49 protein-coding genes, 1 tRNA gene and 1 pseudogene (1 of these 51 running past the window's edge) are annotated in these 57,671 nt (G+C 62.7%); 22 read left to right on the plus strand and 29 right to left on the minus strand.

All coding sequences use genetic code 11. The features are described from left to right. The first annotated feature begins 468 nt into the window (after positions 1-468). Positions 469-1,176 (plus strand): HAD family hydrolase, encoded by a 708-nt coding sequence (locus GX444_06060; GenBank protein NLH48152.1) that lies wholly within the window; start codon positions 469-471, stop codon positions 1,174-1,176. Between the two features lie 110 nt (positions 1,177-1,286). Next, on the plus strand, positions 1,287-2,006 hold the full coding sequence (locus tag GX444_06065; protein ID NLH48153.1) for a hypothetical protein: 720 nt from the start codon (positions 1,287-1,289) through the stop codon (positions 2,004-2,006). Between the two features lie 3 nt (positions 2,007-2,009). Here the strand turns inward: GX444_06065 and GX444_06070 are convergent, their stop codons facing one another. After that, positions 2,010-2,588 (minus strand): flavodoxin family protein, encoded by a 579-nt coding sequence (locus GX444_06070; protein ID NLH48154.1) that lies wholly within the window; start codon positions 2,586-2,588, stop codon positions 2,010-2,012. 326 nt (positions 2,589-2,914) lie between these two features. Beyond that, positions 2,915-3,052, minus strand: a pseudogene (locus GX444_06075) (endoglucanase). Positions 3,053-3,119: 67 nt separating this feature from the next. Here GX444_06075 and GX444_06080 point away from each other — a divergent pair. From GX444_06080 to GX444_06090, 3 genes are all read left to right on the plus strand, one after another. Continuing rightward, positions 3,120-4,397, plus strand: a complete 1,278-nt coding sequence (locus tag GX444_06080; GenBank protein ID NLH48155.1) for a hypothetical protein — start codon at positions 3,120-3,122, stop codon at positions 4,395-4,397. A 79-nt stretch (positions 4,398-4,476) separates the two neighbouring features. Further along, positions 4,477-5,646, plus strand: coding sequence for a TRC40/GET3/ArsA family transport-energizing ATPase (locus GX444_06085; protein NLH48156.1), 1,170 nt, complete (start codon positions 4,477-4,479; stop codon positions 5,644-5,646). Continuing rightward, complete coding sequence (locus GX444_06090; GenBank protein ID NLH48157.1) at positions 5,643-6,107, plus strand: hypothetical protein; 465 nt, start codon at positions 5,643-5,645, stop codon at positions 6,105-6,107. The genes GX444_06085 and GX444_06090 overlap by 4 nt, the downstream gene beginning before the upstream one ends. Before the next feature lie 4 nt (positions 6,108-6,111). On the opposite strand, the gene GX444_06095 is transcribed toward GX444_06090, so the two are convergent. From GX444_06095 to GX444_06105, 3 genes are all read right to left on the minus strand, one after another. Beyond that, positions 6,112-6,735 carry a hypothetical protein gene (locus tag GX444_06095; GenBank protein ID NLH48158.1) on the minus strand — a complete coding sequence of 208 codons (624 nt, stop codon included), beginning with the start codon at positions 6,733-6,735 and terminating at the stop codon, positions 6,112-6,114. Then, entirely contained in the window at positions 6,732-7,484 is a 753-nt protein-coding gene (locus tag GX444_06100; GenBank protein ID NLH48159.1) for a hypothetical protein, read from the minus strand. Before GX444_06100 ends, GX444_06095 begins: the two co-directional genes overlap by 4 nt. Positions 7,485-7,796: 312 nt before the next feature. Continuing rightward, positions 7,797-9,380 (minus strand): DUF1565 domain-containing protein, encoded by a 1,584-nt coding sequence (locus GX444_06105; protein ID NLH48160.1) that lies wholly within the window; start codon positions 9,378-9,380, stop codon positions 7,797-7,799. Between the two features lie 322 nt (positions 9,381-9,702). Here GX444_06105 and tsaD point away from each other — a divergent pair, with 322 nt between their 5' ends. From tsaD to rsmA, 3 genes are read left to right on the plus strand one after another with little or no spacing between them, the layout of a single operon-like run. Further along, complete coding sequence (tsaD, locus tag GX444_06110) at positions 9,703-10,710, plus strand: tRNA (adenosine(37)-N6)-threonylcarbamoyltransferase complex transferase subunit TsaD (GenBank protein NLH48161.1); 1,008 nt, start codon at positions 9,703-9,705, stop codon at positions 10,708-10,710. Further along, positions 10,707-11,177 carry a DUF2062 domain-containing protein gene (locus GX444_06115; GenBank protein ID NLH48162.1) on the plus strand — a complete coding sequence of 157 codons (471 nt, stop codon included), beginning with the start codon at positions 10,707-10,709 and terminating at the stop codon, positions 11,175-11,177. Before tsaD ends, GX444_06115 begins: the two co-directional genes overlap by 4 nt. Continuing rightward, entirely contained in the window at positions 11,174-11,965 is a 792-nt protein-coding gene (rsmA, locus tag GX444_06120) for a ribosomal RNA small subunit methyltransferase A (protein ID NLH48163.1), read from the plus strand. The genes GX444_06115 and rsmA overlap by 4 nt, the downstream gene beginning before the upstream one ends. A 235-nt stretch (positions 11,966-12,200) precedes the next feature. Here the strand turns inward: rsmA and GX444_06125 are convergent, their stop codons facing one another. Then, entirely contained in the window at positions 12,201-12,728 is a 528-nt protein-coding gene (locus GX444_06125) for a hypothetical protein (protein NLH48164.1), read from the minus strand. 240 nt (positions 12,729-12,968) lie between these two features. On the opposite strand from GX444_06125, the gene gspN reads away from it, so the two are divergent. After that, complete coding sequence (gene gspN, locus GX444_06130; protein NLH48165.1) at positions 12,969-13,868, plus strand: type II secretion system protein GspN; 900 nt, start codon at positions 12,969-12,971, stop codon at positions 13,866-13,868. A 4-nt stretch (positions 13,869-13,872) separates the two neighbouring features. On the opposite strand, the gene GX444_06135 is transcribed toward gspN, so the two are convergent. Beyond that, a complete protein-coding gene (locus GX444_06135) occupies positions 13,873-15,552 on the minus strand; it encodes a hypothetical protein (protein NLH48166.1) in 1,680 nt (559 codons plus the stop codon). A 125-nt stretch (positions 15,553-15,677) separates the two neighbouring features. Here GX444_06135 and GX444_06140 point away from each other — a divergent pair, with 125 nt between their 5' ends. The 3 genes from GX444_06140 (at position 15,678) to GX444_06150 (ending at position 17,490) form a co-directional block, all read left to right on the plus strand. Then, a complete protein-coding gene (locus GX444_06140; GenBank protein NLH48167.1) occupies positions 15,678-16,367 on the plus strand; it encodes a hypothetical protein in 690 nt (229 codons plus the stop codon). Positions 16,368-16,445: 78 nt separating this feature from the next. Further along, entirely contained in the window at positions 16,446-16,949 is a 504-nt protein-coding gene (locus GX444_06145) for a hypothetical protein (GenBank protein ID NLH48168.1), read from the plus strand. 4 nt (positions 16,950-16,953) lie between these two features. Next, entirely contained in the window at positions 16,954-17,490 is a 537-nt protein-coding gene (locus GX444_06150; protein NLH48169.1) for a hypothetical protein, read from the plus strand. Positions 17,491-17,500: 10 nt separating this feature from the next. On the opposite strand, the gene GX444_06155 is transcribed toward GX444_06150, so the two are convergent. After that, positions 17,501-19,252 (minus strand): hypothetical protein, encoded by a 1,752-nt coding sequence (locus tag GX444_06155; protein ID NLH48170.1) that lies wholly within the window; start codon positions 19,250-19,252, stop codon positions 17,501-17,503. A gap of 145 nt (positions 19,253-19,397) precedes the next feature. On the opposite strand from GX444_06155, the gene GX444_06160 reads away from it, so the two are divergent. From GX444_06160 to GX444_06175, 4 genes are read left to right on the plus strand one after another with little or no spacing between them, the layout of a single operon-like run. Then, positions 19,398-20,537 (plus strand): glycosyltransferase family 4 protein, encoded by a 1,140-nt coding sequence (locus tag GX444_06160; protein ID NLH48171.1) that lies wholly within the window; start codon positions 19,398-19,400, stop codon positions 20,535-20,537. Between the two features lie 14 nt (positions 20,538-20,551). Next, on the plus strand, positions 20,552-21,274 hold the full coding sequence (locus GX444_06165; protein ID NLH48172.1) for a glycosyltransferase family 2 protein: 723 nt from the start codon (positions 20,552-20,554) through the stop codon (positions 21,272-21,274). After that, entirely contained in the window at positions 21,274-22,983 is a 1,710-nt protein-coding gene (asnB, locus tag GX444_06170) for an asparagine synthase (glutamine-hydrolyzing) (GenBank protein ID NLH48173.1), read from the plus strand. The genes GX444_06165 and asnB overlap by 1 nt, the downstream gene beginning before the upstream one ends. Beyond that, positions 22,976-23,824 carry a glycosyltransferase gene (locus tag GX444_06175; protein NLH48174.1) on the plus strand — a complete coding sequence of 283 codons (849 nt, stop codon included), beginning with the start codon at positions 22,976-22,978 and terminating at the stop codon, positions 23,822-23,824. Before asnB ends, GX444_06175 begins: the two co-directional genes overlap by 8 nt. Here GX444_06175 and GX444_06180 read toward each other — a convergent pair. The 3 genes from GX444_06180 to GX444_06190 form a co-directional block, all read right to left on the minus strand. Next, complete coding sequence (locus GX444_06180) at positions 23,821-25,887, minus strand: tetratricopeptide repeat protein (GenBank protein NLH48175.1); 2,067 nt, start codon at positions 25,885-25,887, stop codon at positions 23,821-23,823. The genes GX444_06175 and GX444_06180 overlap by 4 nt on opposite strands. Before the next feature lie 110 nt (positions 25,888-25,997). After that, positions 25,998-28,634: an AAA family ATPase gene (locus GX444_06185; GenBank protein NLH48176.1), complete on the minus strand. Its 2,637-nt coding sequence runs from the start codon at positions 28,632-28,634 to the stop codon at positions 25,998-26,000. A 205-nt stretch (positions 28,635-28,839) separates the two neighbouring features. Next, positions 28,840-29,451 carry a hypothetical protein gene (locus tag GX444_06190; protein NLH48177.1) on the minus strand — a complete coding sequence of 204 codons (612 nt, stop codon included), beginning with the start codon at positions 29,449-29,451 and terminating at the stop codon, positions 28,840-28,842. 133 nt (positions 29,452-29,584) lie between these two features. Between GX444_06190 and GX444_06195 the strand changes: the two genes are divergently transcribed. Continuing rightward, on the plus strand, positions 29,585-29,737 hold the full coding sequence (locus GX444_06195) for a hypothetical protein (GenBank protein NLH48178.1): 153 nt from the start codon (positions 29,585-29,587) through the stop codon (positions 29,735-29,737). Here GX444_06195 and miaA read toward each other — a convergent pair. The 11 genes from miaA to GX444_06250 form a co-directional block, all read right to left on the minus strand. Further along, entirely contained in the window at positions 29,721-30,650 is a 930-nt protein-coding gene (gene miaA, locus GX444_06200) for a tRNA (adenosine(37)-N6)-dimethylallyltransferase MiaA (protein NLH48179.1), read from the minus strand. The genes GX444_06195 and miaA overlap by 17 nt on opposite strands. Positions 30,651-30,655: 5 nt before the next feature. Further along, entirely contained in the window at positions 30,656-31,330 is a 675-nt protein-coding gene (locus GX444_06205; protein ID NLH48180.1) for a hypothetical protein, read from the minus strand. Continuing rightward, positions 31,331-32,236, minus strand: coding sequence for a hypothetical protein (locus tag GX444_06210; GenBank protein NLH48181.1), 906 nt, complete (start codon positions 32,234-32,236; stop codon positions 31,331-31,333). A 199-nt stretch (positions 32,237-32,435) separates the two neighbouring features. After that, a complete protein-coding gene (meaB, locus tag GX444_06215; GenBank protein ID NLH48182.1) occupies positions 32,436-33,389 on the minus strand; it encodes a methylmalonyl Co-A mutase-associated GTPase MeaB in 954 nt (317 codons plus the stop codon). Positions 33,390-33,410: 21 nt separating this feature from the next. Then, on the minus strand, positions 33,411-35,201 hold the full coding sequence (gene mutL / locus GX444_06220; protein ID NLH48183.1) for a DNA mismatch repair endonuclease MutL: 1,791 nt from the start codon (positions 35,199-35,201) through the stop codon (positions 33,411-33,413). Positions 35,202-35,316: 115 nt separating this feature from the next. Then, positions 35,317-35,736, minus strand: a complete 420-nt coding sequence (locus GX444_06225; GenBank protein NLH48184.1) for a hypothetical protein — start codon at positions 35,734-35,736, stop codon at positions 35,317-35,319. Between the two features lie 242 nt (positions 35,737-35,978). Continuing rightward, entirely contained in the window at positions 35,979-36,548 is a 570-nt protein-coding gene (gene thpR / locus GX444_06230) for an RNA 2',3'-cyclic phosphodiesterase (protein ID NLH48185.1), read from the minus strand. After that, the gene (locus GX444_06235; protein NLH48186.1) at positions 36,545-37,777 is read right to left on the minus strand and encodes a competence/damage-inducible protein A; all 1,233 of its coding nucleotides are present in this window, start codon (positions 37,775-37,777) and stop codon (positions 36,545-36,547) included. Before GX444_06235 ends, thpR begins: the two co-directional genes overlap by 4 nt. Further along, positions 37,762-38,232: a phosphatidylglycerophosphatase A gene (locus tag GX444_06240; GenBank protein ID NLH48187.1), complete on the minus strand. Its 471-nt coding sequence runs from the start codon at positions 38,230-38,232 to the stop codon at positions 37,762-37,764. The genes GX444_06235 and GX444_06240 overlap by 16 nt, the downstream gene beginning before the upstream one ends. 52 nt (positions 38,233-38,284) lie before the next feature. Next, positions 38,285-40,216 carry a hypothetical protein gene (locus GX444_06245; protein NLH48188.1) on the minus strand — a complete coding sequence of 644 codons (1,932 nt, stop codon included), beginning with the start codon at positions 40,214-40,216 and terminating at the stop codon, positions 38,285-38,287. Then, positions 40,213-41,889 carry a phosphodiester glycosidase family protein gene (locus GX444_06250; protein ID NLH48189.1) on the minus strand — a complete coding sequence of 559 codons (1,677 nt, stop codon included), beginning with the start codon at positions 41,887-41,889 and terminating at the stop codon, positions 40,213-40,215. The genes GX444_06245 and GX444_06250 overlap by 4 nt, the downstream gene beginning before the upstream one ends. 54 nt (positions 41,890-41,943) lie before the next feature. On the opposite strand from GX444_06250, the gene GX444_06255 reads away from it, so the two are divergent. Further along, complete coding sequence (locus tag GX444_06255) at positions 41,944-42,360, plus strand: septal ring lytic transglycosylase RlpA family protein (protein ID NLH48190.1); 417 nt, start codon at positions 41,944-41,946, stop codon at positions 42,358-42,360. Here the strand turns inward: GX444_06255 and GX444_06260 are convergent, their stop codons facing one another. Beyond that, complete coding sequence (locus GX444_06260; GenBank protein ID NLH48191.1) at positions 42,361-43,476, minus strand: hypothetical protein; 1,116 nt, start codon at positions 43,474-43,476, stop codon at positions 42,361-42,363. 16 nt (positions 43,477-43,492) lie between these two features. Further along, entirely contained in the window at positions 43,493-44,410 is a 918-nt protein-coding gene (locus tag GX444_06265) for a hypothetical protein (GenBank protein NLH48192.1), read from the minus strand. A gap of 200 nt (positions 44,411-44,610) precedes the next feature. Between GX444_06265 and GX444_06270 the strand changes: the two genes are divergently transcribed. The 4 genes from GX444_06270 to GX444_06285 all read left to right on the plus strand — a co-directional run bounded on the left by GX444_06270 (position 44,611) and on the right by GX444_06285 (position 50,661). Next, entirely contained in the window at positions 44,611-45,237 is a 627-nt protein-coding gene (locus tag GX444_06270) for a hypothetical protein (GenBank protein NLH48193.1), read from the plus strand. Positions 45,238-45,380: 143 nt separating this feature from the next. Beyond that, positions 45,381-47,180: a L,D-transpeptidase family protein gene (locus GX444_06275; protein ID NLH48194.1), complete on the plus strand. Its 1,800-nt coding sequence runs from the start codon at positions 45,381-45,383 to the stop codon at positions 47,178-47,180. A gap of 142 nt (positions 47,181-47,322) precedes the next feature. After that, on the plus strand, positions 47,323-48,459 hold the full coding sequence (locus GX444_06280; protein ID NLH48195.1) for a LysM peptidoglycan-binding domain-containing protein: 1,137 nt from the start codon (positions 47,323-47,325) through the stop codon (positions 48,457-48,459). Between the two features lie 18 nt (positions 48,460-48,477). Continuing rightward, complete coding sequence (locus tag GX444_06285; protein ID NLH48196.1) at positions 48,478-50,661, plus strand: M23 family metallopeptidase; 2,184 nt, start codon at positions 48,478-48,480, stop codon at positions 50,659-50,661. 6 nt (positions 50,662-50,667) lie between these two features. On the opposite strand, the gene GX444_06290 is transcribed toward GX444_06285, so the two are convergent. The 5 genes from GX444_06290 to GX444_06310 form a co-directional block, all read right to left on the minus strand. Next, entirely contained in the window at positions 50,668-52,074 is a 1,407-nt protein-coding gene (locus GX444_06290; GenBank protein ID NLH48197.1) for a transglycosylase SLT domain-containing protein, read from the minus strand. A gap of 81 nt (positions 52,075-52,155) precedes the next feature. Further along, positions 52,156-52,227: transfer RNA gene (locus GX444_06295), tRNA-Val, on the minus strand. A gap of 81 nt (positions 52,228-52,308) precedes the next feature. Further along, a complete protein-coding gene (locus GX444_06300) occupies positions 52,309-54,612 on the minus strand; it encodes a hypothetical protein (protein NLH48198.1) in 2,304 nt (767 codons plus the stop codon). Between the two features lie 94 nt (positions 54,613-54,706). Continuing rightward, positions 54,707-57,262: a hypothetical protein gene (locus GX444_06305; GenBank protein NLH48199.1), complete on the minus strand. Its 2,556-nt coding sequence runs from the start codon at positions 57,260-57,262 to the stop codon at positions 54,707-54,709. Positions 57,263-57,301: 39 nt separating this feature from the next. Further along, positions 57,302-57,671 carry the end of a hypothetical protein gene (locus GX444_06310; protein NLH48200.1) on the minus strand. Its footprint extends 2,975 nt past the window's final position, so the window shows 370 of its 3,345 coding nt (coding positions 2,976-3,345); its start codon lies beyond the right edge, outside the window; its stop codon occupies positions 57,302-57,304.

Genomic DNA, 57,671 nt, shown 5'->3' on the forward strand with positions numbered 1-57,671 from the left:
AAAGCCCGATGCAAAACGGAAAATCGAAAGGGAACAACCAACTGGACGTGGGTCTATCAGGCCTCGGCTCCGAACTCTACGTAACCAAGGGGACATTTTTGCTGCACAGTTAAGGGGACATATTGCCTAAGTATAAACAGTGTTTGACTTTCCAGATCACACTCTTCCAGCATTTGAAGATAACTAGAACAATCCGCCTGACAGGAAGCGGTTGGAGCAGGATATGACTCGTTCGAATTGGAGGAATGATCATCATTCGACTCCTCATCGCAAGCAGTAGCCCCGATAAAACAAAGAGCGATGCAGATCGCGAGATATCCGCGTATATTGGTTTCCACTGTTCAACCCCTCTTCATGGATTGATTTCATGGACAAGATTGAGCATTTATGACATTCAGTTTAGCGAATTTTTGTGCGAACAGCTAGAATAGGTCGCGAAAAGATGAAGTATTCACGAAAAGTTGAACCATGAAAGACACGGCAGAAAAAATCCTGCGGCGAATCGAGCAATGCCGCGACCATTCACCGGTCTTGGTATTCGATTTGGACAGCACGCTGTACGACATCTACGAGCGCGGCCAGGTCATTTTTCGGGAAGCCGTCGCTTCGTTTCCCGCCCTGGGACCGGTTTTGCAAAAACTGGCGAAGCAGCGTATCGGCTGGGATTTCCTCGCCGATTTCCGGCGGGCCGGGCTGACCGACGAGGCGCAATTGCAGGCGATTCACGCCTTTTGGCAAGAGCGTTTCTTTTCCGACGCTTATCATGTCCACGATCGGCCGATGCCGGGCGCGGTGAATTTCGTCAACCGCTTGCACGATGCCGGGGCAATCGTCTGCTACCTGACCGGGCGCGATTGGCCGAACATGAAGACCGGCACCGTCGCCAGTCTGCGGCGCTTTGGTTTTCCGTTCGGCACCGACCGGGTCCGCCTGCTGATGAAAAATTCGCAAAAACAACCCGACGCCGATCACAAACGCGCGGCGATCGCCGAAATCCGCCGCCTGGGAGAAGTGATCGCGGCCTTCGACAACGAGCCGGAGTTGGTCAACCTGTTTTTCGATTCGTTTCCCGGCGCGCTGGTGGTCTGGATCGATTCGATTCACAGCCCGACCGCCGTCGTTCCCTATCCGGCGATCTTTCGCCTTCATGATTTTGAAATGAATGACGATGATTAAAGCAGACGGATCCTCATCAGCGACGGCTCGTTTACAGTCTCGCGGCTCTATGTTAATTTTCCGGATACCAATCCGGTGACACGAAAAGCCAATTGAGAGGGGAGCAAGGTATGGAACAGCGTCGTCAATTGCGGATCGCCCGCAATTTACTGGCAAAAGTCGCGCAGTCGGGCGGATCGTTCTTCGCTTACGTGCAGGATCTGGCGAAAAACGGCGTCGGCTTCACCTGCAACCGCCCCCTGGCGATCGGCGACGCCGTAGACGTGGCGCTCAATATTCCCGGCCAGCCGACCATCGCGCTGAAGGGTAAAATCGTCTGGCAGCGCAATCTGCCGGTCATTTCCCGGAACAAATACCAATACGGCCTGACCCTGGCCGAGCCCTCGCCCTCATTCGATCGTTATGTCGAAAACCAGCTCAAGCGCGAGTACGAACACCGGCGGGACGCCCGTTACACCGATATCCTTACGGTCGAAAACGCGGACGTCATGGATCTGCTGGACGCGGCCACCGAGGACATTTCGGCGGGCGGCCTTTACATCCGAACCGGCGCGCCGCTCGAAATGGGCAAGCAGCTCGAACTCAAGCTCTCGGGGCCGCAACTGGCGGAACCCCTGTTCTGTCTCGCCGAGGTCGTGGCGGTCTTCGACGCCGATCCCGACGATCTCGACCACCCCTACGGCGCCGGCGTGCGGTTCATTTCGTTTTCCGGGGACGGCGCCGACCGCTTCAAAGAATATCTCCGCGGCCTGGAAAGCCTGTTCCACTTCCATTGGCCGCCGCGCCAAGCACCGGCCGCGGCGCCGGAAGTGGAAATCGAAATCGAATAGCGCCTACCCCGCGAGTTTTTGCAGCAACCAGGCCAAGTTCTGACCCAGCCGCCGAAAGGTTTGCACACCCTCGTCGTCGTTCAGACAATCGCCCGGCAACCGGCCGATGCCGACGTTCCAGTAAAGCGAGCCCGGTACGATCATCTGGTTGATCAGAAAAAAGTGGTTGATCGCATCGAAGGTGGGGATACCGCCCGCCCGCCGCACCGCGACCACCGCCGCGCCGGGTTTGCGTGCCAGCAGATGGTCGTTGGACCGGTTGACGATGCCGACGCGGTCGATGAAGTTTTTCACGTGGCCGGTGACGTTGGAAAACCAGGTCGGCGAGCCGATCAGCAAAGCGTCGGCCGCGAAAATATTCGGGAGAATGTCGTTCAGGCCGTCGCCCTTCACGCCCACGCAGAGCCTGTTTTTCTTTTCGGCGCATTTGAAACAGGCCGTGCAGGGCTGCAGCTTGAGCGGCGCCAGATGAATGATTTCGGATTGAATGCCGTCCTTTTTCAGTTCGTCACATACCAATTGCAGGCTGATGAAGGTGTTGCCCTTCTTTTTCGGACTGCCGTTGACCGCCACGACTTTCATGCATGCCTCCTTGCCGGCCGGCAGAGACCGCCGTGCCGTCGAAAAATCGTTTCTGGCTTTGTATCATAGATGGAAGAGCGGCTGAATGAAAAATGTTTCGCTTTCACCCTTGACGAAAAGAACTTATTTGTCGTATTTATTTCTGGCAGGAGATTGCGTTCCGAAAAGGCATCAATGGAAATCCCGGGGGCATGGAGGTTGGCCATGTTCGGGAGAGTAGTCGCTTCTTCATTGTTCCTATCCATGCTGCTGCTGGCCGGTTTTCTTTTTCTTTTCACCGCTTGTTCCGACGACGATGACCCCGGATCAAGTCCGGGGCAGGCTCAAGATGATGACGATGACGACGACTCCGCCGACGATGATTCGGGCGCTGACGACGACGATGATAACGACGATTCCGCCGACGACGATTCGGGTGATGACGACGACGATAACGACGACGACGACAATGACGACGAGTACGCGCCGCCGCCCTCCGACGAGGTCGGCATTTTCGTCGCGCCGAACGGCGACAACGCCAACCCCGGCACCATGGCCCAACCGAAAAAAACCATCCAGGCCGCGCTGCTCGCGGCCGACGGCACGGAGAAGGTCGTCTTCGTCGCCGCCGGCCAATACGACGAAGCGCTGCTGATCGGTCGTTCGCTGTTCGGCGGTTACGACGCCGCCGACTGGTCGCGCGACCCGGCGGCCTATCCGACCATCATCAGCTCCGCGAACGTCAACGGGGTCATCCTCAACAACCTCACCGCCGCGATGATGGTTTTGGAGGGCGTCGTCGTGCAGGCGACCGATCATTCCACCGATTCCGAAGCCAACGGACTGTCGGTCACCGGCGGCGACACCGTCGTCAGCCGTTGCCGGATCACCGGGCCCGACGCGATCAACACCTACGCCGTGGGCATCCGCGCCACCGGCGAAATCGTTCTGGAAAAAAGCGAGATCGTCGGCGGCAACGCGCCCGACAACGGCGAGCTGATGCTGGCGGCCGGGGTCGGCGTTTTCAGCCAGCTCGGATCGGCCGTGATTCGTGATTGCCAGATCACCGCCGGCGACGCGACCGACAACTACATGACCCAAAATCCCTCGGAATCGACCGGGTTGTACATCGCCACCGGGCCGGAGATCGAGACGCGGGTCGTCCGGAACACGATCAGCGGCGGGCTTGCCTACGGCGACGCGGCGGCGTTCAGCGACGGCGTGGACCTGCTGACCGGCCGGGCGATCGTCGCCAACAACGTCATCCGCGCCGGAACGGCCGAAAGCGGCTGGCTGGACATCACCTACGCGACCGGCGTGCACACGCACATCGGCGACAACTCGCTGGTCCTGGCCAACAACACGATTTTTTCGGGGACCGCCGCGTTCGGGGTGGCGGTGCAATTGGAAAGATCCGCCGCGGTCGTCAACAACATCCTGTACGCCGCGGGGGGCTATTCACAATCCTATCCCCTCTACCTGATGTCGGTGAAACAGCAGTACACGGTGGACAACAACGATTTCTATTGTCAGGTGGCCGCGAAATGCGCGTTGCTCTGGGTCGATAACATCACGGTGAACGATCTCGGGCAGATCAACGCCGGCGCGTGGGACCAGTGCGCGGAAGCGGACGGCAATCTCGCGGTTTTACCCGGTTTCGCCGGCGCGGCGGATCCGCATCTGACCGCGGCCAGCCCGTTGATCGACGCCGGTTGTTCGCCGCTCGCTTTTTATTTCGGCCCCGATCTGAACGTCGACCTCGACGGCGAATCCCGCCCGCAAGGCGACGGCTGGGACATCGGCGCCGACGAGGTGCCGCCTTCCCGCTAGGCAAGTTGCCGTTTTCGCTGCTTGACACTCTCCGGCGGACAATGCGAAGGTAATGATTCACGGCTTAGTTGAGGTTATTTTGCGCATTATCCTTTACACCGGCAAAGGCGGCGTCGGGAAAACCACGGTCAGCGCGGCGACAGCCCTGGCCTGCGCCCGGCGCGGGCAGCGGACGATCGTGCTGTCCACCGATGCCGCGCACAGCCTGGCCGACCTGTTCAACCGCCCGATCGGTCCCGAGCCGATCCGCGTCGCGAAAAATCTGGATGTCTGCGAAATCGAGGTGCACCACGAACTGGCCAAGAACTGGGGCACGATCCGCGCCTACATCAAACACTTCCTGGCCAGCCGCGGTTACGGCGAGGTCATCGCCGACGAGCTTTCCGTCCTGCCCGGCATGGAAGACCTGTTTTCGTTGCTGCGCCTGCTGGAACTGGAGGAAAGCGGCGGGTACGACGTCGCGGTGATCGACTGCGCGCCCACCGGCGCGACCTTGCAGCTCCTGGGGTTCGCCGACGTTTTCGATTGGTACATGAATCGCTTCTTCGACATCGAGCGCAAGCTGGTGCGGGTCATCCGGCCGATGGCCGAGCGGGTCATCAAGGCGCCGCTGCCCGGCGACGAGGTGTTCGGGCAGATCGAACAGTTGTACCAGCGTATGATGGCCATCAAGAACCTGCTGACCGATCCGGAGCGCGCCAGCGTGCGGCTCGTCCTCAATCCCGAAAAAATGGTGATCGCCGAAAGCCGGCGCGCCTTCACCTGCCTGTGCCTGTACGGCTATCCGGTCGACGCGATCGTGGTCAATCGGCTGCTGCCGCCCGAGGCCGGGGGTTACCTGGACGACTGGTTGAAGGCGCAGAAGGAGCACCTGGATTTCATTCGCGTGGCCTTCGGCTCGCTGCCGCAATTGCAGTGCCGTTTGTTTCCGCGCGAGATGGTCGGCCTGGAGGCGGTCAAACAGGTGGGCGCCGAGATTTTCGCCGCGCACGAGCCCGGCGCGGTACTCGCCAACCACCGGCCGTTCGATCTCGAACCCGAGAACGGGTTCTACAAGATGCGGCTGCACCTGCCCGGCGTTTCGAAAAAAGAAGTCGAACTGCTGGTCAAGGAAAACGAACTGATCATCACCGCGGCCGGCTACCGGCGCCACATCCTGCTGCCGCGCCAACTGGAAGGATATCTGGTCGCCAAGGCGCGCCTGGACGGCGATCAGTTCCACGTTTTATTTACGAAGGATTCCGCGTGAACACGACCGATCCGGCCAACGAGAACAAGCCGCTGCACCTACCTGAGATCATGGCGCGGCTGGAAAACGCCAAGGGGCATTTTCTAATCGGCCAGCGCGAGGTGCTGACCGCCCTGCGCGAACTGGTGCAGTTGTTGGCCGACCTGTCGGGCCAGGCGCCCGAATCGATCGGCGGCATTCCGGTGTCGCTGTTCGCCGCCGCCGCGTCGATCATCGACTACCTGATCAGCTACCTGCCCGGCCCGCCGCCGGAGGAAATCGAACACGCCCGCAAGGAAGCGTTGGAGCAACTGATCGAGTTGATCGACAAGGAAGCCGAACACACCGGGCGCTTCGCCGCCGGCGAGCGCGACGTGCTCAAGGTCGAAGCGCTGATGTCGTTGAAGAAATTTCTGGTGCACGAAAAGGATTTCGGTCCGCAGGTTCCCAAACCGCGCATCACCAAGGTCGAGATCGAATAGCCGCTCAGGCGATTTCGGTCTGCCAGGCGCGCTGCCCCTCGCCCACCACCAGCCGCTCGCCCTCGACCGCCAGCCAGGACAAACTGGGTTTCGGACTGATCAGCGTGCGCTCGATGCCCATGCCGTAAGCGTGCCCGATCATCGCGCGATAGGGATCGACCAGGTAGATCAGATCGCGGCCCAGGCAACGGTGTACCTCGACGAGCCGATCGCCCGCGGCAGCCAGCAGATAGCCGTTGCCGTGCCGCCACCAGCCGACCATCCCGGCGTCCAGCGTGCCGCCTTGTGCCGCCCGCTCCGTGTCGATCAGGTAAAGCCGTTTGCGCTTACCTTGATCCAGCAGCGCCAGCAACCGGCGCGAACCGAGTTCGAGCACCGCGTAACCGTGATCGGGCACCTGTGTTTCCGCGGCGTGGAAGGTGAGCGGCTCGCCGCCGGGAAAGTGGACCGTCAAGCGGCCGTCCGCCTGTTCGAGCCGGACTCCCGGCGACGGGCGGGCGGCCTCGACCGGCTGCCAGGCGGGCCGGACCAACTCGCGCTCGAGCGGTAGGATGCGCTGGTGGTACACGGCCAGGACGGCGAGCAGCGCGGTTCCGGCGACCAGCAACAGCCAGTACCAGGCGTTCATGGTTGTTTCCGTAAACCGGCGAGGCGGGACCGCAGAAAGCTGCGCCGGCGGTCGCGCCGGGCCTGCCGCTGCTCGCGCTTGGCCACCTTGTCCGGGTTCGGCCACGCGCCCTGGGTCGCCGCGCCCAGCACGCCCGGCAGGTAGCGCCGCAGATGAAAGAAGCCGATGCCGGTGACGACCGCCTGGTAGACGCTGAGAATCAGCAGGAACGGATTGAGGACATCCACGCCGGTATGCACCTTGATCAGCAAAAACAGAAACAGGTAGTACTTCGACTTGAAGACGAACTTGAACGGCATGTCCATCACGTTGCGTGCGATGATGAAGACGATCATGTACAGGTAGGACGCCAGGTAGAGCCCGGCCAGCAGCGGGGTGGCGAAACCGAAATGCATCGCCGTCAGCGCCACCACCACCATCGAGGTGATGTCGTTGACGATGTCGGAAAGCGCGCCCTTGTCCGAGGCGTAGCGGCCGAGCCGCGCCACCGGGCCGTCCATCCCGTCGAGGAAAATGTGGAACAGCAGCACCGCCCACGCGGCCACGTAATATTTCAGCCCGAAGAGCGGAAAAAAGAAGAACGGCAACAGCAGAAAGCTGGTCAGCGTCAGGGTATCGGCGCGGATGTTGCGGCGCACGAAAAACATCGCCAGCGGCTTGAAGAGCTGGGTGCGGCGGTCGGCCACGCGATGGAAGTATTCTTCCTCCGAAGCCCCGAAATAATGCAGCTTGCTGCGGGTGGTGCTCATGAAAACCCCGTCCTTTCAGGCAATCTGCCTGGGGCCGCGCATGCCGTCAAGACCAGCTTCATCTGGACATGGAACCGAATGAGCCCGACCTTTCGACTGGATTGGATCAACCCGGTTATTCAAAGCGGGTTTTTCCCAAAAGGATCGCTCAGCGGTCGCGACCTTCTTGGTCGGATTCGGATTCCTCGATTTCGGATGGCACTCGCTCGACAGTTGGGATTTGCCGATGGATTCGGCTCTGTCAGGAAACCTCAATTTGAAAATATGAAGGAATTCAGGGGACACCCATCACCGCATAAAGAGGTGGCAGTTTCATTCGACAAACTCGTCGAAACCGATATCCCACCCGGCGCCCTGCGGGCGCGCCTCGCCGTCGAAATCAAAATGGATTTCCGGCCCGGCGTACCAGGGTGACGGATCGACGCCCGCATCGATGCACGGGCTGGTCGGCGCCAGATGCGCGTCGGCGGATGAAATGAAACCCGGATTGACGATCAGATTGCCCGCGGCTTCCCGGCAGCCTTCCCAAAGACATTGATTCAATTCATCGAGATCATCGATCGTCCAAAACCAGGCATCAATCAGATTTAAAGTATCGGCATTGCAGAAAAGATCGTTGTGGATCAGGGAAATCAAGTGCTGACCTTGATCGTTGATAAACAACATCGCCGCTTCGTTACTCGGGCCAAGGCTGAAGATGTTGTTGATCAGGACGACCTCGGAGAAGATGCCTATCCCCCAAGGGATATCGGCGGTTTGATTGATCAGCGTGTTGTTGATCAGCGTGGCGGGTCCCGCCGCCCAGACTACCGCCTCGGCGGTATTCCGATTCGGTTTGATGACCAGCAAATTGTTGACGGCCGTGACCGAACCCGAGTCATCGACCACCAAGGGGATACTGTTCTCCGCGGCCGATGGCCCGATTTCGATCTCGTTGCCGACCAGTAGAGCCATGCCGCCGCGAATCTCTACGCCATTCGCGGGGCCCTGGAACAGGTGGGGACCGGGAGTCGGCATGGTGCCAATGTGATTTTCCTCGATTCGGGTTTCAACGCTCGATTCGGTGTAAACCAAAATACCATAGGAATACGCTTCCGAGGCGGTGATGATAAACGCCTGATTGGCGGTCACCACATTGTCCCGGATCAAGGTGCTTCCGGCAAAGTAAACACGGATCCCGGCCGTCTTCGCTTTGGCAATGAAACCGGAGGCAATCGCCTGACCGCCGGTAATGCGATTGTGTGCAATGATGGCCTCTTCGCCACTCACCTCGACGGCAAATGATTCGTCATAGGCATAATAGCCAATGGCGACCGCATCGCCCCCGGCAATAGAAAACCCTTCCAGAATTTGCGGAACCTGGGCCGACCCGCCGGTCAGATTCACCTGCGTCCCGTCCGGCGACTGGATGGAGGTAAGATACGCCTCCGGATCTCGTTGCCAGTCGGACGGCCGGTAACCGCCAAACAGCGAGACGTTGCTGCTGAAACCTTCCGGATAAACGCCTTCCGCGACGAATACCGCCTTGTTTGCCGCTTCCGCCAATTGAACGCCCTTGGCAATGGTTTTTACTGGCGCCGCCATCGTGCCGGGATTGGCATCATTGCCGATGGTCGTCGACACAAAAATGCCGAGGTCATTCGTCGGTGGCGGGGCATAAAAATCCTCTTCCTCGCCGCCGGTATCGTCATCGGCGAGGTCGTCGTCGTCCGCCTGATCGTCGTCGATGACGTCATCATCCGCCGCCTCGTCGTCAGCCAGATCGTCATCTGTTACGGTGTGATCATCGTCGCCGGTGAGGTTGTTATTGTCATCATCATCATCGGAACAGGCGATAAACAAAGGATTTGAACCCAGAACCACCGCAAGCATCACGATCAACCAATATTTCCTCATTTTGGACCCTCCATATTGCCACGATGTTATCGAATCACTTTTCATCGCCAAATGCAAATTCGGCTCATGAAATCGATGACAGGCGCGAAAAGGAGCTTGGCGCTCCGAAACGGCAAAAGCACGGAATGAACGCCGGCGCTTCCAGGTATTGATCCCGGCGTGCGCACGGAAAAACAGCCATCATTTTTTATGATCGCGGCTGCTAAGCCTCTTACATTCCGCATTCGAGATTCCCCATTCGGCATTCCCCATTTCCCATTCGTCATTCCCCATTGCTCTTTCCCCGCTTTCCATGCCGCCCGGTTCATTGTAAACAGGAATCATGATCGTACTGGGCATCGAAAGCAGTTGTGACGACACTTCCGCCGCGGTGGTGGCGGACGGGCGCGTGGTGCGTTCGTGCGTCGTCAGCAGTCAGAATTCGTTTCATGAACGCTTCGGCGGCGTCGTGCCGGAGATCGCCAGCCGCGCGCATTTGGAGGTGATCGACGCCGTCTGCGCCGACGCCCTCGAACGCGCCGGCTTGTCGGTGCGCGAACTCGACGCCGTCGCGGTCACCAACGGTCCTGGGTTGCTCGGTTCGATTCTGGTGGGCCTGGGTTTCGCCAAGGGGCTGGCCTACGCCGCCGGGTTGCCGTTTTTGGGCGTCAACCACCTCGAAGGGCACATCGCGGCCGCGTTTCTTGACGCCCCGCCGCCGGAATTTCCGCTGGTGGCGCTGGTCGTGTCCGGCGGGCACACCCACATTTACGAGATGAGCGGCTTCTTCGCGCTGCGGCTGCTCGGCCAGACGGTCGACGACGCGGCGGGCGAGGCGTTCGACAAAGTGGCCAAGCTGCTCGGCCTGGGCTACCCGGGCGGTGTGGTGATCGACCGTTTGGCACAAACGGGCGACCCGCGGGCTTACGACCTGCCGCGGCCGATGCTCCATTCCGGCGATTCGATGATGAGCTTCAGCGGGCTGAAGACGGCGATCCGTCGCGTGGTCGAAGAAGCGGGCGGTCCCGACAAGATTTCCGTTCCCGATCTGACCGCTTCGTTCCAGGACGCGGTGGTCGATGTGTTGCTGCACAAGACCTTCGCGGCGATGGAAGCGGCCGGGCACCGGCGCCTGGTCATCTGCGGCGGGGTTTCGGCCAACAGCCGGCTGCGGGCCCGCGCGGCGGCGGAATGCGGAGCGCGCGGCTACGAACTGACCGTGCCCGTGCTGGCCTATTGCACCGACAACGCCGCGATGATCGCCGCCGCGGGCTACTACCGCCTCGCGGCGGGCGAGCGCTCCACCCTCGCCCTCAACAGTTTCGCCAACCTCGCCGAGGCCGGCCGATGAAGTGGCTACGGGCGAAGTGGAAAATTTTCTACGACCGCTTCATCAGCCTGCAGGGCACACCGGAGTCGATCGCGCGCTCGTTCAGCGTCGGTTTCTGGATCGCCTGGTTTCCGCTGATCGGCACGCACAGCGTGATGTCGTTCCTCGGCGGGCTGCTTTTCCGCGGCAACCTGCCGGCGATCTACCTCGGCTCCTGGTTGTGCAATCCGGTCACGATCCCGCCGATGCTGCTGGTCGAATACAAATTGGGCGAGTGGCTGCTGGGCGGCGAAATCAGCGCGGTCGAATTTCATCACCTCACGTTTCACTCGATGCTGGCCCTGGGCTGGGAAATCCTGCTGCCCATGCTGCTGGGCGGCGCCATTCTCGGCACCCTCACCGCGCTGGCCGGCTATTACCCGGTGAAACGCGCGGTGATCCGGGTGCGCGAACGCCGCGCCGCGGCCCACGCCGAGGACGAGCGATGATCGATTCGCCGCTCGCCAAGCAAAGCCTGGGACAGAATTTCCTGGCCGATCCCAACCTGGCGCGCAAGCTGGTCGAGGCGCTCGATCCGCAACCCGGCGAGACCGTGCTGGAAATCGGCCCGGGCACCGGCTCACTCACCGCGCCGCTGCTCGAAAGCGCCGATCGCCTGATCGCCGTCGAGATCGACGACCGCCTGGTGGATTACCTGCGCGAACGTTTCGGCGACCGGCTGGACGTGCGGCACCTCGATATCCTGCAACTCGACCTGACCGCGCTGGCCCGCGAAACCGGCCCGCTGGCCGTGCTGGGCAATCTGCCCTATTACGCCTCGAGCCCGATCCTGTTCCATCTGCTGGCGCATCGCCGCGCCCTCTCGCGCGCGGTGGTCACCCTGCAAACCGAACTGGCGGCGCGTTGCCATGCCAAACCGGGCACCAAGGATTACGGCAGCCTGACGATCCACCTGGCGCTGTACGCCGCCCCGCAGAAGCTGTTCAACCTGCCGGCCCACGTGTTCCGGCCGCGGCCGAAGGTGACCTCGACGGCGTTGCGGTTCGACTTCCGCCGCCCGGCGCCCGTCGTGCCGCGCAGCGATCTGAGCCTGGAGCGCGTCGTCCGCGGCGCCTTCGGCCAACGCCGTAAAACCTTGCACAATTCCCTGAGCGCCGCCTTCGGACGGCCGCTCGCCGACGAACTCCTCGCCCGCGCCGCCATCGACGGCCGCCTTCGCGCCGAGGCGCTGGCCCCGGCCGATTTCGTCCGGCTGGCCGACGCGCTGGAGGAATAAGGCTCCAATTACAAACCAGTAAAATAAAACCGCTCGTACAACTCCAGGGGTTTCCGCCCCTGGCTAGGATCGCGAAGGCGATCGTTCGCCTGTCAGTGACAGGCTTTACCGGAACCCGCAAGGCGGGTGACAGAGCATCGCCCATGTGGGCGATGGTCGTAGCCGTGGGCGGAAGCCCTCGGCATGATCGCGACGACTCCGAGGGCGCCTTTGCATTCGGACTGACGAATCACCCTCACCCCGTGCGGTCACCGGACAGTTGCCGTAGCATTTTGAGCAGCATTTCGCCGTGTTGCGTGACCCGCGCCTCGCTCATGCCCTTGATCGCGGCCAGTTCGCCCGTGGTGCGCGGTTGCCGCAGGATGATTTGCTCGAGTTCGCGGTTCGAGCAAATGACGTACGGCGCCAACCCCATTTCCTTGGAGCGGGCGTACCGCCACTCGCGCAGCTTCTCGAAAACCTGCATCTGCTCGGGCGACAGCATTTCCGGCTGATAAGTCGGCCGTTCGCCGCCGTTTTTCCCATTTTCCGCCGGCGCGGTTTTCGCCGGCTCCCCTTGTTTCGGCGCCGGCGAGGCCGTCGGGCGTTGACCGTTGGCCGGGATGGCCTCTTCGTGCAACACGAGCGCGACATAGACCTGACCGTTGAGCTCGAAGAGATGATCGGATTGCGTGAAAACCCGATGGGTCTGGAGAAACCGGTCCAACGGCCCGTGATCGAATTCGCCGGCCTGCTGATTGAACGGCAAGGCTATCACTTTCATTTGGGTCCCCTTTTTCGTCATTTCAAATCCGTTTTCGAAAAGGTGCATCGCAAACCCGATGCCAAAACTCTCTCCGGCGGCTAACTTCAACGGATGACTAACCTTTTCGACCGTTTCGGTGTCAGTGGAGGGTCGGCGGACCGTCCGTGTTTCAGAGGTCGCCATCCGAAAGCCGGAACGCCGGAACTTGCGGAAGCCGGTCAACCGTGTTAGAAAGCGCGGGATTGTACAGGAGGTGGGATGCGCAAGCTGTTCAGCCGGCTCAAGGCACTGAATTGGCGCCAGGTTTTTCTTTATGGCGGTCTGTTCAGCGTGCTTTTCGTTTTCTTCCTGTACCTGACGTTTCCATTTGAAGTCGTGCGCGATCTCATCGTCGAAAAATTCGAAAGCCAGGGCAAATTCGAGGTCGCCATTCAGGATATCAGCCCGTTCCGGTTGTCGGGCGTCGAAATCAAAGGGCTCAAGGTCACCGATCCGGAAAAGGCCGGCAAGGTTTATTTCAATCTGGACGACGTCCGGGTGCGCGTTCGCCCGACTCAATTATTGCTGGGCCGCCTCTGGCTGGATTTCGATCTCTATGCCTACGGCGGCGGCATGGCGGGTTCGTTCTGCAGCCACAGCGGGACCGTCGACCTGGCGGCGAATTTCATCAATCTGACTCTGAGCAAGTACAACCTGCGCGATCTGGTCAGCCAATACGGCCAGTTCGACATCGACGGCGTGCTCAACGGGGATTTCAACATCCATTTCAATCGCACGGCGCGACAGGGCAACAGCGGCGCGGTCAACCTCAGTTACGACAAGCTGCGTCTGGTCAACGTCACGCTCATCGGCAAGACCATTCCGAACCTGACCTTCGAACCGGGCAAGATTTCGCTCGAATTGAAGCACCGCAATTTCAAGATCAACGACTTCAATCTGAAGGGCAACAACCTGGAACTCAGCGCCGGCGGCCAGATTTTCATCAACGACACCAACCCGACCAAGAGCAGCCTGTCGCTCAACCTGAAAATGAAGCCGTCGGCGGAAGTCGAGGACGCCATGGGCCTGCTGGCCTACGGACTCGGCGAACCGGACGACAGCGGCTATTATCAGGTCCGGCTGAACGGCCCGCTGGACAAGCTGCGCACCGGTCACTGATTTTTTATTCCGCCAAAAGCGAAACGATTCCCTCGCGAATGATGTCGTTCGCCTGCCCGCTGATACAGTATTGCTCCTCGTAAAAATCCGGATGGTCCAGCCAGTGTATGTCCGAGCCCGGCACCAGGTAGCCGTACTCGTTGTTGGCCAGACCCAGATCCATGAGCAGGTGGCCTTCCGGCAACGCGGAACGATAGCCGGTCATCGCCGGGAAAACGGAGACGCCCCACGGCGCGCCGAAATCGACGGACGTTTCCGCGCGGCCGACCGACATTTCGGCGAACGCCTCGCCCGGCAGGGTCACGAAGTGCAACTGGCCGAGCGCAAGGTGAATCAGCGGCTGCACGGCGCAACCGAACAACCCGCAAAACCAGGGCCGGCTGGTGTCCAAATCGTCGTACGGCTCGACCAGGCCCGTCACCATCGCCAGGATATGGATCGGATTGAGGACCGGAATTTCGACCACCGTCGATTCGACGGCCAGTTCCGCGTCGATCTCCCGCGGGTCTTCCAGGGCGGCCGTGACCGAATCGGCGACGTTGTAACCCAGGCTCCACATTTTCTCTTCGCTATTCTCCGAAACCAGCACCGGGTCGTCGCCGCTATACACCGGCTCGCCGTCGACGGTGTACAAGGGCACCGGCGCATCGAGCGGCGTCAACAGGCCGCCGACCGTCCCGGAAAAGTACACGCAGACGCCGCCGAAGACCTGTTCCAACTTTTGCCGCGCCCAGCGCGGAAAATCGGCCGAGTAACGGTTCATCCAGATCAGCACTTCCGGATGGCTTTGCCAGTTCACCACCGTGGCCACGGTTTGGCCGTCGCCGTCGAGCAGCCGCGCGGCGGTCAGGCGATCGTTGGTCACCACCGGCTGGCGCGAGTCTCTTTGCAGGTGCGGCCAGGTGGGATCGGCGCTGGTCATTTCCGTTTCCGCCGCCTGCACCGTCACCGGCGTCATTTGGCCGGCCAGTTCCACGACCAGGTCGGTGATCGTGTCCACCAGAAAATGGATGTAGGTCGGGCAGCGGCCGGTGTGGAAAACATCGGCGCCCCAGATGCCCATGGTGTCGGGCGCCTCGTGCGTGTGGGTGCTGGAAAGAATGACGTGATTCGGATCAACCCCATACCCGGCGAGCGACCGCGTCACTTTTTGCACGTCGGGCTGGCTGAGGCCCACCAGGTCGAGCGACACCAGCACGGCGTGCACACCGTTGTATTCGAGCACGATCGCGCGCGCCTCGAGGTCGTCGTGCGTGTCGGTGGCGATGCGATTCAGCGCCGTGCCGCCCATGTACTTGGGACACGGATGATTCAAGTCGTTCAGGGTGATCACCGCGTAGCCGGCCGCCGCGTATAGCTTGCCGTCGTGCGGATTCTGGAAAATCGGTTCGACGGTATCGTCGTCGTCATTGTCATCGTTATCGTCGTCATTGTCATCGTTATCGTCGTCATTGTCATCGTTATCGTTATCGTCGTCGTTGTCATCATCATTATCGTCATTATCATCGTCGTCATCGTCGTCATCGTCATCATCATCGTCATCGTCATCGCCGGCATCATCATCGGTTCCGCTGCCGGAATCGTCGTCCGTCGCGACGGTATCCTCCCGGTCGGAATCGCCGCCTCCGGCGCATCCGGTCAAGAAAAAACCGAGCAAAACGATCAGCAGAGTAAAATATCTCAAACCTTCCCCGCTTAAAATAAATTGGATAACCGCTAGTGTTCTTGCGACCACGGCAAATGTCAAGGCACGGCCCGGCGCGCGGCGGCGGCTTGTTTCAACCAACGAGACATGTCAGGTTAGGCCGCATGAAAAGCGGCCCCGACACCGCCGGATTGCGCGCCTTTTTACAGGAAGAACTGCGCGTTCCGGTCAAATTGGATATCACGCGGAACCGGCGCACGATGGTGAGTTACCGGTGGACGCCGGAGGGACTTATCCTGCGCGTTCACGAGATGTTTCTGGTGGAAGACCTCCGACTTTGGCGGACCCTGGCCGCTTTCTGCCGCCAGCCGACCAAAGCCGTCCGCGAAGCGCTGGACCATCACATTCGCGCTCATTCCGGCGAACTGGACTCCTCCCGGCGGCGCGCCACCCGTTTGCTGCAACTGGAAAGCCAGGGCCAACATCACGACCTGGCCGAATTCGTCGCCAAGCTCAACGCCAAATACTTTAAAAGACTCTGCGACGCTAAAATCACCTGGGGTAAGGAGCCGGTGAAAAAGAAGCGGCGGAACGGGATCCAGCTCGGTTCCTACGATCCGGAAACCAACATCATCCGCATCCACCGTGTGCTCGACGCGCCGTGGGTTCCCCGCTACGTGCTCGAATCGTTGATTTTCCACGAGATGTTGCACTGGATGTTCCGACCGCGGCACGACGGGACGCGCCGGGTCATTCACGGCCGCGCTTTCCGCGAAGCCGAGATCGCTCATCCGGCCTACGAGCGCTCGCGTCTTTGGGTGGCGCGAAATCTGGAAAAATTGCTGAAAGGCTGAACCGCCCTCATCGGCTATACCTTCCGGCCCTTGAGTCTGTTAGAATTTCCACGATTCCAACAACTCGGGAGGCGCCGGATGCCTGAACGCTTGGTGCTTGCGTTGCTCGTCGTCTTTTTCGCGATCGGCTGCGCGACCGCGCCGGTCATCCTGACGCCGGCCGGCGTCGCCTGCCGATCCTACGAAAACCCCGCTTTGAAAATCCGCCTGCCGCTGCCCGCGGATTGGCGCGCCGACTGGAAAACCGAGCCCACCGCCATGCTGACCGTCCACGCGCCGGACGATTCGGCGTCGCTCGTCGTCACGCTCGATCCCCTGGCCTCCTCGGCCGAAAAAGTGCTGGAAGACGCCCAAAAGTACGCCGAGGCGCGGCAGAAATCCGCCGCGGCCGAACCGCTCGAAGGAAAATTCAACGGCCACCGCGCCATGGGCTATCGCATCCGTGACGCCGCCGGAACCATCACCGTCTTCGCCATCGACCACGACCGCGGCATTTATCTGCTCATTCTGACCAGCCGCTCGACCGCGAACCAACAAACCCTGGACTTCATCCTCGAACGGCTGCTTTTTATCGAGGAGTAAAACCATGCGTTCTCGTTGGCTGCTAATTCCGCTGTTTCTTTGGTTGGCGGGCTGCGCCACCCTGCGGCCGACCCCGGTGGAATTTCCGCCGCTGATCAGCCGCAACCTGATCGCCCAGCAATTGTCCGGCCTGCCGCTGCAAGTCTCGCTCGATCCGTCCTGGGAAATGGTGCACAACCGGTTCGGCGATTACCTCTGGCGCGGCCCGATGCGCGTCACCGGCCGGCCCGAATTGCGTCTGACCGTCAGCCAGGATAGCCGTCAACCCTTGCCTACCCTGGTCGAAGCCGCCGCCCGGCTGCAAGGCGTCGAAGCGCCGACCCCGGCCAAAACCTACGTCGTCGCCGCACACGAAGGCTATTGTTCGTCGGGATTTCAGGGCATGGCCGAACGGAAGATCGTCGCCATCGGCTGGCAGGAAAAGGATTACACCTTCCTGCTGCTAGCCAGTTGGGTCGATAACGAGGACGGGTCGGCGCTGGCGACCATGATCGACGCCATCAAATCGTCGCCGCCGATATTGGAAGAAAACCGCCGATAAGGCGGCCGGATCAATTCTTCTTCAGCGCCGCGCGACCGACGCAGGCGATCAATCCCAAGGCCACCGACGCCAACAGCAAAACGCGGATGGTCCGGAAAAGCAGCAGCCACCACGCGCCGGAATCGTGTCCGGCGGTGGCCGGCGACCGGAACGGCAACCAGCCGGAGACCGTCAGGCGGTCGTTTTCCTGCCGCGCGTCGATCACCAGGCGGCCGATTCGACTATCCAGGTCGCCGAGCAGTTCGCCGGCCCGCGGATTGACTTTGGTCAGCCACGCGCCGGCATCGATGCTGGCCAGCGCCGCGCGATCGGCGGCGGGCGGCGCGGCGCGCTCGCCCAGATCCGGCGGGACCGCGCCGGCGAGCAGGCATTGCCGGTAATATTCGGCCGCCTCGGGCGTCGGCCCCAGAATCAGAAAATCGCCCGCCAGCCGCCAGTACAGCGACATTTTGTAAAAATACAGCCGCTGCGAATCCTGCAACAATTTTTGGGGATCGAGTTCGCCGCGGCGGATTTTCTCCAGCAGTTCGGCGGCGGGAGCGCGGTCTTCCGCGGGCAATTTGGCCAGCCACGGCGACGGGTCGACGTCGCCGGCCGCCCGGGTCAGCAGTTGCGCGACCGATTCGCCGTTCGGCCCGAGCGGCAGCCCGAGCAGCTTGGTCTGGGTTTCGGCGGATTTCGACATCGCGGCCAGCATATCCACCAGCTTGTTCTGGTTCGCCATTTGAAAAACGAAGACCGGCGATCCCGGCGTCGTCTCGGAGGCGGGCAGCGCCACCGCCATCTCCGGCCCGGAATATTCGAAGAACGTATTGAACATGAGCAGCGCCATTTTTTTCTGCAACGACTTCATCTCTTCGCCCGCGTCGACGATCCGCAACAGCAGCGGCGACAACCGCGAGGGCCGATCCACCCGCAAGCCGAGATAGGCCAGGGTTTGGTCGTCGGCCAGCGGGCGCGTCGCGAACGCGCCCGGCGCCGTGGCCAGCAAGGGGCTGACCGACTTGCCGGCGAAGGGCGCCAGCGTCAGGGTCAGATGCAAGCCGTCTTCCGCCAGCGTGGCCCGGGCGAAAGCGCGCTCCACCGCCCCGTCCTCAAGCAACAGGCGCGGATCGAAACCCGCCGGCGACACCGGCTGATTGAACAGGCGGCGGTTGAGCAGGTAAAGCCGCCCATCGCCGTCGCCCGCGAGATCCGCGCGATCGCGGCGCAGGTACTCCCGCAACAGGCGCGCTTTTTCGGGATCGGCGGTCGCGGTCGCCGCCGGCGATCCGACCGGCGACGGCAGGACGATCACCAGCCATTTGTCGCGCCATTGCAGGGAAACGCCCGCCTTCCCGAAGTCGCGCGCGAGACCGGCGAAGTCGGCGAACCGCCCCAGCACCCGCCCGGCAAAACCCAGATCCAACAGGATCCGATCTTGCGGATTTTCTTCTCCGCCGTTTGCCGGGGGCGTCGCGCGCAACAGATAGGCCGCGGAGACGAGAAAATCCAGCGCGGCGCGCGCGGCCGGTTTATGCAGATCCGCAAGCAATCGCGTCGTTTCCGCGCTCGATGCCTGGAATTCCGGCGCCGTCGATAAAAAGTCGAGCCAGCCGGCGCTTTGCAGCCGCCACAGCAGGCCGACCGGACGGGAAATTTCCATCACCCAATCGGCGTCGGCCGTTAAAAAATCCTCCACCGGGGTATAGCCGGCCGTCGCCGCCAGCAGCAACGCTGCCAGTAACAGCGCCGCAACCGCGTAAAGCAGGCGGGATTTCATCTCCGAGCCCCCCGAAACGCCGAACGCGAATGGTTGATTTAGGCGCCAAGCTACGGGATGATGGGGCGACGGTCAACCGCGCCTTGTGACCACTCCGACCGTATGCTAAGGTTCGGCACCTTAATTCCGGCGCGCGGGCGGCTTCATGAACGGCAAGAAATATTCCATCGTTCACGTCATCAATTCAGCCCAAATCGGGGGTGGAATGAAGCACGTGTACGCCCTCTGCCGCCATCTGCCGCGCGACCGCTTCGACCTGTGCCTCATCGCCGATCAGGGCCGTTTTCTGGTGGACGAACTGCGCGAACTGGACGTGCCGGTGCACTTCGTCCCGCTGATGAAACACCGCTTCAATCCGTCCGCCGTGTGGCAAATCGCCCGGCTCGTCCACCGCGCCAAGGCCGACCTGTTGCATCTGCACGGCACCCGCGCGGGCTTTTACGGCGCGTTGGCCAAACCGCTGGCCCGGGTCCGCCGTTCGGTCTACACCGTGCACGGTTTTTCGTTTCACAAGGACATCGGGCCGACGGGGCGGATGTTCTACCTGGCCGTCGAGCGGCTTTGCGCCCGGGCGCATTCGCGGCTCATCTCGGTTTCGGGCACTGACCGCGACGAGGCCATCCGGCTCGGCATCTGCCCGCCGCAACAAATCCAGACGATCTACAACGGCATCGATTTCACGGTTTTCGATCCCGGGGCGGTCAACGGCTATTTGCGGCGGACGTTTGGGATCGAGGCGCAGACGCCGCTCATCGGGACCGCCGCGCGCCTCGTGCCGCAAAAGGGCGTGGAATACTTCCTGGAGATGGCGCGCTTGATCGCCGGCCGGCGCGGGGACGCGCGGTTCGTGGTGATCGGCGAAGGGGCGCAGGAAGCGCCGCTCCGGCAGCGCGCCCGGCGGCTGGGCCTGGAGGATCGCGTCCTGTTCATCGGCCCGCAACATCGGATGCCGGAAGTCTACGCGGGGCTCGACATCTTCGTGCTCAGCAGCCTCTGGGAAGGGCATCCGCTGAGCCTGATCGAATCCCTGGCGATGGAAAAGCCGTCGGTCGCCTCGCTGACCAGCGGTTCGCCGGAGATCATCGACGACGGCCAGACCGGTTTTCTGGTTTCGCCCAAGGATCCCGTCGCGCTGGCGGACAAGGTGCTCTGGCTGCTGGATCACCCCGAACGGGGTCGGCAAATGGCGCGGGAAGGCCGGCGGCGGAGCCTGACCCGCTTTGACGAAAGCGCCATGACGGCCCAGACTCGGCGCATCTACGACGATTTGTTGGCCACCCGGTAAGGAGCGGGCAAAGCGTGGATTGTTCGATCATCGTCCCTTGCTTCAACGAGGAACAGGCGCTGCCGCTGCTGGTGCGGCGGATCGCCGATCTGCGCGAACATTGGGACTGGTCGAGCGAACTGGTGCTCGTCGACGACGGCAGCCGCGACGACACCTGGCTGACGATCCAGCGCCTGCGCGAAACGCACCCGTTCATCGTGCCGGTGCGCCACGCGGGCAACCGGGGCATCGTCGCCGGGTGGCGTTCCGCCCTCGCCGCCGCGTCCGGCCGCCACGTCGCGCTGCTCGACGCCGATCTGCAGTACCGGCCCGAGGATCTACCCGCGCTGCGGGAGAAGCTGCGGGAATCGATGGCCGACGTGGTCCAGGGCGCCCGGGTCAGCGAACCCAACCGCACGCCGCTGCGCCGGCTGATGACGGCCGGCCTGTCGCTGCTGCTCAACCTGCTGTTCGGCATGCATTTGAAAGACAACAAGAGCGGTTTTCTGCTCTGCCGCCGCGAGGTGCTGGCGGACGTGCTGGAGACGCGCTTCCGTTATCGGAACTTCACACATTTCATCGCCGTCGCCATCCACGCCCGCGGGTACCGCATCGCGCAGGTGCCCGTGGTGTTCGATCCGCGGGCGGCCGGCGAATCGTTCATTAAAAATCCCTGGCGTTTCGCCTTGCGTTCGTTGTTGGATTTTCCGCCCGCGTTGTGGGAATTCCGGCTGGCGCCCCGCGGGAGGAAAGACTGATGTGCGGTATTGCGGCCATTTGGGGCAAAGGCGAAATCGAGCCCATGACGCGTATCCTGACGCATCGCGGGCCCGATGAAGAAGGCTTTTTCCGGGACGGCCCGGTCCAACTGGGCAGCCGGCGCCTCAAGGTGATCGACCTGTTCACCGGTCGCCAGCCGATCCGCAGCGAGGACGGGACCTGCGCGATCGTCTACAACGGCGAGATTTTCAATTACCGCGCCCTGCGGGCCGAGTTGGAACCGGATTACCGCTTCGCGACCCAGAGCGACACCGAGGTGATTCTGCACGCCTACCGCCAATGGGGCCGCGATTGCCTGTCGCGCTTCAACGGTCAGTTCGCCTTCGCCATCTACGACGGCGCCCGGATTTTCGCCGCCCGCGACCGCCTCGGCGAAAAGCCGCTGTACTGGGCCCGCAACGCCGACGGCTTTTACCTCGCCAGCGAGATCAAGGCCCTGCTCACCCAGGTGCGAAGCGCGCCGCGGATCGACGAATCGTTCTGGGCCTTCGACGCGGCGCTCGCCCCGGACACGATGTTCGACGGCATTTACGAACTGCCGCCGGCGCATTTGCTGATCTACGACGGCCAGAACGTGCGGATCGAACGCTATTGGGAAATTCCGAAACCGGACCCCGACGCGCCGGTCGACGAGGACGAACTGGTCGAGGAACTGCAGGCGCTGATCACCGACGCCGTGCGCCTGCGCATGGCGGCCGACGTGCCGATCGGCCTGTTCCTCTCCGGCGGCCTCGATTCCAGCCTGATGGCTTCCCTGGCCCGGCCGAACGAAACCTTCATCTGCCGGTTCCCGCTGGGGCCGGCGTTCGACGAATTCGCCTACGCCGAAATGATGGCGGGACGGATCGGCGCGCGCGTGCACGTCGTGACGCCGACGGCCGCCGATCTGCAACGCGACCTCGAAACGATCGTCTGGCACCTCGACCAGCCGATCGCCACCGCCTCGACGATCAGCGAATTCAGCCTGGCCCGGCGCGCCAAGGAATACGTCACGGTCGTGCTCGGCGGCCAGGGCGCCGACGAAATCTTCGGCGGCTACGTGCGCTACCTGCTGATGGACCTCGAGCGCGAAGTGGGCGAATGTCCCGAACTGGCCAACTATCATTCACTCGCCCGCTTCTTCTGGCGCCCCGATCTCTTCGCCGATCCGGCCGCCCGCTATTATCACCTGATCCATCGCGCCGAGGTCGCGGACCCGCTACGGCAGATCGACCGGATTCGCGCCTATTTCCAGGCCGGGCGCAGCCTGATCGATTGCCTGGGCCTCGCCGATATCCATTTGTCGCTGCCCAGCCTGATCACCATGAACGACCGGGCCGCCGCCGCTTACGGCCTGGAAAATCGTTGCCCCTTCCTCGACCATCGCCTCGTCGAATTCGCTTTTCGCCTGCCGCCGCATTTGAAGGTGGCGCGTCTCGGCGCCAAAATCATTCTGCGCCGGGCGGCGCACGGCCGGATCCCGGCCGCGATCATCGACCGCAAGGACAAGAAGGGCCTCGTCGTGCCGATCCAGCAATGGCTCGACGGACCGCTCGCCGGGTGGGCGAAGGAATTGGAGCAATCGCTGGCCGCCCGCGGCCTGCCGCTGCCGCCGTCCGCCGGCCGGGGCGAGTTCGATCGCGGCCGCTACTCCCGGATCTGCCTGGAGTTGTGGTTCCGGCGTTTCTTCCCCGGTTGGCATGCCTAGCGTCACCGCCATCGTCGCGACGCGCGACCGCCCGGAGATGGCGGCCGAAGCGGTGCGATCGATCCTGGCCCAAACCCGCCCGCCCGAGGAGATCATCGTCGCCGACGACGGCGACGGCCGGACGGCGGCTGCCCTGGCCGCGCGCTACGGCGTGCAGACCACCCAAAGCTGGAAGCGCGGGCCGGCGGCGGCGCGCAACGCGGCGGCATCGCTGGCCGGCGGCGACTGGCTGGCCTTCTGCGACGACGACGACACCTGGCTGCCGACGCGGCTCGAAAAACAACTCGCGGTGGCGGACGCGGACACCGTGCTGGTTTTCGCCGACGCCGACCGCAGCGACGGCCGTCGGGAGTCGGCGGGGCGGAAACCCGCGGCCGGGTCGGTTTTTCGCCGGCTGCTGCTCGACAACTGGATTCCGACCAGCACCGTGTTGTTGCGCCGTGACGCGTTCGAACGCGCCGGCGGCTTTCATCCGCGTTTTTCTCCGGCCGAGGACTACGATCTCTGGTTGCGCGTCAGCCGGCTGGGCCAGGTTCGGTTTTTCGCCGAACCGCTGGCGACCTATCGCATTCATGCGGGGCAACTGCAGAACCAGCAGCTCGAGATGATCGGCGCTACCGTCGCCACGGTGGAAAACGCCTGGCGGGAAGGACGGCGCGAATACCACCGCCCGGCCGGGCTGTCCGGCCGCTTGCGGCGCCTGCATTTTCTGCACGGCCGCCTGCTGGCTCATCACGGCTTCCCGGCGGCGGCGCGCCGGGCCTATTTGCGCGCCTGGCGTTACGCCTGGTTCTATCCGCCGGCGCCGCTGTTCTGGCTCTTGAGTTTTATCGGAATTTAGTCGGCGGCGGCCGCGCTTTCGCGATCGGCGAGCAGCCGTAACGCCGCGCTCTGCCGCGCCGCGGCGAGCAGGGCGGCGCGCCCTTCCTCATCGCCGTTCGCCTGGGCGATCTCCTGCCAGGTCAACCAGGCGGCGACGAAATCGCGGTCTTCCCGCAAGCAGTTTTCCACGGCGTCCTCGGCCTCGCTCCAATCCTCGCGCCGCTGATACACCCGGGCGAGTTGCAACCAGGTGGCGGGATCGTCCGGCACCGCGTCCAGCGCCTCGTGCAGGTAGCCGATCGCCTCGCGCCAACGCTGTCGATCGGCGGCGAGGCGGCCCAACCGGCGATACGCTTCCACCGGCGGCTTGTCCGCCCGGCGAATCGCGGTGCGGTAGGCTTCGCGGGCGGCGTCCGGATTGCCGCTCCGCTCGTGCGCCTGTCCCAGCATCAACCACAAAGCCGGCTGTTCCGGATCCTTGCGCAGGGCGCGATCGAGCAACGTCGCGGCGTTCGCGGGATGGTCCAGGGCGAAATGGCTTTGCGCCAGCAGGGCCACGGCCGCGGCGTTGCCGGGATCGAGAGCCAGAACGCGATCCAGCTCGGCGGCCGCCGCCGACGCTTGCTTGAGCTGCATTTCCACCGCCGCCGTCGCCAGCCCGACGACGACCCGAATCGCGAGCCCGGGTTCGCCCGCCGGCCGTTCGCCAAGCCGGCCGGCCGCGGCGACGAACTGCGCCAGGGCCTCGGTCGGCCGGCCATGCACCAGCAAGGTTTCGCCGAGCAGATACTGCCCGACCGGGTTGTCGGGATGTTCTTGCAGATCGCGCTGGGCCTCCGAACGGCAACCTTGCGGTTTGCCGGTCGCCAGCAGCTCGAGGGCATAGAGGTTGCGGTCGTCGAACGGGGGCCGCGGCGGATCGGCCGCTTTTTGCAGGAGTTGCAACCGGCGGACGATCCCGTCGTCGTGGAGCGGTCCTTCCTCGGCGTAGGGACGTCGGATGAACGCGTCGAGGCTCGCCACTTTGGGGAGCTGCGCCGGCGGCGATTTCCAGACATTCGCGAACGGGCGGCCGGGCATCTGGGCCGACTGCGGCAAACCCAGAAACGCCAACGCCGTCGGCACGAAATCCGCCGCTCGCGGCGATTCCAACGTCGAGCCGGGAATGATGTTCGGGCCGTACAACGCCGCGATCCCGTGTCCGGGATGCGCAAAATCGCCCGTCGGCGTGCGGCCCGCGAGGTAGCTCGGATCGTCGGTGGCGATCAGGACCAACGTCCGGCTGTCCGCGAGTTCCAGCAATCGGCCGAGCGCTTCGTCGACCGCCCGGGCATACCAGCGCGACGGTTTGCCGAAATCCGGCGCCGCCGCCGCTTCGCCCGCGGCCAGCGCCGCGCCGGCATGGTGCCGGGCGCTGTTCAGGCCGTCGAGATACACCGCCAGCAATTGCAGGCGCGGCCAGACCTTGGCGGCCAGCGCGGGAACCTCTTGCAGCGAGGCCTGCGCCAGCCGGGAAGAAAAACGCCCACCGCGCGGCACCCGGCCGACGAACGAATCGTAATCGGGCTCGTGCGCGGGCACCGGCAACGCTTCACCAGCCAGTTCGGCCAGCAAGCCCATGCCGCGATAAAAGGCGAAATCGTCGTAAGCGACCTTGACGTCCGGCGGCACCGGGGCGCTGCCCGGCCAGCCGATCACCCCCGCGGGGAGGCGCCGCCGCGCGGCGATTTCCCACAACGTCGAACTGGCCCGCTCGGGGGCCAGCAACCGGCCCGTCTGTTCGTCCAGGCGAATCGGACCGGTCACGCGGTGCTCGGCCGGCGGCCGTCCGGTCGCCACCGATACCCAAAAAGCCGCCGGCGGTAACGGTTCGTCGCCGGTCAACGTTCCCGCCGCGCCTTTTTCGCGGAGTTGATTGAAATGCGGCGCCTCGCCGGCCTTCATCATGGCCTGCAAGAGATCCCAACTGACGCCGTCCAGGCCGATCAGCAAAACCCGCGGTTGCTTGGACAGCGTGGGCAGGCAAGCCGACAAGCCCGCCAGGAGCAGCAGAACCAGGAAAAGCGGGGTCATCCGACGCATGGCTGGGGTCATCCGGCAATAAAAATTAAAAAGGGGAGCCAGGCGAAAAAACCACCGTCAGGTGATTTTTTCGCCCGGCGAAAAACTAAGATGTCGATCGATGATGTTGCTTACTTGGCTTTCTTGGCCGGGGCTTTTTTGGCCGGGGCCTTCTTCGCCACCGCTTTCTTCGCCGGGGCCTTCTTCACGGCCTTTTTGGCCGGGGCCTTCTTGGCGACTGCCTTCTTCGCGGGGGCTTTCTTCACGGCTTTCTTCGCGGGGGCTTTTTTGGTCGTAGGCATCTCTTCCTCCTCCTCTTCCTTGTCTTTCTTGCCCTTGCCAAACTTGCGGAGAGCCATTGCCATCTCGCGCAAGCGCTGATCGACCAGACCATTTACCGTCCGGGGCGGATAGGTGCCGTCCGGCCGCCGTTCACCGGCGGGAACGCCGGTCAAAAGACTGATGCCTTCATCGACGGTGGCGACGGCCCACAAGTTGAACTTGTGTTTTTTCACCGCGTCGACGATTTCGAGGGGAAGCATCAGGTCTTCGACGTTTTGCACCGGAATCATCACGCCCTGATTGCCGTTCAGGCCGCGCGTCTTGCAGATTTCGAAGAAGCCTTCGATCTTTTCGTTGACGCCGCCAATCGGCTGAATTTCGCCCTTTTGGTTCATTGAACCGGTCACGGCAATGCCTTGATCGATCGGCAGGCCGGACAGTTCGGACAACAACGCGTACATTTCGGTGGAGCTGGCGCTGTCGCCCTCGATGCCGCTGTAATTTTGTTCGAAGGTGATGGAAGCATTGATGCTCAGCGGTTTGTCGCGCAGATATACACCGCGCATGTAACCCGAAAGGATCAACACGCCCTTGTCGTGAATCCGCCCCGACATCTTGCTTTCGCGTTCGATATTGATGATGCCGCTCGTGCCCAACCCGATCTGCGCGGTGATGCGGGAGGGATGCCCGAAGGCATAGTCGCCGAGCATCGTCACGGCCAGACCGTTGACCTGGCCGACCACGCCGCCAGTCGAGCTGATGAGGATCAAGCCCTCGTCGATCAGCTCTTGCAGCTTGTCTTCGTAAAGCGACAGGCGTTCGCGCCGCGCCGCGAGTGACTGGGCGACGTGCTGCTCGGTGATGAGTTTTTTGTTTTCCCGCCGCGCGTAGTAATCGGCCTCGCGCACGATGTCGGCGATGATCGAAAAACGGGTCGACAGTTTTTTTTGCCGCCCCGCCATCCGCACGCCTTCCTCGGTGATCGCGGCGACCGCCTTGGCCGTGAGGTGCAATAGGTTTTCGTCGGTGATGATTTTGTGCAGGAACGACGAGTAGCGCACGATCATCTCGGCGTTCTTTTCCATTTCGTAGTCGAAGTCGGCCTTGACCTTGAAGATCTTCCGGAAGTCCTCGTCGTAATGATAGAGCATCTGGAAGAGCCAGGCGTCGCCGATCGCGACGATCTTCAGGTTGATCGGAATCGGCTCGGGCTTCAGGCTCGAAACGAGCATCCAGTAGTAAGCGTCCCAGCCTTCGATTTCCAGTTCGCGGGTTTTCAGCGCCCGCTTGAGGTTTTTCCAGACGCCCGCCTCGGAAATCGCGTCGAGCAGGTTGATGACCAGCACGCCGCCGTCGGCTTGCAGGATGCTGCCGGCGCGGATCTTGGTGTAGTCGGTCGCCCAGTTGCCGAATTTGTTGATCTGCTTTTCGACGAAGCCGAACAGGTTTTTGTAGGTCGGCGTGTTTTCGATGATCACCGGCAGTTTGTCGGTCTGGGAATTGTCGACGATGACGTTGACCTGGAAATCGAGGAACTCGTCGGGGCCGCTCATGTCGGCGAACGGATTGGGCACCGGCTGTTGCGCCGGTTCCTCGTGCTCTTTGAAGCGCGTGATGTCCGACAGCACGGCTTCCTGCACTTCGTCGAGGTAGCGGAGCACTTTTTCGATCCGGTATTTCTCGCGCAGGTCGGTCAGCAGATCGGAAACGATGTGGTAGCCGTAACTCTGCTCGAGTTCGTTGAGCGCTTCGCGCATGTTGCGTTCGATCTGGCGCACTTTTTTCATGGTGCTTTCCAGTTCGTTGCGCAGCACGGCGTGCTGTTCCTTGAGGCGCTGCAACGTGTCGGTCGGGAAGTTGCCGTTGGCGGCCAGATTCTCGAGTTGTTCGAATTGCACCGGCTGACCGTCGATCAGCGGCAGGATCATCGGCCGCGTGAACGGGCCCATCTGCACCTGCACCATCGAGAAATTTTCGTTCTTGATGGTGCTTTCGAGCTGGCGGAAATTTTCTTTTTGCTGGTTGCGATGCTCTTCGATGATGGCGTCGCGGCGATCTTTGTATTCGGGGTTGTCGAAGATGTTCGGGACCGTGCGCTTCAGATCCTCGACCAGTTCCGCCATGTCTTTCTTGAATTCGGCGCCCTGCCCCGCGGGCAGTTTGATCGACCACGGCTTCTGCGCGTCTTTGAAGTTGTTGACGTAGATGATGTCCTGCGGCGGCGTCGCCATGCCGTTCATCTTTTTCAACAACGCCTTGATCGTCGCCATCTTGCCGGTGCCGGCGAGGCCGCTGACGTAGATGTTGTAACCGGGAGCCCGAATGTCGAGCCCCAACTCGATGGCCTTCAGCGCGCGCGCCTGCCCCAGCACGCCGTCCAGCGGCGTCGCGTCTTTCGTCGTCTTGAATTGGAAGCAGGCAGGATCGCAACGCCAGCGAAGTTGGTCGGGCGATAAAAGGAAGGACTCGCCGCTGAATCTCGCCATCTACTCCCCGAGTAGTTAATTCTTAGTTAGCTTTTTTTATCGCCATCGATTGCATTACGCAAGAAAAAAATTCACTTCGGCGATTTCTTCGCGGCGATTTTTTCCGGTGCGATTTTTTTGTTTCGTCATTTTCGTCGGGCGCGCGGTCCGGTTAATTTTTTCTCGCGGTCCGCGGCGCGAGATGGGCGGCGCGCTTTGGGAGCCCTTATTTTTCAGCACTGCGCGGCGCACTCGCCGGCGCATTGCCGCGGCCGCGCGCGCGCGGTGGACCGATGCCGTAAGTTTGTTGAATCATCGCCACCAGATCGGTCGGCAAGCGGTGGGGCGTCGCGTACCAATTTTTCGTGACGTACGTGCACGGCCGCCCGTCGACATCGCGATAAACCAGGCAGGTGCTGAGGTCGGCGACGGAAACGGATTCGTGCACGTGCAGCAGGCGTTCGCACGGAATGAGGGTGACATTGCGATCGTAGCGCTCGACGAAGAATTGCGGATCGAGGCACACGTAATAGCGCGCTTGAAACCAGCGCCGGTAAAGCGCGCGCCAGCCGGGGAAACCCATGAAGACGGCGGCGAAGAAACCGCAAGCCAGCAGCAGTTCCGCGAGCGTCGTCGGAAAACGATGCAACGCCAGGCCAGCGGCGCCCAGCACCATCACCGCGAGGCCGAGCGGCGCGAACGGCGCCGCCGCCAGAATGAACAGCCGGGACGGCCGGCGCAGGGGAATCTTGCGCTCACCGCTCCGGAGATCGATCTCCGCCAGCAACGTCCGCCATTCGGCGGGCAACCGACTGATGCGTTCGTGGATGATCGGCATGATTCACCGGCCGCCGCGAGCGGTTCTGATTCTGCTTCGTTCGCCGGACACAACAACCCCCGTCCTGCCGGTAGTTCCGGGGATGGCGAACGTCGCGGCTCAGCGTCCGACTTGTTGAAAAACGTAGGCCAGGATGAAAAGCAAAGTCACTCCCGACAACAAGACGATGGCGCGCTTGACGTTCACGATGTCCTCCCCGGATGTGTCGCTCGTCACCTACCGCAAAGGAGGTTCGCTGTCAATTGAAAACCGGCAGTGGATTCGCGGCGTCAAGAAACGTGGATGAATTCGTCGGCCGCGGCGACGGCGGCGGCGCGATCGCGATCGGCGTCGAACCAACGGATATCCCGGTCGGCGCCGAACCAGGTGCGTTGCCGTTTCGCGAATTGCCGAGTGCTGGCCTTGGTCCGCTCGACGGCCTCCCGCAACGTAAGCCGACCGTCCAGATGCGCGTGCAATTCGCGATACCCGATGGCGGCCTGGCTCGGCAAGTCCGGTCCGTAACCGAGCGCGCGCAATTGACGCACCTCGCGCAGCCAGCCGTTGGCCATCATCTCGTCGACGCGCTCATCGATGGCGACGGCCTGCGCGTCGCGCGGCAACGTCAAGCCGATTTTCACCAGGCGATAGGGCGCGTCGGCGAAGCCGTGCTCCGCTTGCCAACGGCTGAGGGGCTTGCCGGTCAGATCGAAGACTTCCAGCGCCCGTTCGAGCCGCACGTAATCGGCGGGATGAACTTGCGCGGCGCGCGGCGGATCGACCTCCTGCAAACGGCGGTGCAAACTGCCCGGCGTCGCGGCTTCCAGTTCTTTGTAACCGCGGCGCAGTTCCCAATTCGCGGGCGGCCCTTCCCACAAACCCTTGGTCAACGCCTTGATGTAGAGGCCGGTGCCGCCGGCCACGATCGGCACCCGCCCGCGCGCCGCGATCGCGGCGACCGCGCCGCCGGCCAGTTCGCGAAAGCGCCCGGTGCTGAAAGTGTCGTCCGGATCGGCGACGTCGAGCAGGTGAAACGGCACACGCGCGCGTTCCGCGGGCGGCGGTTTGGCCGTGCCGATATCCATGTGCCGGTAAACTTGCATCGAATCGGCGTTGATGATCTCGCCGCCCAGCCGGCCGGCGATTTCCAGGGCGAGTGCGGTTTTCCCGGTGGCCGTCGGGCCGCAGACAACGATCAGCCTGGGCCGCGCGTCCGTCATTCGGTTTACGGCGCGCCGACGACGGCGAAGGATTGCGTGTCGGGATCGTACAGTTCCGCCGTCGCCGCGGGATCGGGGGCGAACAGATCGACGGAGCGATTGCCACCGGTGACGAGCACGCGGCCGTCGGGCAGCCGGCCGATTTCGGGCACGGTGCGCGGCGAATTGAGCGCGCCGACGCCGACGAAGATTTCCTGGTCGGGCTGATAAAGCTCGGCGCTGTCGAGCACGACCTGATCGGCGATGCCGCCGCAGATCAACACCGTACCGTCGGCCAGCGCCGCGGCGCGATGCCCGCTGCGCGCCTGCAGCAGCGAGCCGGTGAAGGCGAAATACGGATCACCGGCCGGCGCGAACAGCTCGGCGGTGGCGACTTCGGCGCCGCCGGAGAGCGTGCCGGAAAAACCGCCGGCGATCAGCCAGCGGCCGTCGGCCAATTCGGTCAGCGTGGCGTTCAACCGCCCCGCCTGCATCGGCGTTTCGTGGTCGGGGATGCCTTGCAGGTCGGTGACGCGCAGGTTGTCGAGGCGCACCGCCGCCGCGCCGGGCACCGTCTGGAAGCCGTCGAAGCCGCCGAAGATGACCACCCCATCGCCGATCACCGCCGCCGTATGGCCGTAGCGCGGATTCGGCAGCACGTCGGTCAGCAGCGTGAAGGTCAGCGCCGCGGGATCGAACACCTACAGCGTATCCAGCGCGTTGACGCCGTCGGAACCGCCCGCGATCAGCACGCGCCCGTCGGGCAGCGGCGTCGCGGTGTGCAGGGCGCGGCCGATCTCCATCCGGTCGTCGACCAGGGTGAAGGTTTGGTCGTCGGGATCGAAAATCTCGGCCGAATTCAACGTCTGGGCGAAGCCTTCCTCGTAGCCGCCGACGAGCAGCACCCGGCCGTCGTCCAGCAGCGTCGCGGTGTGGCTGAAGCGTTCCTTGTGCATGCGGTTCTGCACCGCGGTGAAGCGTTCCGTCGCCGGATCGAAAATTTCCGCGCGATCCAGCGGCCCCGCGTGGCCGATTCCACCGGCGAGCAGCACGCGGTCGTCGGCGAGTGTCGTTTGCGTGTGGGCCAGCCGCGCCCAGACCAGCGAACCCGGCGCCGCCGCCGCGCGCGCCGACTCGGCGTAATTGGGCAATTCGTCGTAAGCGATCGCCTCGTAGTAGTAGACGCCGCCGATCGTCACATCATCGTCGACGAATTCCTTCACGTGCCGCGACAGGTTGGCGATCACCACGCCAGCGCCCAGCGCGTCGCCGACCTGGTACCGTTCGCTCCGCACCGGCAGGGCGTCGGGATAATCGTCGGTGGCGCGCACGATCAGTACGCCTTCCAGATCCTCGTTGGCGTCCTGCAAATCCTCCTGCAGATCCTCGTCGAGATCCTCGGTATTATCCTCGCCGGCGATGCCCCAGGTTAGCAGCACGTTGCCGGCGCCGGCTTCGGCGTCGAACGTTTCCACCACCAGGGGCGGATTGATGTCGGGATCCTCTTCCTCGGTGTCGACGATCCGCTCGGGGCAACCCGTCAAAAGCAGCGCCGCCCAGGCCAGCAGTACGCCGAACAGCAACCGCCGGCGCCAAACCCGCATCATAGCCATGCCTCCCGAACCGCTTCGCCGGTTCGCTCGTTTCATCACCTAACAAGCGGTTGAAAAAGGCCGTCCTGGCCTTTTTCAACCGCGCTCAACAAAAAGCGTGGTTTTTCTTTCGCTTCATTTTCGGCAACTTCGGAAGTTACCGAAAATGGCGATCCATCCATGGATCGCACGCCGGGTGTTTCTCAACACCCGGCTAATTGTCCTCGCTTTCCGGGTCGTTGAACAGGTCCCGGAGCCGGCCGGGATCGTGCAAGACCTGCAACGCGGCGAGATACGGATTGAGTTCTCCCTGCCGCACCTGCCGGATCAACCGCTCCAGGTCGTTCGACGCCCCGCCGCCGCGAATGCGCGTGCCGATCTCGTCGACGATCACCTCGACGAACTCGGTCAGATTGGCCGCCGCCCGCTGCCGTTCGAACAGGCCTCGGTCGCGGGCAAATTCGTAATGGCGATCCAGCGCCTCGGCCACCCGGTCGATGCCCTGCCCGCGAAACGCGGCCGTCAGCAGCACCGGCGGCGACCAATCGGCCCGTTGCGCCAGTTCCACCATCGCCTCGAGTTCCTTGGCCAGCCGATCGGCGCCGTCGCGGTCGGCCTTGTTGACCACGAACAAGTCGGCGATTTCGGTCAGCCCGGCCTTCATCGTCTGCACGGTGTCGCCGCTTTCCGGCACCAGCACCACCAGAATGCTGTGGGCCAGTTCCATGATATCCAGTTCGGTCTGGCCGACGCCCACCGTTTCGACCAACACGATCTCGTAGCCGGCCGCGTCGAACAAATGAACGACCTCGCGCGTGGCGCGCGACAGGCCGCCGTGGCTGCCGCGCGTGCCGACCGCCCGGATGAAAACGCCGGGATCCGCCGCGTGGCGCATCATCCGGACCCGGTCGCCGAGCAGCGCGCCACCCGAGAACGGGCTGGAGGGGTCGATGGCCACGATGCCGACCTTAAGGCCGCGGGCGCGATATTCGCCGGCGAGTTGGTCGACCAGCGTCGATTTACCGGCGCCGGGCGGGCCGGTGATGCCGATGATGCGAGCCTGCCCGGCGCATTCGTAGACGCGCTTCATGATTTCGGGCATCGACGGATGCCGGTTTTCGACCAGGGAGATCAAGCGCGCCAGAGCACGCGGATCGCCGGCCAGCATGCGCTCGATCAGTTCCACGGTTTATCTCCGGGCAAAAGCTCGTTCGATTTCATCGATGGGATACTCGCGCACCGTCGGCCTGCCGTGCGGGCAGGTCGTGGGCTGCGCGCATTCGTCGAGGCCCCGCAATATCTCCCGCATCTGGGCCAGCGTCAAGGCCTGACCGGCCCGCACGCTGCCGTGACACGCCGCCAGCATCAGGATGGCTTCGATCCGCGCGGCGGCATTGCCGGCCGTGCCGGTCTGGCGCGCCTGATCGATGCAATCCAACACCAGTTCGCGCGCCTCGGCGTCGGGCAGAACGGCCGGCACGGTTTCGATCCGCCACGAATCGGGGCCGAAGGCGGCGACCACCAGGCCCAACCGCGCCAGATCGTCGACGATCGCCGCCAGCGCCTTGGACTCGACCGGGCGCAGTTCGAGGACGATCGGAAAAAGCAGGTTCTGCACTTCCAGCGAACCGTTGAGCATCCCCTGGCGCAGCCGTTCGAAATTGACACGCTCGTGCGCCGCGTGCTGATCGACCAGGAGCAGCGAGCCGCCGCGGGCGCGGCTTTCGCAGACGATGTAGCTGTCGGCGAGCTGGCCGATGATGCCCAGGCTCGCGAACTGGCCGACCGAGATCTCGGGCGGCGCGCCGGTTTCGATGTCCAGGCGGGTCGGCGTATGCGCCGGCGGCCCGGTGAGCGGTTCGGAAGCCGGAAAGGCAAGCGTCGGCCGGGCGCTTTCGCCCGGCGCGGCTTCGCGCCTGACGGTCGCGGCGCCGAAGGTCGCGGCCGAGCGCCCGAATTGAGTCAGGAAACCGCCGGCCGGTTGGGTGAAGCGCGCCTGCAACGCCTGCGACAAGGACCGGCGCACGCCCTCGTAGACGTTCGCCGTTTGCCGAAAGCGCACCTCGGCCTTGGTCGGATGCACGTTCACGTCGACCAGCGCCGGATCGATCTCGACGTTGAACACCACCACCGGATAGCGGCCCTTGATGAGGTGGCCGCCGTACGCGCCGTTGATCGCCCCGAGCAGCAGCTTGTCGCGCACGTGGCGCGCGTTGATGTACGGAAAGCAGTGCTTCAGGCTGCCGCGGCTGTAATCCGGATTGGTGGCGTAACCGCGCACGGTGAAGTAGGGAAAGTCGCCCTCGAAGGCGAACAGGTGTTCGAGCACCTCGCGGCCGAGCAGCGCGCCGAGGCGTTCGGTGATTTCCGTTACCGCCGGCGCGCGCAACACGCTTTTACCGTCATCGAGCAGGTCGAAATACACGCCGGGCCGCCAGAGCGCCAGACGCAGCAGCGCTTCGGCGACGTGCGCCAGTTCGGTCTTGCCGGCGCGCAGGAACTTGGCGCGGACGGGGGTGTTGAAAAACAGGTCGCGCACCTCGAGTCGCGTGCCTTCGGGCATGCCGGCCTCGGCGACCTGGCGGATTTCGCCGCCTTCGGCCCGCACGACGGTGCCCGACAGCGCCCCGCGTTCGCGGGAATGCACGGCCAGCCGGGAAACCGAGGCGATGGCCGGCAGGGCCTCGCCGCGAAACCCGAGCGACCCGATGCGCCAGAGATCGGCCTCGGTGCGGATTTTGCTCGTGGCGTGCCGCTGCAGGCAGAGCGCCGCGTCCTCGCGGTTCATTCCCGTGCCGTCGTCGGTGACGCGAATCAGCTTGCGCCCGCCGTCCTCGACCTCCACGACGATGCGCGTCGCGCCGGCGTCCAGCGAGTTCTCCACCAGTTCCTTGACCACCGAGGCGGGCCGTTCGACGACCTCCCCGGCCGCGATCTGGTTGGCGAGCTGGGCGGGCATGACGTGGATGCGCGGTGCCAAAATCGGATTCCTCACGCGTCAAAAGAAAAGCCCCCGCGGGCTGTTCGCCGGGGGGCTTGGTTCAAGCTCGATCAATCGGCGGGCGTCGGCGTTTGGCGCCCGGCATCGCCGCGGCCTAGAGGCCGAGATAAATCTTGCACTCTTCGAAACAGGTGTCGTCTTTCTCGTTCGCTTCGCAAACGCTGACGCAACCCAGGGTGCATTCCTTGTAACGGGTATAGTCGGCCTTGGTGGGCTCGTGATCCACTTCGTACTGCTTCATCAGGAGGGCGTCGCACTGGGTGACGCACAGGTTGATGTTTTCTTCCTGGCCGAAGTAGCAGCAGGAGCAGGCGTCGAAGCAATCCTCGATCACCAGATCGAACAACTCGCAGTTCAACTGATCGTCGTTGCGATCCTTGGCGTTGTTGTCGTCATCACTCTGTTGAGTCAGGTAATCCTTGTGGCGATATTCATCGTGATCACCGCAAGCCGTCAAGAATAGGCCCATTCCCAGGGACGCCAGAATCGCGAACACGAGCAAATAGCGTTTCATACTTGTCTCCGTTGAGTTTCTAACGGCGAATTATGCGCCTCGCTAGCAAGGTCGTATTTATTTAGCAGGAAGCCCGCGGCAAATCAAGCCGGATTTTCACTCTCCGATCCAGGCCGAAACCGACGCTTTTTCCTTTTCTCAACAAACGCTTTTTAAAGTTATACCAGCAAAAAAACGCCACAAATACAGCCAGTTCCGAGTTTTCGCATCGTCCGGCCCTCGTCTCCGGGTTCGAACGGCGCTCACGGTAGCGGAGCGCGTTCGACCACCGTGTATCGCGCGCCGGAAGGCAGCAGGTCGGAACGATACAAAATCAGCGCCTCCGCGTCGAACTCGCCGAAAGAACGACCTTCGAGTTGATGCATCGCCTTGTGCAGGGAACCCAGTTGTTTCGGCAACTTCATTCGTCCGAGGGTGACATGCGGATGAAACGGCCGCTCTTCGCGCGCGAAGCCGATGGTTTCCATGGCCAGTTCGAGGCGCTGCACCATTTGTTCGAGAACCGCCGTCTCGCCGCGCAGGCCGGCCCAGACAACCCGCGGTTTTTCTACATTGGGAAACACCCCGATACCTTCGCAGGTCAGGCGGATCTTTTTTTCGACCGTCGCCGCGGTCAGTTTCATCGCGTGCCCGATGTCGGCCACCCGCTCCGCCGGAGTGTCGCCGAAGAACTTCACCGTCAGGTGCATTCCCGCCAGGCCCACGCCGCGCACGTGCGAATTGGCATGGGTCAAGGCATCTTGCGCCCGCGCCAGCTCCTGCTTGACCGGCTCGGGAAGCGGGATCGCGATGAACAGCCGCCACGAGTTCATGACGACAAGACCCTCCGCAAGCGGTCGAGCGCCTGTTCGGCGGCGACCAACCGCACCCGCCGGCGATCGCCGGAAAAGACGTCGCGCCACGCCTGGACATCGCTCGGACCGGCCAAAGCCATGTGCACGAGGCCGACGGGCTTCTCGAGCGTGCCGCCCGACGGCCCGGCGATGCCGGTTACCGCGATGGCGAGATCGGCGCCGGAGCGTTCGCGCAGGCCGGCCGCCATAGCCTCGGCGACCTCGCGACTGACGGCGCCGTGGGCGGCGATCAGTTCGGCCGGCACCCCGAGCTGGCGGACTTTCGCCTCGTTGCTGTAGGTCACCGCGCCCTCGCGAAACCAGGCGGAACTGCCGGGGACATTGGTGCAGCGGGCGGCGATCAATCCTCCGGTGCAGCTTTCCGCCGTGGCCAGGGTCAGGTTCTTCGCCAGCAACAGCCCGGCCACCACTTCTTCCAGCGTGCGGCCGTCGTCGGTGATGACCGCCGGCCCGATGGCCGGTTCGATCAGGGCGCGGGCCGCCGCGAGCTTGGCTTTGGCGGCTTCCGGTTCGGCGTCGCGCGCCGTCAGGGTCACCATGATTTCCGGCGTCATCGCGGTGAAGGCCAGATCGACGTCGCCCAGTTCGATCAGCGCGAGCCGCTTATCGAGCGCGCCCTCGGCCCAGCCGAAAGTCCGCAAGCTGACCGACGCCACCGCGTGATGCGATGGCAGGTGTCGCTTTAAATAAGGAACGATCTGTTCACGCGCCATCATTTCCAGTTCGCGCGGCACGCCCGGGGCGAACAGCGCGTGCCGGCCGCCGGCGGCGAAGGCGAAACCGGCGGCGGTGCCGATCGGGTTGGCGAGAATCGTCGCGCCCTGCGGAAACTGGGCCTGCCGGCGGTTGTTGTCCGACAACTCGCGGCCGAAGCGCTTGAAAAACTCGACCAAGAGCGCCAGCGTCGGCGCGTCCTCGACCAGCGGCACGTCGAAAACCGCCGCCGCCGCGTCGCGCGTGCGGTCGTCCACCGTCGGCCCGAGCCCGCCGGTCACCACCACCACGTCGGCGCGTTCCCAGGCTTCCCGCAATGCCGCCGCGATGTCGTCAAAGCCGTCGCCGACCACCGTGGCTCGATCGAAGATCAGGCCGATTTCCTTCAGCGCCAGCGCCAGCAACTGCGTATTGGTGTCGCTCCAGCGCCCGTCGAGCAGTTCCGCGCCGGTGAGAATCAGTTCCAGCCGCATCCGAGCCACCCCAGCGCGCAGAAAACGCGCAGCAGAATGTTGGCGTACACGGCGGCCGCCACATCGTCGGCCATCACGCCCAAGCCGCCGGCCTGGGCGCGGTCGATCTGGCGGGCCGGCCAGAACTTGGCGATGTCGAAAAAGCGGAAAAAGAAAAACGCCCAGAAGAGGTTCCAGAAGCCGACCGGCACCAGGTACATCGTCAGGACGTAACCGACGATTTCGTCGATGACGATGTTGCTCGAATCGCTTTCGCCGAAATGCCGTTCGGCGAAATCCGCGGCCTTGATGCCGATGAAAAACAGCACGAGCATCGCGAGGAAATACGCGAACGGCGAGCCTTGCGCCAAGAGCAGCACCAGCGGAATGCCGACCAGGGTTCCCCAGGTGCCGGAAGCCGGGCGCAGATAACCGGTGCCCAGCCCAGTGGCGATCGCCAGGTAAATCGTTTTCACTGTCGTCTCCTTCGTCGATTTACGCTCAGGTTGCCGGAGCGCTACGCGGGCGTCAAGGCGTCGCACGGAACACGGCGGCCTCGCCCACCAGCAGCGTCCGCCCCGCTTCGGGGGCGATGTCCGGTCGCTGATCCTGCCAGATGATCCGGTCGGTCCGCACCGCCAGCTCCACCGCCGGACGGTCGTTGACGCGCGCGGGCAACGGGCCGGTCAGCCGGTATTGATCGGTGCGATCCGCCGACACCGCCGCCACCGGCTCGCCCTCGACCAGCAACCGCACCGTCAGCGCCGCGCCCCGGTACAGGTCGGTGTTGACGAAAACCAGCACGCTCGCCGTATCGGCGTCCGGCGGCTTCCGCAACCAGACGCCCGCTCCGTTGCTCGTCCATTGCCAGCCCTCCGCCGTGGGCAGCCACCGGCCGCGCAACCAGCGCTCCGGCGTGCGGTCGGCGCGAAAGTCGAGGCGGGTCGGCGCTTCCGCGGCGAGCCAGGCCGCGTATCGTGCGCGATCGGCGACGTACCGGCGAATCGCCGGTCGGCGCGCCGCAAATTCCGGCGGCGTGGTTTCGTACAAATGATCGGCCAGCCAAAGCGCCGCGTCGCTCATCACCGGCGTATCCGGAACGGGACTGGGCTCGAACCAAAGCCGATCGTAAGCCGCCGTCGTTCGCTCCAGTTGAGCCGCCGTGTCCGCCGGATCCTGTTTGAATCCGCGCCGGACGAATTCGCGGGGCGATGTCGCCAGCAACGAATCCTCGGGAAGCGGCCGAGACGCGTAATGGCGTAACTCGAAGGTCGCGCCCAGCACCACGTCGCCCGGCTCCAGCCGCGCGACCAGATCCCGCGCGACGCCGCGCCAATCGTCGCGGAAATAACGCGGATCGGCCCGGTGCTGCGCCAACGCCAAAACGGCCAGCGCCAACCAGAACCCCAGGCCGAGCCAGGACAGCGGATGATTGCGCCGGCCGGTGACGCCCAGGCCGAGCAGCATAGCCGCCGCGGGCAGCGTGACCAACAGGTATTTCGCCTCCGCGACCGGCGCCGCGAGGGACGCGAGGCTCAGCGCGACCGGCGGAACGAAAGCCCACCACACCAGGATCCGGCTTCTTTTTTCGCGCCACGCCAGACGCGCGCCGTTCAGCAACAACGCCAGCCCCGGTAAAGCCAGCGCGAAATACAACCATGGAAAGAGTCCGTCGTGCCGGTCGTAGATCCGGTCCAGAAATCCGGTGAAGGTCGTCTCCCGCCAGGGAATACCGCCGAACGACCAGATCGTCAGCCAATTCCAGAGCGGGTCGGCGTCGCCGCCCAGCAGCTTGATGGAAAAATTGCGGTGGACGAGCTGCCAGGCCAGCATCAGAAAACCGGGGATGAAACACAGCAAAGCCGGCCGGAAAATCCGCCGGTGAAGAACGCGCCGCGCCGCGTGATCCATGTTCCACGTACCGATGATTTGCGCGGCGACCAGATGCAGCACGAGGTAATCGGTATACAGGCCGGCCACCGTGACCGCGAGATAGCCGCCCCGAGCCCGCCGATCGCCGCCGGCCGCCGCGGGCAACAGCGCGAACGACAACAAACCCAGCAACACGGCCAGGGCGTGCGGCCGAAATTCGCCGGAGTAGTACACGTGGGCCGGCCAGAGCGCGCCGAGCCAGACGGCCGCGACGGCCGCGCGCGGGCCGAGCAGCCGCCGCGCGATCCGCCAGCCGACGAACAGCGAGGCGACGCCGCACAGCGCGGGCAGCAGCCGCAGCGTCGTTTCGCCGTGGCCGAGATACTGCCAGCAATGCGCCAGGAGATAAAACAGCGGCGGGTGCAGATCGGTCAGGACGATGGTGGCCAGCACCTTGGGCAGCGGCTTGGCGGCGACCAGCAGGGTCGCGATCTCGTCGCTCCACAGGCTCTGCCGCGACAGCGCGGTAAACCGGAAAAACGCGCCCGCCGCCAGGGCCAGCCCGACCGCGACGCGTTCGCGGTTCACTTCCGTTCCGTGATCAGGATCACGCTCGGCAGCGCGTAGGGGCAGGTCGCCGCCGGATCACTGAGCGCGAACTGATCCTCGCTGTTGCGATCCACCAGTTGGCCGTCGACCAGCATCCGCGCCCCTACCGTGCCGTCCAGGTTGACCGCGCGCGTACAGCCCAGTTCGCGCAGCAGCCGCGCCAGTTCATCGAGGTCCAGGCCGACGCTGTTTTGCGGGCTGTAGCCGTCCACCGCCACCGCGAGCAGCCGGTAATCCGGCGTGATGCCCCAGGCCAACCGCGGCAGCAGATTTCGCGCGGCGCGCGTCCGCGGCCCGAAAGCCGCCGGCGCGGCGAAACCGTCGAAATGATCCGCATCGAGATCGCCGTCCAGTTGCCCGTCGGTCAATAACGCCGGCCCGCCGGCGATGGCCGCGTCGAGCCGGTCGAGGCCGCGCATCGCGGGCATCTCGAAATAGACCCACTCGCCCGGTTCGACTTCGCCCAGCAGGCCCAGACCGGCCGAACCCGGGTGCGCCGCGATGACGATGCCGCCGAGGGGCGGCACGGCGGAGGCGTCGCGCTGCACCAAACCGACCTTGCGACCGACGACGGTCAGCACCAACGGCGCGGGCGGAATCGGTTTTTTGAATTGATCGGTGTAGACGCCGATCTCGCCGGGCAACAGGTGTTCGCTGTCGACCTTGCGCACGACGATGCCGGCCTTGCCCAGACGCAGGCGCAGGCCGATCGGCACGACGCGCCAGATGTCCACCAGGCCCGCCTCGTCCATCAACAGCGCGGTGCGCGAGGGGAACGGCGGCACGTGCACCTCGCCGTCGGCGATCAACAGGCCCACCGGTTCGCCCAGCCGCCGGATCGCCGCTTCGCCCTCGAGGCTCATCGCGAAGCCGCCGCCGGTGCCGTGAACCGCGCCCTGGGCCGCGGCGACCGCCGCCAGGTCGCGCTCCCGTTCGGGCAGCAGCGAGGTATTGACGATCTTCAGCCGCCACTTCTTCGGCGAGATTTCCAGGATGTTGGCGCGGAGCGGGCCGAAGCGAAACGGGCCGGTGATGACGCCGTGGCGCAATCCGCCCGCGTCCTTGCTCCACTTCACATCCTTGCTTTCCGGCCGTTTGGGCGCGTAGGGAAACGCGACCCGCGACCGTTCACGCATCATCAGGGAATAAAAATGATCGACGCAGTCCAGCACGTCGCGCGCCCGCCAGGGGCCCGGCTGGTCGATCCATTCGTCGATCTCGTCGAGAAACGCCGCCTTGAGCACCAGCATGGTTTCGTGGCGCGTGCTCTCGCGGATCAGCCGGTCGGCCAGATCCAGCAGCGCCAGCGCCCGGCGCTCGCACCAGGCGGCCAGGTTTTCGTGCGTATGCGAAATGAGCGAGGCGTATAGCTCGACCCGCATCCGCTCGGCGAGATTCTCGACTTCCTCGCGCAGCTTTTCGAAATCGGTGCTCTCGAGCAGCACGCTGATGCGATCGCCGTTCAGCCGCACCCGCGCTTCCGATTGCAACGTCTCCAGCGCCTGCCGGGCGAGCGGCCGCACGTCCTCACCGCGCAAAACCAGGCCCAACAGCGCGTTGCGCACCAGCTTCTCGCCGTGGTGCACCTCCGCGCCGTTGCTGGCCAGCCAGGCGCAGCGGCAAATCAGCCGAGTCAGGTCCGGGCGCTGCAATTTCGACTCCTTCTTGTCGGGCAGTGAGGAATATATTAATGGGTGGAGACAATGATGCAATCGGCGCGACGGATTTTTTTCGCGTTGCTGCTGGCGGCCGTGCTGGCCGGTCTGGCCGGCTGCGCGACCGCGCCGGTCATCCCCCGGCCCGCCGGATGGACCGAAACCGGCGACGCCAGTTGGTACGGCGAGGCGTTTCAAGGCCGCCAGACCGCCAGCGGCGAACCGTTCGACCAACGCAAGCTCACCGCGGCCCACCGCACCCTGCCCTTCGGAACCTACGTCGAGGTGACGCGCCTCGACAACGGCAAGCGGGTCGTGGTGCGCATCAACGATCGCGGCCCGTTCGTCGGCGGCCGGATCATCGACCTGTCCCGCGCCGCCGCCGAACGATTGGAGATGATTCGGGACGGCACGGCGAAAGTGCGCCTCCGCGTGCTGGAAAAACCCGGCGGACCGCCGTCGATCTGATCAATCGGGCCCGGCCGTCGGATCGCCGTCGGCATAGCCGTAGATCAATCGCGCGCCCTCATGGAACGGTTCGACCAGCGCCACGTTCTCGAAGGCGATGCCGCCCGGCACCGGGTTGGTGGTCTTCCAAAACACGAACCGGCCGTTGACCAGGCCGCGCAGGTCGGGCCGGACTTCCTCGCGCGGCACCCGGAAATATTGCGTCAGCCGCCGCGGGTGCGGATAGAAGCCGGGCCCTTCCCACGGTCGATCCTCGTCGGGCCGCGCCGCGAAAATCACATCGCCGGCGCGGTTCCTCGCCAGTTCGCGCAACGGAAAGAAAAACGGCTCGGCGAAACCGTTGCCCTGGTAATCGGGCCACATTTTTTTCGCGTTCATGATGCGATCGGCCAGGAGCAACTCGCGCAGGCGGGTGAGATTGCCGAAGGTCGAGGACAGCACGCACATTTTCAGCGGCGGGCAATCGGGTTCGGTGAAAAATTGGAACTCGATTTCTTGCGGCCGATCCGCGCGGAGGGTGGCTAGCAGATACACTCGCGCGCCGTTATGAAATTTTTCGTACCGCAATACGACCGCCAGCCGGCCGGCGCCGTTCGGAGTCGCCTGAATCCGGGCCGCCTCGGCCAGCGGCGGCGGCTGCCTTTTCGCCCATTCGTAAACCCGCTCATGGAAGTCGTGCGGGTAAGGATTAATGAGGATGCCCGGGCGGCCGTCGGTCGGGCTGTCTTCCAACTCGCTCATCCCGCGCTTGCCCCGCGGCGTCACCGGGCTGAGCGCGAAAAAATTGATGAAGTGGATGCGGCCGTTTTCCTCGTAGCCCACGCGGAGCAGCCCGCGCGGACCGCCCGCCGTCCGCGGCGCGAAGCCGACGATAGCCGGATGGATCCCCAGGACGATGCCGCTCCGAATGCCCCACAGGGGCGGATCGTCCGCGGTTTGCGGCGCGAAAAACGGCCCCCGTTCAGCCTGGATCGGCGGCGTCGGCTGAATGTATCGGCCACGGGGTGCCGTCGCGCAGCCGCCAAGGAAGACCGCAGGTAAAAAGATCCCGATTAAAAAGATAAGGAGCCCCCGCCGGTCGCGGCGCGGACTCCCTTGGTTTGTCGCCCGGATCATGCGACGCGGTCCCCGCTTATTGCGGGCACGCATCCTTCAGATAGTCCAGGTTGAATTCGTCGGCGAATTCCGTGCAACCCGGAATCTCGGGGATGTTGAAGTCCGACTCGGCCTTGATGACCAGCTCGAACTTCTTCACCGTCAGGTGCCACTGCAACAGCTCTTCGACGCTCGGGCACTGGCTGGTCGAACCGGTGAGCAGGCCCTCGATCAGACAAAGCCCGAACTTGTCCAGAATTTCCTTCCAGTTGGCGCCGTTGTCGAAATCGGCCATGCGATACAACGCTTTGTAGCCGATGCCGATCGAATAGGAATTGTTGATGGCATCGACCAAATTCGGCACGTTCTTGATCGACAGGTCGATCGTCTCGCCCGGTTTCACGATGAATTGGCCGTCCTCGTCGACCCGCGGGTCGGCGAAGGGGATCATCGCCGAGGCATCCCACGCTTCGGCCTTTTCGCCGTCGCCCAGGAAAAGTTGGAACTCGACCGGCACGCTGACCCAGACGTCGGTGTCGTTGCTGACCTTGAAATTCACCCCGACCTGGGTGACTTTCACGTAGTCGCGCACCGAATCGGCGATCTGCTCGTCGACCGCCACCGACAGCACGCCCGGCTGCAGGATTTCGATCGAGGCGTTGCGCAGCTTTTTCTCGACATCGTCGAAAAAGTCCTGAATGGCGCCTTCACTCGGTTGCAACCAGTCCGGGATGTCCTGATCGTCCAGCTCGCTCTGGATCGAATCGACCAGGCCGTCGAGGGTGACGTCGGTGGGGAAGATCGGGATGTCGATCGGCAAGAGCGGCAGGGTCGCCTGGCCCTTGATCTCGCCGTCCTCGACGGTGACGCCGTCGCCGCTGCCGCAGGAAATCATCAAGCCGATGAACATGGTCGCGAAAGTTAAAGCAATTAAGCCATAATAACTCTTTTTCATCGCCGTCCCTTTCCGGTTGTTTTCCCAACTAAATGGGAAAATAGTAGGACCGCTTACTGAAGTCAAATCGACTACCGCTTCAAAAGCCTATCGACGACCGCTTTGTGATGTGTTATAGGAATTACCGAATTGCTGAATGACTAGGGGTTATTATTCTCGACGCGTATAATTAGTATCCCGATAAACCAAAGGAGAGGACCATGAAGAGAACCCTGTTTGTGCTGTTGGCCTTGTCGATGATCACTATCTTCGCCGTGGGCACCGTCCACGCCTTCAAACTGCCGGGCGGCCTGCCGGGCGCCAGCAACCTGAAAAAGGAAGTCAAAAGCTTCAAATTGAGCGACCTGGACGCCGACCTAAAGGAATTCGAAGGCACCGATTTTGATCCGGCCAAAGCCGCTCCGGTCGCCTGCAACGTGTTCGGCGATGCCGACTACGACAAAGTGGCCGTGGGCCTGGCGAAGACCAACCTGTTCATCGGTTTCGCCAACAACGTGCTGAAAGACGCCAATGCCAAGATCGACGCCGCGACCAAGGCCGAAGATCTCGACGCGGCGAAAAAAGGCTTGGAAGCCGCGGCGGCCGCCGGCGGTAAAATGGTTCCGGAAATCTCCGCGATGGTTCCGGCGGCGACCTCGTTGATCACCAACCTGCCCGGCAAAGCCAAATCCGACCCGCTCGGCTACGGCGCCAACCTGGCGGACATGACCAAAGTCGCCAAGGACCTGCCGACCGCGGCCAAACAGCTGCCGACTACCGTCGACGAGCTGAAAAAGGCTATTGAAAAGCTGATCGCGAAGAAAAACACCTTCGTTCCGGCCAAATAAGACTGAGTGGCAATAGAAAGGGCGGGCTTCGGTCCGCCCTTTTTTATTGCGACACCCGTTTGAGCTTCACGCGATTTTGTTTATAATTGCGAAAATTTTTGCCGAATAAACGTCACGGAAAGAGACAGCGACAGGTTGACATCGTGAAAAAAAATAGACTGCTTCTAACCATCGCCGCCGCCGCGGTGCTGGGATGTGTTTCTTTTGCTTGCTTGTCCTGCACGGGAATGCGGACATCCTGGGCCGTGAAAAGTTTCGCCAAGGATGCGGGCGCCAACGTGGTGGAATATTACGATCCGCCGAAATCCGCCGCGGAGCATCTTTCCAACGAATTGAAGGCCGCGCTGGTAAAACAAGGCAGCCCCGCCGCCGCGCTGCAGAAAATCTACGAATCGCAAAACTATCAGTTCCGTTTCGTGACCAATGAGAAACTGACCGCGGATTATCAGGCCTTGCGGAAGTTGATCACCGAGGGCATCTGGCTCGAAGGCGTCGATCTGGCGCCCTATCAGATCGAAAAAATGGAGAACGAGGAAAAGAACCTGGGCGAAAGCCTGCAGCTCCTCGCCTCACTGGACGGTACGGCCTTGGATCAGGTCGAAAGCGCCTCGCTGCTCCAGGGAATCAAACAATCCTCGATCGACGATCTTTCGACCGACGGCATCATTAAATTCGCCACCCTTCCCGACAATAAAGGGAAATACCCGCAACTGCAGGAACTGCTGCAGAAAGCCCAAACCGCGGCGGAAAAACGAGACCAGGCTATCGTCACCCTCGAAGTCATCGCCGCCGACAATTTCGTCCGCCTCGCCGAGGAATACGGCACGTCGGCCGCCAAGCTGCCCGAAACCTGGGAACAGAGCAAAAACAAGGTGGCGGAAACGTTCAAAAGCCTGGAGCCGGTCACGCCCCATTACGCGCCGCTGGTCAAGGAACTGGCGCGGTTCCGCGAATTGGCGAAACAGCCGAAACTGCCGCCGATCAATCCGAAAGCCAGCGCGAAAATCGGCAGCCAAGGCGATCTGGTCAGTGAAATCCAAGCGCACCTGAAGCAGGAAGGCTATTGGGACGGCGCCCTGAACGGGAAATACGACGAAGCCTTGGCCGAGGCCGTCAAACGCTACCAGGCGGACCGGCAGGTCACCGAGGACGGCAAAGTCGAGCGGGTGACCATCGAACGGATGAACGTGCCGATGGCCGAACGCGTCAAACAAATCAAGCTCGCTCTGCATAAATTCCGCACTTCCGCGACCCGGGGCGGCGACTATTTCCTGCGCGTCAACGTGGCGGGACAGGAACTGGAAGTCTACGTTGAGGGCGGCAAGAAAATCGCCCGGCATCATCGCCTGGTGGTCGGCAATGTCGGCGCCAAGAATCATACGCCGCTTTTCTCGGATGAAGTCGAGGAAATCGTTTTCAACCCGCCGTGGATGGTGCCGCCGCGGATCATTCAGGACGAGATGCTGCCGCTGTTCCAGAAAGACCCCGAGTACTTCAAAAAAGAGGGGTATCTGGCAAAAATCACTTATAATCCGGATGGTTCGCTGAAAAAAATCCAATCCGTCACCCAACCAGCCGGCCCTTCCGCCGCTCTTGGCCGGGTAAAAATCAACTTCCCCAACAAAGACGATGTCTATCTGCACGACACACCGCTCAAGCACCTTTTCAAGCGGTCGGTCCGCGCTTTCAGCCATGGCTGCATGCGCCTGGAAAACCCGTTGGACCTGGCAAGATTCCTCTTGGAAAAGGATAAAAACCCGTATTTCGAAAAGGTCGACGACATTCTGGCCAAGCGCGCCACCTTCCCGGTGGAGCTGAAAACCAAGGTGCCGATCCACATCGAATACGTGACGGTTTCCACCAATGACCAGGGCAAAGCCGTGTTCTTTACCGATCCCTATAATTTGGACGCGGATGCCCTGGAAAAAATGCCCAGCGATTAACATAACCTATTGATATATAAAGACATATTCCTTCTTGACAGCTCCCGCCGGCGCCGCTAAGTTGGGTGTCTGGAAAATTCGCTTGCCGGGTTTTTCCTTTTCGGTTTTTGCGTGTCTATAAAAGCACGTACCCGAATCATGAATGCAGTGGGGTGAAATGCCGGGTAAAAACCTACGTCACTTTTTCTGGTTGACCTTGATCGGCCTGACGCTGATCTGGTTGGTGCCGATGGCCATCGCCATGGTGCCGGGTCCGATCGAGGAAGACGACGTGCCCCCGCTGCCCGACCCTGAACCGCTCTTCGCCCCCTCTCCCGTCGAAGTCCGCATGCCAACGCGCGTTCAATTGGGGAATTTCGCCACCTATCCGGAAGAAACTTACGCCCGGTGCATGTCGATCGGCCTGCCGAACCGTGGTGCCCTGCTCAACGGGGTCCTGTTCCCGCAAGAGACGCCGTTCTACCTCGCCGATCGGCCCCAAAGCCAATGGGCGACCCCGGAAACCGTCGACGGTTTGTTGTACGCGGCGCGTCAGGTCCAGGAAAAATACGGCCCGGGGCCGCGCTTGCTGTTGGGCGACATCAGCCAACCGCACGGCGGCCGCTTGCGCCACCACAGTTCGCACCAATCCGGCCGCGATGTCGATGTCAGCTTCTATTTCCGCGATGGTAACACGCGGTTTTTCAAAGATGCGCAAATCGAAAATATCGACATCAAGCGCACCTGGTCCTATATCGAGGCGCTCGTCGAAACCAACGCCGTGCAGTACATTTTCCTCGACTACAATCTGCAGGCGCTATTTTACAATTACGTCCGCGAACGCTTGCACTACCCGCAGGAATATTTGGAAAAGGTTTTCCAATACCCCGGCGGCGCCCGCGAGATGCAGGGCATCATCCGTCACGCCCGCGGTCACCGCAATCACCTGCACATCCGGTTCATCAGCCCGATCGCCATCGCCAACGCCCGCAACACCAACTTCGGCGACACGTACCTGACCGACCTGCAAAAGCAACTGCTGGAAAAGGAATCGATGACCGCCGGCGTGGTGATCGCTTCCTCCACGACGACCATCCAGAATTACAATGCCGCGCCCAAGGGCCGTCAGGCCTACCTCGGCACCCAAGGCCAATCCCTCGTCTACACGGTCCGCGACGGCGACACTCTATGGTCGATCGCCAAGCGGCACGGCATCACCGTGAATCAAATCCGGGCCTGGAACGGCCTGACTTCGCAAAGCCGACTGCGCATCGGCCAACAATTGACGATCTATCGATAAGCCGCTACGTTTTCCGCAATGAAATCCTATCGTCCGCCAGCCGTCCTGCTGACCGTCATGGCGTTGTTATGCCTCGCCGCCGCCGCCCGCGCCGAGTTGATCTACCCGTTGGCGGCGCCGCCGGTGATATCCGGAAATTTCGGCCAATATCGCCACGGGCATCCGCATAGCGGCCTGGACCTCTGGACCGGGTTGCGGATCGGCGTGCCGGTGCTGGCGGTGGACGACGGCGTCGTTTACCGGATCAAACAATCGTCCGCCGGTTACGGCCGGTCGCTTTATTTGCGGCTGGCCGACGGTCGGCAGGCGGTTTACGGCCACCTGGAAAGTTTCGCTCCGCGCCTCGCGCAGGTTCTGCCGCTGCCGGCCGCCGGCCTGATCCGCGCGGAAAAAGTGTTGTCGTCCGCCGAGGCCATTGCAGTCAAACGGGGCGAGGTCATCGGCTACGCGGGTGACGCCGGAACCGACGTACCGCATCTGCATTTCGAACTGCGTGACGCCGCCGGCACGCCGATCAACCCGTTGACCAACGGGTTCCCCTATCGCGACACGACGGCGCCGGTTTTCAACGCGCTGCACCTGCGCCCCTTGGAAGCGACCGCCCAGGTCAGCGGCGAACCGCGGGAACGGATTCTAACCTTCACGTCGGCCGGCGCCGGCGAATACCGCCTGCCGCCGGTCTGGCTTTCCGGACGCGTGGGGCTGGCGGTGGACGCCGCCGATCGGATCGACGGTTCGCCGCGGCGGCTGGCGCCCTACGAATTGCGGTTGACGATCGACGGCCGCCCGTATTTTCTTCAGCGGTTCGCCCAGACCAGCTACAGCATCCCTTACGCCAACGAACTCTGCTACGACGCGCGGCTGGTCGCCGAGCAGAAGGGCTACTTCATCCGCCTGTATCGCTGGCTGCAATCCACCTATTTCCAGGGCCCGAACGACAGCGGCGACTTGTCGGCCCTCGCGCCGGGACGCCACTCGGTCGAACTGACGGCCACCGATGAAAGCGGCAATCGGGCCCGGGCCGCCTTTGATCTGCTCATCGCGCCGGCCTGCACGATCAATCACCTGGATTGGCTCGGCACGCGCCAGACGCCGCGGCTGGATGTGCAGGCGCCCGGCTGTCGCGAGGTTCAGGTCGCCGTCGACGCGGCGCCGCTACCCGGCGCGAGTCGCCAGCCGGCCGACATCTTCCGCTTCGCGCTGACGCAATCTCCGGCGCCGGGTTCAACGGTCGAAGTAACGGCGCGGGGCGAGACGGGGCCGCCGGTTCAGGCGCGCTATTTCGCCCCGGGTCCGAATCGCGACCCGGTCGGCAAAGCCGACGTTTTATCGGCTCCGGCCATCGAGTGGGGCGATTCCTTCGCGCTGATCGGCGCCGACATCACGCGTCCGGACGCCGGCCTACCGCGAGTGGCGGTCACCTTCGAACCCGGTTCGCAACTCGTGCCGACCAGCCAATGGCGGCTTTACCGCAACGGCGACCGCTTGACGCTGGTCATCCCCCAGCCGTCGCGATTCAAACAATCCATCCGGGTGCGGTTTCGCTGGTCCGATCGGCGCGGTGACTGCACGGAACAGGAAATCAGCTTTCCCTTCAATGTGGCGCGCAACTCCGGCTACCTGACCGCCGGCGATCAAGCCGTCCGGCTGGAAATCCCCGCCGACGCCCTCTTTCGCGAAGTGCCGTTGACGATCGCCGAAGCAAACCCGTCGGCGCCCGACTGGGGACGCCTGGCCGGCAAGGCTTACTCTTTCTCGGCGGCCTGGGAGCCGCTGAAAAAGGATCTGGTCGCGCATTTCCGCCTGGCGGGAGAAACGCGCGGTCGCAATCTCGGCGCGTATTTGTTCGACCGCGGCACGTGGTGGTATCTGGGTTCGCCCGCCCGCGCCAAGCTGCCGATGTTCGGCACCATTGCGTTGCTGCAGGATTTGGAAGCGCCGCGGATCGAGCAATACGACGTCGGCTCCGGCGAACAACCGGTGATCAAAATCATCGCGACCGATCGCGGCAGCGGCATCGATAACAAGCGGATCGGCGTTTCCCTGGACGGGCGCGACCAACCTTTCGAATATTGGCCGCTGAAAGATCAGCTCCTCGTCCGCCTGGGCGGACCGCTCGCGCCCGGCGCCCATCGGTTGCAGGTCGAGCTGCGGGATCGCTCCGGCAATCCGGCGGTTTTTTCCTCGAATTTCACGAAGTGACGGCGTTTACCGTTTTCGGCCGACGGGAATCTTCAGTTTCATGCCGACGCGGAGCGCCTTGGCGCTGACGCGATTGTGGCGTTGAATCGCCGCGACCGAGGTGTGATACCGGCGGGCGATGGACCCGAGCGTATCGCCCTTTTTGACGCGGTAGACGATGAACCCGGCCGAGGTTTCCGGCGACTTCAATTTGGCGAGTTGCTGGGGTTCGACGTAGAGCTGTCCCGGTTGCAAATCGGCCAGTTTTTTCGCGACTTCCTCGGCTTTTTCATCAGGCACGTTGATTTTGTATTTCGGTTGATCCGGCGGGGTGTGCGTTCCGAGCAGTTCCGGGTTGATCCCCTTGAGTTCCTCGTAAGAAATGCCCACGAAATCGGCGAAAGTCTTCAGTTCGACCACGCCCGTCAGTTCGATCTGGGCGATCGCCAACTGCGGTTCGGGAGTCAGGTAGAGTCCGTAGGTTTCCGGTTCGCGGGCGATGAGCACCGAGGCGAAAAATTTCGGCACGTAAGCCGTGGTTTCCGCCGGCAGGGAAAGGTTCCAGAAGCTCCGCGAGCCCGAGGCGTTGAGTGCCCGGGCGACGCAATTCTCGCCGCAGTTGTAACCGGCCAGCGCCAGCGCCCAATCGTTGAAATTGTTATGCAGGTCTTTCAGATACCGCGCCGCCGCGCGGGTCGATTTGATCGGATCGCGCCGTTCGTCCACCCATTCGTTGATGGTCAATCCGTAATTGCGGCCGGTCGAACCGATGAACTGCCAGATGCCGCAAGCCGCCGCCGGGCTGTAGGCGTAAGGCGAATAGCCGCTTTCGATGATCGGCAGATAGGCTAGATCCTCCGGTAGGCCTTCTTCTTTCAGAACCGCCTTGATCATCGGTAAATACCGGTGGGCGCGGGAAAGATACCGTTCCATGCTCGAACGGCCGGTCACCAGATAATAGGACAGCCAGGTTTCGACCTGGGCGTTGTAGTCGATGCCGATCAGTTTCTGCTCGGGCGGCATCGGCGCGAAACGTCCGGTCAGCCGGCCGATGCGCACCTGGGAGAGGCAAACCTCGAAAAACAGCGAGTCCAGCCGTTTGGCCGTCGCTTCATCCGCCGCCCGGTCGATCGGCTCCATCAACATGCGGATCAACCGGTTGTTCAAGGCGAAAGCCTCGGGATATTTTTCCGCTTGGGTCAGTTCGACGCTCTCGATGAACAGCTTGTGGGCTTCTTCGTAAAGAATTGCCGGGTTGACCGGCGGTATGGATGTCTGCGTCTGCGCATCATAGCCCGGCTTTTTCTTGGCCTCGGCCGCAGCGGCGTTTTGCTCTTCCCCGCCGGTGTTCGGACGTGCGCCGAACGTGGCGCAACCGGCGCCGAACCAGAGAAACGACAGTGCCAGCAGCATACAGATGTATCGACGGGTCAACCAACTCTCCTTTAAAACGCTAAAAGGCTTCGCATTTTCTCATAAAAAAGATGAAAAATGAAGCGGATAATCATGGGGTAATGGGCGGTACTGGATTCGAACCAGCGACTTCCACCGTGTGAGGATGGCACTCTACCGCTGAGTTAACCGCCCAAAAACAACGGCCTTATATACAATAATCGGCCCAGGCCCGCAAGAGAAAAAAATTGCGTGTTTTCGCGGCTCCCGCGACATTTACCCCGTTCGGCGTCCGGGGTCGGCGACGGTTTTCCGCCAGACTCGCCACCCGCCCAGCGCAACGGCCAGCTTGCACAGGAGCCAAATCGCGGCGACCGTTTGCAGGCCGAGACGCGGCAATAAAATCATTCCGGCCAGAAACGATCCGGCCAATGCCGCCAGGTGGTCCGTCGCCTCCACCCGCCCGGCCCGATACCCGGCGGCGGGATGCGTCTCTTCCAAGACCCGCGCCGCCAGGGGAAAGGCCATCCCCGAGGTCGCCCCGGAAAGAAAAACGAGCGACAGCAAGCCGGCCTGCGCCAGCCGGATCGGATGCAGAACCGCCCAGGGCAGAAATCCGTAAAATGCCAACCCGCAAAGCGCCAACAGGAAATCGCCAGCCAGCATTCCGGGCAATCGTCGAACCGGCGCCTCGCCGATCCGGTTTCCGACCCATCCGCCCAAAGCCAGGCCCAGCATGTAGACGGCAAACAGCAAGGCCGCCATCCGATAGATCTGGCCGAACAACGACTGATAGGCCAAGGAAGCGATGATCACCGCGATGATCGCGCAAAAACCGCTGGAGGCGACACTCAGCAGCGCGTAACCTCCTGCTCGTTTCGCCGGTTTCACGGCATTCGGCAACCAGGCCGACAACCCCGCCGCGACCAGGATCGCCGCCAACCAGAACCAACGCGGCAGCCGCGCGGATAATGCCAGCGCTCCCGCCAATTGGCCGCCGGCGAACCGATCCCACAAGCGCAAAAAAGTCAGGTACGAAACCGGCCGCAGATCCTGATTGATCACCGGCGGAATCGCCGCCAGGGCTTGCCGCAAACCGGCGATTCGCTCGGGCAAGGCGTATAGATCGAGCACCGCCGGATCCATAGGCGGCTCGCCGGCGAACGCTCCGCGATAGTTTGCTTTCATCGCTACGGGGTCGTCGGTCAACGGCGCGGTCGCCGCGCCCGCCACGAACCAAACTTGATCGCCCGGCAAGGCCACCACCAGGGGGAACACGGCGCGAAGCGTCGCGTCGATCGACCCGACATAAGGTCCGACCTCATCACCCAGCACATTTTCCGCGCCGGTCACCGCCAGCATTAAAACCCCGTCCGCGCCCAACCGCCCGGCGGCTTCGCGGAAAAACTCGCGCGTATACAACCGGTTCAACAGCGCCGTGGAAGGATCAGGAGACAGCACGACCATCAGATCGTAAGGCGGACCCGGACGGCGCAAGAAAGCCCGGGCGTCCTCGTGAATCACCCGAAGACGGGAATCGGACAGCCAATCCCGATCCGCGGCGGGAATCCGGTCCAAAATGCCGTTCGCCAGGATGTCGTCCAGATAAGCGATGTCCAGTTCCTCGACGCGGTCGCTTTTCAGCAAGGCCTCCGCCAGGCCGGTCAATCCGCCGTCCAGCAAGGCGATGCGGCGCGGCCGCGGGGTCTGCCCGAGCAACAAGGCCGCCGTCTGGCGGAACTGATAAGGATCCGGGTAACTGTCGAGGTAGGTGCCGTTGCCGTAAAGCTGCGCCTGACCGCCGGTGCGGGCAAAAATCACGTTCTGATAGGGCGTCTGCAGCGAGGCCTCGAAATCCGCCCCGGTGGATAGCGCCGCAAACCGCTTTTGCTCCAGGCGTTGTTCGCCGCGATCGGCCAGCGGGGAAATCGCCAAAACGACCGCCAGCACCGCTCCGACCGGAAAGAGATACTTGAAAAACCGGTTCGGAAAGGCGAAACCGGCGCCGAGCCAAAGAAAGGCGGCCGCGAGCAGCGCCGCGCCCACGGGCGGCACCCACAACGCCAACACCAGGGCAAACAACAATCCCGCCCCGGCGCTCCCGACCGCTTCCCAGACGAACATCCGCCCGATCCCATGAACGTCCTCGTCCGTTAATGAGGCGAACAAAGGAAACGACAAACCGACCCAGCATCCCAACGGAAAACACAACAGACCGGCCAGCGCGACGGTCAGCCAACCGACCACCTCGCCGGCCGGCAGCCGCAGCCAGACGGGCATCGTCTTCATCGCGATCAACAGCGCCAGCGGCAGGAAACCGCCCAACGCGAGCGTCGCCCCGGCTACCGTCTGGGTGGCTGGAATACGCCGGGTCCAGCGGCCGACCATTTCCGCGCCGTCCGCGATGCCCAGGAACCAGGCGCCGAAAAACAATCCCAAGGCCAGTTCGTTGCCGCCGAAAACCACGAGAAACTGGCGCAACAGAACGGCTTGGGAAATCATGGCATAGCAACCCCAACCGGCGAACAGGATCGCCAGATGGACGGCCGGCGGCGACTGCGGCGCGGTAGGCGGTGGCATGTCCATTTACTTATGCCAAAACCCGGACGGGTTCCAGATTAAAAAAAAGGAGCGGACCGCGGGGCCCGCTCCTCGTCAAAGCAGATTCGCGAAATTACGGCTTCAGGTTGTCTTCCTGAATGGCGCGCAAATCGCCGAAGGTCACGTTCGCCACGCTCGTGTAAGGATCGACGAACGAATAGATCGTGTTTTCGGAGACCACGCCGAGCGCCCAACCTTCCTGAGCCGGATCGACCCAGTTCAGGCTGTAGATCAACAGGTAGAACCACTCGCCGTCCTCGTATACTTCGCTCGGTTCGTTCCAGTTCGTGGCGAGCACGGACTTGGTTTCCGGATCGTACAAGCCGAAGTACAACTGCGCTTGCCGCGAGCTTTCCGGAGTCGAAATCTGGATGAAGCGTTCCGGCACCAACGGCATGTAAGGCAGCGGAATGCTGTATTCGGTGCGATTGATGTTGAAATCGACGCTCGTGCCCGGCATGACTTCCCAACCGGTGACCGCCTGACCCAACACGCCGACCTTCAACCGTCCGGCTTCCGTCAGCATCGGACCATAGGTTTCGCTGGCCAGGAATTCCGGCGGAATGGTGACCGTGATGTTCAGCGGGATTTCCTTCGTCACGTCGCTGATCCGCTGACCGCTGCCCGGAGTGCCGACGCCCTTCAGGCACGCATCCAGCGATACGCAGCCGTTCTGGCCGTCGTCCGTGGTTTTCATGCAGCGCATGAGGGCGAGCCAGTAGTTGGATGCGCTATGGTTTTTGCAATTCTCCAGTGCATCGGCCTTGGTATCGAAGCCGGGCGCCGCGCCGTTGACTTCCTCGCCGTAGAGCAGGTCGAGGTAATATTCGCAGGCATCGGCGCTGCCCGTGTACTCCGTGCTGACGGTCGTGAACGGAGCGAACGGAATGTGGACCGTAGTGCTCTCGAAGTCACCGCGCATGAACGGTTGATCTTCGTTGTCGCCGTAAGGACCGACCGGGTAGATGTTCCAGCCTTCATCGCCGTAGAAGGTGAACAGACCAGGGGTCATCGGCTGATCGATATAGAAGGCCATGGCCTGAATATCGTCGGTTTCGTCGAATTTCGTTCCCTTGGTGTCGTGAGTCGTCGTGAAGATCGCGCTGTTGAGGTCGTCCATCGACATCATGCCGAACGAATCCTTGCCGGTCATGCTCCAGATGTAGGCTTGCACGATCGCCACGTCGAATTCCATCAACTCGTACAGGAACTCGTTGCTGGTGTAGCTCTTGATCGCCGCGGCATCCAGGAAGCCCTTGCCCATGTTGTATTTGTCGATCGCGATCTGGAAAACTTCGTACTCTTCGAAGTTCAGTGAGCCTTGGATCGCCTCGTTGTCGCCTTTTTTCACGCCGGCCGAGGAAAACTTGATGCGGAAGGGCTGTCCTTCGCGACCGCAGGTGCTGTCCTTCAGCCGGAACACCAACTGATAATCGCCTTTCGGCAGCGGCGTCTGAATGGTGACGCCCACCAAGGCCTTATCTTCGAAGCTGCTGCGGCCGGGGCCGTTGGGCACATCGTACACGACTTTCTTCGCGCCGCCGGTGACGGTGACTTTACCGCCGCCGAAATCGCCTTCGACATCTTTATAGTCGACGTAGATGGCCATTTTCTCGCCATCCTGCAGGGTGTAACCCGGCGATTCCTTGTAGTACTGGCCGTTGCGTTCGACGATGAACACCACGTCGTTGGCGTCCGGGCCGTAGCTCGATTCGCAGCCGTACGCGTCGTCGTACTGCTCGTCCCAGCACTTGTTCCGGCATTTCATGAACTTGTCGCAGGAAGCATTGGGGCTGCACTCGTTGATGCAGGTCAGATACCGTTGCGAAGGCGCGTATTTGCCGAAGGCAAAGGAGGTCAACCGATCGGTGCATTCGGCCACCGACCAATCCGCGCCGAAGTGATCGCAGCTTTCCAATTTTTCGCAGTGCTTCTTCCATCCGCCGCAACGCACATCGGCATCGCCGGTCGCGGCCGGAGTGAAGTTTTCCTCGTCGCCGAACGGCTCTTCGAGCTGTTCGTTCTCGCCGTCGAGCGATTCGTCCTCGTATTGAGCCGCCGAACCGCCGCTGCCGGCGTTATACACGCCGAGGGACACCAATTGGTAATTGAAGAACTGGTGCCCACCGGTCATCGGCGCTTCCATTTCACTGTCGAAAATCCGGTTGGTGTAGACCAGCATGTCCTTATCGTCGAGGTACTGTCCCTTGCGATAACCGAGCGCCTGGTCGGCCTTGATCCATTCGGTCAGGCTTTCCAGTGGGATCTCGTATTCGGTCTGTCCGGGTTTCAGACTGGCCATCGCCACCGGCAGGCCGCCGGAAGCGTAGCCGTCGGCGCCAAAGCTCAGGGCGATGATGCCGGCGCTGGGCCGTTTGATCTGATAGAACAGATCCGGTTTTTCATCCTGGTTGATATCGAAATAGAATCCCTGACGACCCGTGAATACGCCGCCTTCGTCCGTTTCCCGGGAGGGGCCGACGTCATCGACGCTCATTTTGAACGTCCCGTAGCCGCGCATCGGCAGCTCGTCGGCTTTGTCATCCTCCTGCAGAATCAGGCAGCCGCTCAGCCAGAAGCTGGCAACCATCATCAAGGCGATCGTCAGGATTGTCGCCGCGCGTTTCATGTTATTCCTCCGCATTCTCATTGCGACCATCCTTCTTGCTTATTGGTCATCAAAGCCGGTGCCCAGACCGATGTAGATCCGCACCGGATGTTTGTCCTTGTCGTGATCCTGGAATCCGTGGGCCACCTTGATGAAGCTGTCCCAACCGGATGCGAACAAGAACATGCTCATCCGAACTTCCAAACCGACATCGGTCAGGAGGTCGTCGTTGACGTCGAATTTGCCGTCGTAGTTCTTGTCGAAAATCTTGTTCATGTTGTACAGGTCGGCCCGACGGGTCGGGTGCGCCCACAGGTTGCCCGCGTCGCCGAAGACGGACATATACAACTTGTCGAAGTAGAAGGACCACAGGGCAACGTCGATTTCTTTCAGGATCGGGAAGCGATAATCGAAGCCCAGGATGGCCATC

Source organism: Myxococcales bacterium, from assembly GCA_012517325.1.
Taxonomy (GTDB): domain Bacteria; phylum Lernaellota; class Lernaellaia; order Lernaellales; family Lernaellaceae; genus JAAYVF01.

Excerpts from the sequence above, each read along its gene's own strand:
- GX444_06255 (NLH48190.1), top strand. The coding sequence starts at position 41,944 with ATGCAATCGGCGCGACGGATTTTTTTCGCGTTGCTGCTGGCGGCCGTG.
- GX444_06210 (NLH48181.1), bottom strand. The coding sequence starts at position 32,236 with ATGATGCGGGTTTGGCGCCGGCGGTTGCTGTTCGGCGTACTGCTGGCC.
- GX444_06070 (NLH48154.1), bottom strand. The coding sequence starts at position 2,588 with ATGAAAGTCGTGGCGGTCAACGGCAGTCCGAAAAAGAAGGGCAACACC.
- GX444_06125 (NLH48164.1), bottom strand. The coding sequence starts at position 12,728 with ATGAAAGTGATAGCCTTGCCGTTCAATCAGCAGGCCGGCGAATTCGAT.
- GX444_06065 (NLH48153.1), top strand. The coding sequence starts at position 1,287 with ATGGAACAGCGTCGTCAATTGCGGATCGCCCGCAATTTACTGGCAAAA.
- GX444_06195 (NLH48178.1), top strand. The coding sequence starts at position 29,585 with ATGAAAAGCAAAGTCACTCCCGACAACAAGACGATGGCGCGCTTGACG.
- GX444_06180 (NLH48175.1), bottom strand. The coding sequence starts at position 25,887 with ATGCGTCGGATGACCCCGCTTTTCCTGGTTCTGCTGCTCCTGGCGGGC.
- GX444_06145 (NLH48168.1), top strand. The coding sequence starts at position 16,446 with ATGCCTGAACGCTTGGTGCTTGCGTTGCTCGTCGTCTTTTTCGCGATC.
- GX444_06270 (NLH48193.1), top strand. The coding sequence starts at position 44,611 with ATGAAGAGAACCCTGTTTGTGCTGTTGGCCTTGTCGATGATCACTATC.
- miaA (NLH48179.1), bottom strand. The coding sequence starts at position 30,650 with ATGACGGACGCGCGGCCCAGGCTGATCGTTGTCTGCGGCCCGACGGCC.
- GX444_06060 (NLH48152.1), top strand. The coding sequence starts at position 469 with ATGAAAGACACGGCAGAAAAAATCCTGCGGCGAATCGAGCAATGCCGC.
- GX444_06235 (NLH48186.1), bottom strand. The coding sequence starts at position 37,777 with ATGCGGCTGGAACTGATTCTCACCGGCGCGGAACTGCTCGACGGGCGC.
- GX444_06225 (NLH48184.1), bottom strand. The coding sequence starts at position 35,736 with ATGAAACGCTATTTGCTCGTGTTCGCGATTCTGGCGTCCCTGGGAATG.
- GX444_06155 (NLH48170.1), bottom strand. The coding sequence starts at position 19,252 with ATGAAATCCCGCCTGCTTTACGCGGTTGCGGCGCTGTTACTGGCAGCG.
- GX444_06100 (NLH48159.1), bottom strand. The coding sequence starts at position 7,484 with ATGAGCACCACCCGCAGCAAGCTGCATTATTTCGGGGCTTCGGAGGAA.
- GX444_06285 (NLH48196.1), top strand. The coding sequence starts at position 48,478 with ATGAAATCCTATCGTCCGCCAGCCGTCCTGCTGACCGTCATGGCGTTG.
- rsmA (NLH48163.1), top strand. The coding sequence starts at position 11,174 with ATGATCGATTCGCCGCTCGCCAAGCAAAGCCTGGGACAGAATTTCCTG.
- GX444_06160 (NLH48171.1), top strand. The coding sequence starts at position 19,398 with ATGAACGGCAAGAAATATTCCATCGTTCACGTCATCAATTCAGCCCAA.
- GX444_06080 (NLH48155.1), top strand. The coding sequence starts at position 3,120 with ATGGCCCAACCGAAAAAAACCATCCAGGCCGCGCTGCTCGCGGCCGAC.
- GX444_06190 (NLH48177.1), bottom strand. The coding sequence starts at position 29,451 with ATGCCGATCATCCACGAACGCATCAGTCGGTTGCCCGCCGAATGGCGG.
- asnB (NLH48173.1), top strand. The coding sequence starts at position 21,274 with ATGTGCGGTATTGCGGCCATTTGGGGCAAAGGCGAAATCGAGCCCATG.
- thpR (NLH48185.1), bottom strand. The coding sequence starts at position 36,548 with ATGAACTCGTGGCGGCTGTTCATCGCGATCCCGCTTCCCGAGCCGGTC.
- GX444_06265 (NLH48192.1), bottom strand. The coding sequence starts at position 44,410 with ATGAAAAAGAGTTATTATGGCTTAATTGCTTTAACTTTCGCGACCATG.
- GX444_06260 (NLH48191.1), bottom strand. The coding sequence starts at position 43,476 with ATGATCCGGGCGACAAACCAAGGGAGTCCGCGCCGCGACCGGCGGGGG.
- GX444_06150 (NLH48169.1), top strand. The coding sequence starts at position 16,954 with ATGCGTTCTCGTTGGCTGCTAATTCCGCTGTTTCTTTGGTTGGCGGGC.
- GX444_06115 (NLH48162.1), top strand. The coding sequence starts at position 10,707 with ATGAAGTGGCTACGGGCGAAGTGGAAAATTTTCTACGACCGCTTCATC.
- GX444_06095 (NLH48158.1), bottom strand. The coding sequence starts at position 6,735 with ATGAACGCCTGGTACTGGCTGTTGCTGGTCGCCGGAACCGCGCTGCTC.
- GX444_06105 (NLH48160.1), bottom strand. The coding sequence starts at position 9,380 with ATGAGGAAATATTGGTTGATCGTGATGCTTGCGGTGGTTCTGGGTTCA.
- GX444_06280 (NLH48195.1), top strand. The coding sequence starts at position 47,323 with ATGCAGTGGGGTGAAATGCCGGGTAAAAACCTACGTCACTTTTTCTGG.
- GX444_06300 (NLH48198.1), bottom strand. The coding sequence starts at position 54,612 with ATGCCACCGCCTACCGCGCCGCAGTCGCCGCCGGCCGTCCATCTGGCG.
- tsaD (NLH48161.1), top strand. The coding sequence starts at position 9,703 with ATGATCGTACTGGGCATCGAAAGCAGTTGTGACGACACTTCCGCCGCG.
- meaB (NLH48182.1), bottom strand. The coding sequence starts at position 33,389 with ATGCTGGCCGGCGATCCGCGTGCTCTGGCGCGCTTGATCTCCCTGGTC.
- GX444_06185 (NLH48176.1), bottom strand. The coding sequence starts at position 28,634 with ATGGCGAGATTCAGCGGCGAGTCCTTCCTTTTATCGCCCGACCAACTT.
- GX444_06305 (NLH48199.1), bottom strand. The coding sequence starts at position 57,262 with ATGAAACGCGCGGCGACAATCCTGACGATCGCCTTGATGATGGTTGCC.
- gspN (NLH48165.1), top strand. The coding sequence starts at position 12,969 with ATGCGCAAGCTGTTCAGCCGGCTCAAGGCACTGAATTGGCGCCAGGTT.
- GX444_06140 (NLH48167.1), top strand. The coding sequence starts at position 15,678 with ATGAAAAGCGGCCCCGACACCGCCGGATTGCGCGCCTTTTTACAGGAA.
- GX444_06175 (NLH48174.1), top strand. The coding sequence starts at position 22,976 with ATGCCTAGCGTCACCGCCATCGTCGCGACGCGCGACCGCCCGGAGATG.